The sequence below is a fragment of the Segatella copri genome, assembly GCF_026015295.1.
In the GTDB taxonomy this organism is placed as follows: domain Bacteria; phylum Bacteroidota; class Bacteroidia; order Bacteroidales; family Bacteroidaceae; genus Prevotella; species Prevotella copri_C.
Window position 1 is genome coordinate 1,901,038 of sequence record NZ_JAPDUW010000001.1, and the last position, 57,671, is coordinate 1,958,708.

Consider the following 57,671-nt stretch of genomic DNA (forward strand, 5'->3'; position numbering starts at 1 on the left):
GCACCCAGTCTTACGTCTGCCACTTCGCCCTGAACGAGTTCAACCAGATTATGGATGGTCTTGCCAACGAGAATACACGCGACCTTCGTCATGCCAACAAGGATCTGAAGAAGGAACAGGATATGCTGAAGAAGTTCCGCCGTCAGGAGATGCTCGGTTTGAAGAAATCGCCTATCGAGATTGCCATCGAGCGCAACACCTGGTTCCATCTGGGTGCCAACAGCAACCAGCAGTTTATCTACTCTCTGCGCCGTATGCTCGACCCAATCAAGGAACATGTTGACAACAACTTCAATCCGCTTCCTGCTGAATACATCAAGGAGTTTGCTCCTGTACGCCAGAAGATCAACGACCTGATGCGCATGAGCTGCGAACTGATTGAGACCGGCAGATATGACAGCTATCGCGAGATTCTTGCCGAGGCAGATGCCTGCAAAGACGAGCTTTCTGTTCTCCGCAAAAAGCATATCGACCGCATCCAGCACATGACTGACAATACGCTGATGCAGATTTCTCTGGTTTATCTCAACGTACTGCAGGAGAGTCAGGAATTCCTGAGTGTGATGAGGCATCAGTTAAGAGCTGCAAAGAAGTTTATGGAAAAGTAAATTTTCTCTGACATCTTGTCATGAAACAACTTTTTGGTATATCTGTTGCTTGATGACAGATGACAGCGGATAACAAGAGTGTTATTTCGCTATCACAATATAATCTGAAAAGGTTAGTTTCTCATAGGTTAAGATTGTTAGGTTTAGTTTTTAGAAAAAAGTTTTAGGTTTTTAGTTAGATAAGGGCTCCAAGTGCTAGTGATTAGTATTTGGAGCCATTTTTTTGCCCAAATATTTGGCTATTAGGAAGAAATGTTGTAATTTTGCAGCCGATTTCTGAAAAGAATCATCATATTCAATAACCCGAGTGCTTGGTAAACCTCGTAAAAAACAAGAAAATGGACAAGAAAAAAACTCAAGTGAGCGTGCTGTTTATGCTTTTCAGCATCCTCTTCTGCGTTTGCCTGATTGCAGCAAACGTACTCGAAACAAAGCAAATCGCCTTCGGACCAGTTTCCCTTACCGGTGGACTTATCGTATTCCCTGTAAGCTACATCATCAACGATGTGGTATGTGAAGTATGGGGCTATCAGAAAGCGCGTCTGTTGATCTGGACCGGCTTTGCGATGAACTTCTTCTTCGTGGCACTGGGTGCTATCTGCGATGCCATTCCTGCAGCGCCTTATTGGACCAACGATGCCGGTTTTCATGCCATCTTCGGTCTGGCACCCCGCATTGCAGCAGCCTCTTTCGTAGCCTTCATCATCGGTTCATTTGCCAATGCTTATGTAATGAGCGTGATGAAAATCCGCGATGGCGGCAAGCATTTCTCTGCCCGTGCCATCCTCAGTACCATTGCCGGTGAGAGTTGCGACAGCCTTATCTTCTTCCCACTTGCCCTGGGCGGTGTGGTGCCTGCATCAGAATTGCCTTGGCTCATGCTCTGGCAGGTGATACTGAAGACAGCCTACGAGATTGTGGTACTGCCTCTGACCATCCGTGTAGTGAAATACGTGAAGAAGCATGAAGGTGAAGATGCATACGACAATAACATCTCCTACAATGTATTCAAGATCTTCAGCCTCGGCTAAAAGACATCAGTAAATAGCAAACATTAAAACATTACCAAGCGTGGATAGAAAAGAAGACGGTCTTCAGGCATTAGGTGCCAAGACTACATATAGAATGAATTATGCGCCAGAGGTGCTCGAAACTTTCGTGAATAAGCATCCTGGCAATGATTACTGGGTTCGTTTCAACTGCCCTGAGTTTACATCGCTCTGCCCTATTACAGGTCAGCCAGATTTCGCAGAGATTCGCATCAGCTATATTCCTGACGTAAAGATGGTAGAGAGCAAGAGTCTGAAACTTTATCTCTTCAGTTTCCGCAATCATGGCGATTTCCATGAAGACTGCGTAAACATCATCATGAAGGATCTCATCAAACTGATGGACCCTAAATATATAGAGGTAACAGGCATCTTTACTCCTCGTGGCGGTATCAGCATCTGGCCGTATGCCAACTATGGCAAGCCAGGCACCAAATACGAGAAACTGGCAGAACAGAGATTCGCTACTCACGAATAAAAACAAGAAACCTCGGAAGATTGCTTTTATGCATCTTCCGAGGTTTTTATTGTTTATAGCTGATGAAATTTATGGGAACTGAGGATAATCCTCGAAGCGAGGCTTGCGCTTCTCAAGGAACGCCTTGCCACCTTCCTGAGCCTCATCCATCGTATAATAGAGCATCGTGGCATCGCCAGCCAACTCCTGAATACCAGCCTGACCATCCAGTTCGGCATTCAAGCCAGCCTTGATCATACGGAGTGCCAGAGGCGAACGTTCCATCATGATTTCAGCCCACTCTACACAGGTATCTTCCAACTGGTCGAGAGGCACTACCTTATTAACCATTCCCATCTCTTCAGCCTCCTTGGCAGAATACTGCTTGCAGAGGAACCAAATTTCACGAGCCTTCTTCTGACCCACCATTCTTGCCAGATAAGAAGAACCGAAACCGGCATCGAAGCTTCCTACCTTAGGACCAGTCTGTCCAAAGATGGCATTCTCTGAAGCGATGGTCAGGTCGCACATCACATGAAGCACATGACCGCCACCGATGGCATAACCATTCACCATAGCGATAACCGGCTTTGGCAGACGGCGAATCTGCATCTGCACATCGAGCACATTCAGGCGAGGCACACCATCGTTACCCACATAACCGCCTCGGCCCTTTACATGCATGTCACCTCCTGCACAGAATGCCTTATCACCAGCACCCGTCAGGATGACCACACGGATATCCAGACAGTCACGGCAATAGTTGAATGCCTGCGCCATCTCCCAAGTGGTCAACGGTGTGAAAGCATTGCGGTAGCGCTCACGGTTGATGGTAATCTTAGCGATATGATTATACTCCTCGAAGATGATTTCCTTGAAATCAAAACCTTCTATCTTTTTCCATTCTCTCATTTTACTTTGAACTTTGAATTTTGAACTTTGAACTTTATGATTACTTACTATCTTATTTTTTTGACAGAACTATCAGTTATAGTTCCTTACAGGTCCTCTATCAGCACTTCTGGATGGCTTCCAGCATCTCGTTATCTACATCCATATCGGTGAAAACCTCCAGGAGCATCGGGCGCTCGCTCTCGGCATGAATCAATTGGCTGATGCCCTGTTCCATCTCTTCCATCGTATGAGCTGCGAGATATTTTACCTCATTCTGACTACAGATTCCTTCAGCCGTTGTATGATGCTTTGCCATTATCATTTCTTCACGAGCCTGACTCTCCTTTAATCCCTGGAACTTGCCAAAGATGGCACCGCCACCATTATTGAACACGATGATACGGAGCTTGCCGTTCAGATTTCTATTCCAGAGCGCATTCTGGTCATAGAAGAAACTCAGGTCGCCGAGAACGCAGTATACATGCTTATCAGACTTGTTCTTGCACATAGAGAAACCTACAGCCGTAGAAAGAGAACCTTCTATGCCGTTCACACCACGATTGCAGTAAACATGGCGGTCGGCATACAGATTCATCAACCGGATGGCAGAACTGTTGCCCGAGAAGACGCTGCTCATCATACCTGGAAGGAATGTATCGAATTTGCGGTCATAGATACCATCGTCCTGAGCATCTTTATCGCCTAAGGTGAACGCTTTGAAATCCTGAGGCTCAACCTTCTGAAGCTGGCTGAAGAATTCCTTTACGGTAGCCAGACTGCTGAACTCAGGCTTGAAGTTCTCTTTGCGTTCATAGCTTTTAGCCAACGCATCCATCCACAATCTGCGATAATCCTCCCAGTGGTTGTGCCAGCCAAAATTACCCAACCATGACATGGCATCACTGTTTGGCAAATCCATCACTTTAGTAAGATGCATGAACGTATCTTCGATATCAGCCTCTTGCGAGATTCTTATCTGCTCAACTCCTTTAAACGAACGCAGATAAGATTTCAGTTTCTTGCTCACAATATGTCCACCTATATAAACCACCAGGTCAGGACGGAATCTTTCATCGTCCTTTATTTCATCCAGCAAATTCTCGAAAGCGCCATACAAGGTGGTTTTATTCCAATCTTCTCCCAGTTCTTCCTGAACCTTATATAGATAAGGTGGCATTGCCAGAGATTCCCATAATATAGGCATTCGGTCAATATAAGCCAACAAGCCTACATATTTTTCGGTATTGTCCAACTGTCCAATTACCAACAATGGACGTTTGGCTTCTAACACACATTCAAAAGGGGTCCCATCAAATGTATCAATATTTGCCCTGCAGTAAGCAACCTCTATCTTGCGCTCAACGGGCAAAGCTTCTTTCGTAAACGAATAGAAAGGCTCAGAGATAGGTACATTGATGTGTACAGGTCCCTTTACCCGCCCCATGCTTTTCAACAGCGCTTCGTTGACCAGCCGGTTGCAATACCAATGCATCTCTTCCTGCTGCTCACCTTCGAACACTTCTGGCAGAGATACTGCTTTTCTTACCATCTGCCCCAAAGCATCAGGCTGAGGAAGCGTCTGACCATCCAGCTGGTTAATCCACTGTGCCGGTCTGTCGGCAGAAATCACGATGAGCGGGATTTGCTGATAATAAGCCTCAGCTACTGCCGGATAAAGATTGAGCAATGCAGAACCCGAAGTCACACACACCACGACAGGCTGATAACCTTCAGCCATAGAAAGTCCAAGAGCTTGGAAGCCGGCGCTACGTTCGTCGGTTACAGGATAGCAAGTGATGTCTTCACACTCGTTGAGATTGTGAACTATGGCTGCATTTCTGCTGCCCGGACACACTACAGCATGGCGAACACCATGCGCTACCAGTAAACTTGTCAAAATATTGACGTTTTCTTTATTGCTATACATTTCACCTTATTTTTTAGGTTGTTTTTATGTTTTCAGATTCTTGAAGAGCCTTTGTCTTTTAGCATTATAAAATCAGAATGAATCCCTATCATTTCTCTGCAAGACCTTTACAGGACCGACAGGATGGTCTGCATCTTAGCTTCAGTTTCCTTCCACTCCTTCTCCATCTCGCTTTCCTTCAGCAATCCGCCTCCGGCATAGAGTTCGCAGGAACCGTCATCCAGAATATTCATGCAGCGCAGGGAAACATAGAGATGCGTCTTTCCTTTCGGCGAAATCGGTCCCACAAAACCACTATAATATTTGCGCGACTGATGTTCATGCTGCAGGATAAACCGGCGAGCTTCATCCTTCGGTATCCCACAGACGGCAGGCGTAGGATATAAGGCATCGAGCACATCGCCCAGACGCCCCGTATCATGCAGACGGAAAGCAATGTCTGTACGGAGATGATAGAGATTGGCAGCCATCGTGGTATAAGGTCCCTTCTTCTGATATTCATCCGAAAAGACCTTGATGCAATCCTCGATATAATCGGTTACATACTGCTGTTCCTCTCTGTTCTTCTCCGACCATTCTATCCCTTCTACCGGATAATCGGCTACGGTCTTGGAAGGTTCAGCCTTTTGGGTGCCTGCCAGCGACATGGTTGCCATCTGATTCTGTTCACCTTTGAGCAGAATTTCAGGTGTAGCCATCAGCCATAAACCCGACTGGGGTGTATAAACCAAGGCTACAAAAAGACGGGGATACATCCGGCAGGTCTTCAGAAACAGAGCCTTTAAAGAGTCTGCATCCTGCACAACTGAAGCATTGGCTGTATTCTGCACAGCTGAAGTCTTGCCGGCATCTTGCACTACTGAAGTCTGGACAGATTCTAAAGGCTGCCGATTGCTCTGGATACACAGTTTTCTTGCCAGAACAATCTTGCTGAATTTACCTTCAGAGAGCTGCCGGTGAAAGCATTCAAACTCCCTTGCATAGGCTTCAAAATTACGTCCCGACGTAGAGTCTGCTACGTCACGACGTAAATCCTGCTGCGTCACGACGTAGGAAGTGCCGCATCGCGATGCATTTTCAGCCCCCTCGGCAGAGATCAGTTTGCTTTCATCCGGATGCATCAGCACCACGGGACATTCGCTGGATGGCGCGAAAGGAGCTATCACGAAACCTTCCTTGCCATTCAGTTCTGCCACAGAAGAGAGTACCTCAGGTTCTCCCTCATGCTGAGCCACATAGGTAGCATGGTGCAGATAAGGCAGACGATAATACGCAAAAGCTATCATACCTTTGTTTCTGCCCCCTTTTTCTGATTGTCTTTCTTTGGAGTGAACACATAGTTGGTTACCTGTACGGTACAGATTACCTCACCAGCCGTATTCTTGATATCCACCTGCCAGGTATGCAAGGTTCTGCCCTTGTGCACAATCTTGGCAAAGGCAGTAACTATATCGCCCTCGCTGACCGCCAGAACATGAGTACCGCTCACGTTGATACCCACGGCAATCTGTCCCGGACAGAGCGCCAGGGAACCGATACCCGCCACATTCTCGGCAAGAGCCAGAGAAGCACCTCCACTCAAGAAGCCGAAAGGTTGGCGATTACGCTCATCTACCTTCATCGTTGCCTGAAGCGTATCAGGCTCAGGGGTAGAAATGAAATGCATTCCGAGGGTCTTGGATAATCCATCAGTCTTGCTGATTCTTTTTACTAATTCATCTATGTTCATCTTATTTTCTCCTATTTCTCGTATTTTGTTATTGATTCAGAGCCATTCGTTTCCTCCTCGCTCCAAAGTATGTTTCTGATAAATTCAACGCAAAGGTAAGACTTTCTTCAGAGAAAACAAAATTTATCGCACTTTTTATTTGATGAAGGGCAAACTTTACATACCTTTTCCTTTCTTTAATAATAAAAAACATAAAAAACGGCATATAGTTCAGATTTATTTTGTATTTTTGCACCAAAAATAAGAAAATAAAAGATATATCTGAATAGAATATGAACATTTTAGAGCTAAGCGAACAGGAAATCGTTCGCAGACAGAGTCTTCAGACATTGCGCGAGATGGGTATCGACCCATACCCAGCAGCAGAGTTTCCAACCAATGCATTCAGCACAGATATCAAAGCTGAATTCAAGGACGAGGACGAGCCACGCCAGGTAGTTATCGCCGGACGTATGATGGGTCGCCGCGTAATGGGTAAAGCTAGCTTTGCTGAGTTGCAGGACTCAAAGGGAAGAATCCAGGTTTATATCGCCCGCGACGAGATTTGTCCAGACGAGAACAAGGACCTTTATAATACAGTATTCAAGAAACTTCTCGATATCGGTGACTTCATCGGTGTAAAGGGTTTCGTATTCCGCACACAGACTGGCGAGATTTCCGTTCACGCCAAGGAACTGTGCCTGCTCTCTAAGAGCTTGAAGCCACTCCCTATCGTGAAGTATAAGGATGGCGTGGCTTACGACAAGTTCGATGATCCAGAGTTGCGTTACCGCCAGCGCTACGTTGACCTCATCGTTAATGATGGCGTAAAGGATACTTTCCTGCAGCGTGCTACCGTACTCCGCACACTCCGCAGCGTACTCGACAACGCAGGTTATACTGAGGTAGAGACTCCTACCCTGCAGAGCATTGCCGGTGGTGCTTCTGCCCGCCCATTCATCACCCACTTCAATGCACTCGATCAGGATATGTACATGCGTATCGCTACCGAGCTCTACCTGAAGCGCCTCATCGTAGGTGGTTTCGAGGGTGTTTATGAAATCGGCAAGAACTTCCGCAACGAGGGCATGGACCGCAACCACAACCCTGAGTTTACCTGTATGGAGCTTTATGTTCAGTACAAGGACTACAACTGGATGATGGCTTTCACAGAGAAGTTGCTCGAAACGATCTGTATCGCCGTAAACGGCAAGCCAGAGCGCGAGATTGATGGCAACATCATCAGCTTCAAGGCTCCATATCGCCGTCTGCCTATCCTCGATGCCATCAAGGAAAAGACCGGTTTCGACTGCAACGGCAAGACCGAGGAAGAGATCCGCGCATTCTGCAAGGAGAAGGGCATGGATGTAGATGAGACCATGGGTAAGGGTAAGTTGATTGATGAGCTCTTCGGTGAGTTCTGCGAGGGCACCTTCCTCCAGCCAACCTTCATCACCGACTATCCTGTAGAGATGTCTCCATTGACCAAGATGCACCGTTCTAAGCCAGGCTTGACCGAGCGTTTCGAGTTGATGGTAAACGGTAAGGAGCTTGCCAATGCATACTCTGAGCTCAACGACCCAATTGATCAGGAAGAGCGTTTCATCGACCAGATGAAGCTTGCTGACAAGGGTGATGACGAGGCGATGATCATCGATCAGGACTTCCTCCGTGCCCTCCAGTACGGTATGCCTCCAACATCAGGTATCGGTATCGGTATCGACCGCTTGGTCATGTTGATGACAGGCAAGACCTTCATCCAGGAGGTATTGTTCTTCCCACAGATGAAGCCAGAGAAGAAGATGCCACAGAGCACCATCAAGGAATGGGAAGAGATTGGCGTGCCAGAGGATTGGGCATACGTGCTCCGCAAGGCAGGCTTCAACCTCATCTCTGATATCCGTGAAGAAAAAGCACAAGGCTTGCAGCAGAAGATTGGAGAAATCAACAAGAAGTACAAGCTCGGCTACGAGAAGCCTTCTGTTGACGACATCCAGGGCTGGATTAATGCAGCAAATGCTTAATTGATAATGCATAATTAATAATGTATAATCAATAAAGAGTTCCGACTTTTTATTGGTTATACATTATATCTACAAACAAAGGCGAAAGCCTCATTATTAATTATTAATTATAAATTCATTCGAAGTGTTCAACTGCGGTAAAATAGCGATAATTGGCGGCGGTAGCTGGGCTACGGCAATAGCCAAGATTGTGGTGGGTCATACTCATCACATAGGCTGGTATATGCGTCGCGATGACCGCATCGAGGACTTCAAGCGCATGGGGCACAACCCTGCCTATCTGATGTCGGCACGATTCAATGTAGATGAGATTTTCTTCTCTTCCGACATCAACAAGATAGTGCAGAACTACGATACACTCGTGTTCGTCACCCCGTCGCCTTATCTGAAGAATCATCTCAAGAAGCTCAAGACGCGACTCAGCGACAAGTTCATCATCACAGCCATTAAAGGTATTGTGCCAGATGAAAACCTCGTTTGCTCAGAGTATTTCCATCAGGTTTACGATGTGCCTTACGAGAACCTCGCCTGCATCGGAGGTCCTTCTCATGCCGAGGAGGTGGCACTGGAGCGACTGAGCTATCTCACCGTGGGCTGTAGCGATACCGAAAAGGCGCGTGCCTTCGCCAACGATTGTCTGGCGAGTGAATTCATCAAGACCAAGACTTCGAGCGATGTCATCGGTATCGAATACTCTTCGGTTCTGAAGAACGTATACGCCATCGCAGCAGGTATCTGTGGCGGACTGAAGTATGGTGACAACTTCCAGGCGGTACTCATGTCAAATGCCGTTCAGGAGATGCACCGCTTCCTGACAGCCGTCCACCCTATCGACCGAAGCATGTACGACTCAGTTTATCTGGGCGACTTGCTCGTAACAGGTTACAGCAACTTTTCCCGCAACCGCACCTTCGGAACCATGATAGGCAAGGGCTACAGCGTGAAGAGTGCGCAGATAGAGATGGAGATGATTGCAGAAGGATATTTCGGCACCAAGTGTATGAAGGAAATCAATCGCCACATGCACGTCAACATGCCGATTCTCGATGCTGTATATAATATATTGTACGAGCGCATCAGTCCGCAAATCGAAATCAAACTCTTGACCGACTCGTTCAGATAGGCACATTCTATCCTTCGGTTTCGGCAGAAGAGTTTGTCTTCAAGTAGTAACATTAACACATTCATTTAGATATTAAAAGAAAAAATGAAAAGTATCAGCTTAAACATTACAAAGGCTGCATCATTCCTTGCAGAAGGTGCAGTAAAGGCTTACGAGCCTAAGGTTAAGGCCGCTCAGGAAGCTCTTGAGAACGGCACTTGTGAAGGTAACGATTTCTTGGGATGGTTGCATTTGCCATCTTCTATCACTCCTGAGTTCCTCTATGAGATTCAGGCTGTTGCCAATACTTTGCGCGAAAAGTGTGAGGTGGTTGTTGTAGCAGGTATCGGTGGTAGCTACCTCGGTGCACGCGCCGTTATCGAAGGCCTCGGCAACTCTTTCGCTTGGCTCGTAAACGACAAGAAGAACCCTACTATCCTCTTCGCAGGTAACAATATCGGTGAGGACTACCTCTTCGAGTTAACTTCTTTCTTGAAGAACAAGAAGTTTGGTGTCATCAATATCTCTAAGTCTGGTACCACTACTGAGACAGCTCTCGCTTTCCGTCTTTTGAAGAAGCAATGCGAGGAACAGCGCGGTAAGGAAGAGGCTAAGGATGTTATCGTAGCTGTAACCGACGCCAAGAAGGGTGCTGCACGTACTTGTGCTGACAAGGAAGGTTACAAGAGCTTCATCATCCCTGATAATGTAGGTGGCCGCTTCTCTGTTTTGACCCCAGTAGGTTTGTTGCCTATCGCAGTAGCAGGTTTCGATGTAAAGCAGCTCGTAGCTGGTGCGGCTGACATGGAGAAGGCTTGCGGCAAGAACGTAGCTTTCGAGGAGAATCCTGCAGCTATCTATGCAGCTACACGTCAGGCTCTCTATACTCAGGCTGGCAAGAAGATTGAGATTGTATGCAACTTCCAGCCTAAACTTCACTACTTCGCTGAGTGGTGGAAGCAGCTCTATGGTGAGAGCGAGGGTAAGGACCAGAAGGGTATCTTCCCAGCAGCTTGCGACTTCACTACCGACCTTCACTCTATGGGCCAGTGGATTCAGCAGGGCGAGCGCTCTATCTTCGAGACTGTTATCAGCGTAGAGACTCCTAACGAGAAGTTGCTCTTCCCTCACGATGATGAGAACCTCGACGGTTTGAACTTCCTCGAGGGCAAGCGTGTTGACGAGGTGAACAAGATGGCAGAGCTCGGTACACGTCTGGCTCACGTTGACGGTGGTGTTCCTAACATCCTGGTTAACGTACCAGAGTTGAACGCTTACTACCTCGGTCAGCTGATCTACTTCTTCGAGAAGGCTTGCGGTATCAGCGGTCTCTTGGAAGAGGTAAACCCATTCAACCAGCCTGGTGTTGAGGCATACAAGAAAAATATGTTCGCATTGCTCAACAAGCCAGGTTATGAGGCAGAGAGCAAAGCTATCCAGGAGCGCTTGAAGAATGAATAATGTGTAGTGTTTAATGTTTAGTTGAGGCATACGCCATGCAAAGCATTAAACACTAAACATTAAACACAAAACATTAAATAGTTGATGAAGGAAATTATTTTTAAATATATGAAAGAACACGGCTTTGGGGAATTCAACCCTAAAGCCGTGCTTTTTGATATGGACGGCGTGCTGTACAACAGTATGCCAAATCATGCTGTGGCATGGCAGGAATCGATGAAACAGTTTGATATCCACATGACAGCAGCCGATGCTTATGCCACCGAAGGAGCCCGAGGCATTGACACCATCCAGATGATGGTGAAGAAGCAGAAGGGCATCGACATCACGCTGGACGAAGCACAGAAGATGTATGATGTGAAGACCGAAATATTCCACTCGATGCCTACTGCCGAAATATTTCCTGGCGTAAAGGAAATCATGCAGAAGATTAAAGATGCTGGCATGCAGGTAGGAGTGGTAACAGGAAGCGGACAGCGCCCGCTCATCATGCGACTGCTCAACGACTTCGGCGATTTTCTGGATGAAGCACATATCGTAACCGCCTATGATGTAAAGCGCGGCAAACCAAATCCTGACCCATATCTCATGGGATTGCAGAAGGCAGGAAACCTGAAACCCTGGGAAGGCATCGTGGTAGAGAATGCTCCTTTGGGCGTCCGTGCCGGCGTGGCAGCCAACATTTTTACTGTAGCAATTAACAGCGGTCCGCTACCAGATGAAGAATTATCCAATAAGGGTTGCAATCTACTCTATCACCAGATGACTGAATTCTGTGATGACTTTGAAAACCTGATTGCTAAGGCTTAATCCGGTTCGCCCACAGATATTCTGACTTATTCAATAAAAAGACATCATTAAAAACATATAATGACATGAATAGAAAAGTAGCTTTAATTACAGGTATTACAGGCCAGGATGGTTCATACTTGGCTGAATTATTGTTGGAAAAAGGGTATGATGTTCACGGAACTATCCGCCGATCATCTACCGACTACCGCGAAAGAATTGCCCATTTGGAGGGTACACCTAATTTCCATCTTCACTATGCTGACCTCGGTGACTCTATGAGTATCATCCAGGTAATGAACAAGGTGAAACCTACTGAGGTATATAATCTGGCAGCACAGAGCCACGTACAGGTGAGCTTCGACTCCCCTGAGTTTACAGCAGATGTAGATGCTACCGGTGTGCTCCGTATCCTGGAGGCTATCCGCCAATGCGGTCTGGAGAAGACCTGCCGCATGTATCAGGCTTCAACATCTGAGCTCTACGGTAAGGTAGAAGAGGTTCCTCAGAACGAGAACACTCCATTCCACCCTTATTCTCCATACGCTGTTGCCAAGCAGTATGGTTTCTGGATTGTCAAGGAGTATCGTGAGGCTTATGATATGTTCTGCTGCTCTGGTATCCTCTTCAATCATGAAAGTGAGCGCCGTGGTGAGACTTTCGTAACCCGCAAGATTACTTTGGCTGCAGCCCGCATCAAGCAGGGCAAGCAAGACAAGCTCTATCTCGGTAACCTGGATTCGCTCCGCGACTGGGGTTATGCCAAGGATTATGTAGAGTGTATGTGGCTGATTCTCCAGGCTGAGAAACCAGAGGACTTCGTGATTGCAACCGGTAAGCAGCACTCTGTTCGTGAGTTCGCCCAGCTGGCGTTCCACTATGTAGGAATCGAACTGAAATGGGAAGGCAAGGATGAGAACGAGAAGGGTATCTGCGTTGAGGGTCCTGAGGAACTCATCGGCAAGACACTCGTTGAGGTTTCTCCTGATTTCTACCGTCCTACCGACGTGGTGAACCTCTGGGGTGACCCAACAAAGGCAAAGGCTAAGCTCAACTGGAATCCTAACACCACCTCTTTCGAAGATCTCGTAAAGATCATGGTAGAGAGCGATATGGCGAAGGTAGCTGCCGAGGATGCCGGTCAGAAGGTTCGCTGCAATCTTGCAGAATACTTGGAGAAGGGTATTGTTAAGTAATAGTTTATAGTTAACAGTTGATAGATAGTTTATAGCAATAATCAATGTTATCAAAAGATAGTAAAATTTATATAGCAGGACACCACGGACTCGTGGGTTCTGCTATCTGGAATAACCTCAAGAAGAGAGGTTATAACAACCTGGTAGGTCGTTCTCACAAAGAACTCGACTTGACCGACCAGTATGCAGTAGAGAAGTTCTTTGACGAGGAAAAGCCTGATGCAGTAGTATTGGCTGCTGCCTTCGTGGGCGGTATCATGGCGAATTCATTGTATCGTGCAGACTTCATCATGCAGAACATGAAGATGCAATGCAACGTAATCAGCAACGCTTATTCTCATGGCGTGAAGAAGCTCCTCTTCCTGGGCTCTACCTGCATCTATCCTAAGAATGCACCGCAGCCTATGAGCGAAGATGTGCTCCTTACTTCTCCGCTGGAATATACCAACGAGGAATATGCCATCGCCAAGATTGCCGGACTGAAGATGTGCGAGAGCTACAACCTTCAGTATGGTACCAACTATATCGCTGTGATGCCAACCAACCTCTATGGCCCTAACGATAACTTCCATCTGGAGAACAGCCACGTAATGCCTGCGATGATGCGCAAGATTTATCTTGCCAAACTCATCCACGATGGCGACTGGCACAGCATCGAGGTGGATATGAACAAGCGCCCTATCAACCCTACTGATAAGCTCCGCGAAATCATCGGCGAGGGTAACGTAGACGGCAGCAACTCTCACGAGCGCATTCTGAAGGCGCTGGAGTTCTACGGCATCTACGACAACAAGGTAGTGCTTTGGGGAACAGGCAAACCATTGCGTGAATTCCTCTGGAGCGAGGATATGGCAGATGCCAGCGTTCACGTGCTCCTGAATGTAGATTTCAAGGACATCATCGGTATAGAGAAGTACAGTTCTGTATTCTATGGTGCCAAGGTAGATGGTGCTGTGGATAGAAACAACTCTGAGGGCCGTGGTGGCGCTATCCCTTCTCTTGGTGAGATTCGTAACTGCCACATCAACGTGGGTACCGGCAAGGAGCTCACCATCCGTGAACTTTCTGAACTTGTAGTAAAGGCAGTAGGTTTCGAAGGCGAAGTAGAGTTTGACGCCAGCAAGCCAGATGGAACCATGCGCAAGCTCATCTCTGTAGATAAGCTCCACAGCCTCGGCTGGACGCATAAGGTAGAGATTGAGGATGGTGTGAAGAAACTCTTCGACTGGTATCAGGAGAGTCTGAAAGACTAATAAAGAATATCGACTATGGATACAGAACAACTTTCTATGACCAAGAAAACCCTGGTGGGAGTACAATTCCTGTTTGTGGCTTTCGGTGCAACGGTTCTGGTGCCTCTTCTGATAGGCATCGATCCGGCAACGGCTCTCTTCACCGCTGGTGTAGGAACCTTTCTTTTTCACTTCATCACCAAGGGTAAGGTGCCTATTTTCCTGGGCAGTTCCTTCGCCTTTATCGCCCCTATCATCGCTGCAACCAAGCAATGGGGACTGCCGGGAACAATCGCCGGACTAACCAGCGTTTCTCTGGTGTATTTCGTCATGAGCGCCCTAGTGAAATGGCAGGGCAAGAAACTGCTGGACAGGATTTTTCCTCCGGTAGTCATCGGTCCCGCCATCATCCTCATCGGTCTCTCCCTTTCGGGCAGCGCTGTGGATATGGCAAAGACCAACTGGATTCTCGCCTTTGCATCGCTCATCACCGCTATCCTGGTGCTTACCTTCTGCAAGGGCTTGATGAAGCTGGTTCCTATCATTTCTGGGGTTATCGTGGGCTATGTCATCGCCATCTGCATGGGCGAGGTAGATTTCTCGGGCGTGGCAGCGGCATCATGGTTCTCCTGTCCTGTATCCTTCGATACCATCACCCATTTCTCCTGGGCTCCATTCCTCTATATGTTGCCCGTGGCAATAGCTCCGGTGCTGGAGCATATCGGCGATGTATATGTGGTGAGTGCCGTAGCCAAGAAGGATTTCGTGGCAGATCCGGGATTGCATCGCACGATGTTGGGCGATGGACTGGCATGTCTCTGTTCAGCCTTTCTGGGCGGACCTCCTGAGACCACTTATTCAGAGGTAACAGGTGCGATGTCTATCACCAAGGTAACGAGTCCTGCCGTGATTCGCATATCCGCAGCCACCGCCATCTGTTTCTCCATCGTGGGCAAGTTGAGTGCTTTGTTGCAGAGCATTCCTCAGGCAGTTTTAGGTGGCATCATGCTGCTGCTTTTTGGAACCATCGCAAGTGTGGGCGTTCAGAATCTGATGCAGAACAAGGTAGACATGAATGAAACCCGCAATGTTATCATCATCTCTGTGATGCTGACGATGGGCTTGGGTGGCGCCGTTCTCTCATCCGGTTCCTTCGCCATTTCCGGCATCGGTCTTTCCGCCGTCATCGGCGTAGTTCTCAACCTCGTTCTTCCTAAGACGAAGAAGAAAGAGGCATAAATAAGGAAAAAGCTTTGAAAACGAGATTGTTTTCAAAGCTTTTTCTTTTTTTCTTGCATCATTCGGAGTAAGCGGATGAATTAGAACAAAAAGAGAGGTAAAACAAGGAATTTACCCTACTAAAACTGTTCTTTCAACTAAGAAAAGAAACATTTATACTTAGATAAAATCTCCGTTCATAGACGTTGAATGTCCGTTCAAAGACGTTGAACCGCCGTTCAAAGACGCTGAACCGCGGTTCAACGTCTATGAACGGAGATTTCAATAGGGTTAAAGAACATTTTATCCTATAATCAACCAAGACTTTTCCCGAGATTAACACATTATTAATACAAGAAGAAAGAAGGTAAGAGAGATGAAGAAAAGACGTTGTTTCTATCTCGAACTAAACCGATTGTACAAGAAAAGCGTGCAAGCTACATCATGTCGCCTGCACGCATCCTCTTTTATTTAATCGCGCTATGATATTATAATCGCTTTTTACAATCTCGCTCCGAATCTTGCGCTTGGCAATGGGGCGGCGAAGTAATAGTTCTGGTCGTTATTCTTATCCAGGAAATTCACCTGCTTCATGCCGAAGAATGGCAGACCTTGTGGGAAGAGACGGACAAAATCGGTTACACCTCCTGAGAGAGCAGGACTGCCTGCCTGATAATCGAAATTCCAACTCTTGTCGAATGCCAATGGGAGCACCCTGGGCTACATCATCAATTTCGCAATTGATGTTCATCTTCTCGCTCTGCTTGAAACTCTTGAAGAGAGGGTTGAGCTGACCAGCCACGCTGCTCTTGATATCGGTATCAAACCAGATGCCGAGCTCTGCATCCTTCGCCATCTGCGCTACGCCTGTCTCTGTAGATGCAAAGTAGTAGTTTGGTGTAAGACGACTGTGCTCCATATCAGCACCATCCTTCTTTGGCTGCTTCAGTCCGAAACGGGAATCGTAGATGAGGTTGTTCACGAAGACTGGCTTCGCTGCCTTCTCTACCCAGACAGAACCACCCTTTTTGTTTTTGGAACGGCGCCAGCCGCAGTTGATGATGGTATTGTTATAGGCGGTCATCTCGGTGAGAGGAATCACCTCGCTATTGCCGGCATTAGAAAGTTTGAAGGCGTTGGTGCAGGCATTGTAGATGATGTTGTTGGCTACATCAATCTTGCAACCTGCCTTTACGTTGATGGCCTCGCCACCATCGGCTGCATTTCCGCTATCGGCAAAGATATTGTTGATAATCACGCCGTTACCACCTGTAAAATAAGTCTGGTCGTTGTAGTTGTCATGGAAGAAACTGTTTGCCATCACAAACTTGCCGTTTACATTACAGAAGTGGAAGGCTGGCACACCGCCATCGATAGTGGTCTTGAAAAGCTTGTTCTGGAAAGAAGCAGAACTCTCGGTAGGAGTAGCACCGGCATAGGCCACATCTACGTGGTTGAGCACCACCTCTTCTGAATTGTAGCCGCAGATGATGCCGCCCCAATCGGCTGGTTTCTTGGTATCAGAAGTGATGGTAACTGGCTTCTCGGCGGTTCCCAGACAATAGAGATTGCCCAATACCACGATTTCTACCGGTACCTGAACCTCTGATTTGCAGGTAACAGTTACGCCCGGCTCGATGTAGAGCGATGTTCCTACAGGAATCTCCACGCTCTCGCTGAGGGTAGTATCCTTGCTCCAAACCAGAGAGCCTTTAGGATATTCTGCCACCTTCGTTGTGATGATATCCTTAGAACCCTGGTTCTCATTGCCATCACTTCCATTACCGCCATTATTCACGTAATCGTATGGATTGATATTATCGTTCTCGCAAGATGTGGAGAACATTGCAGCTGCTGCCATCAACAGCAAAGCAGCAAAAGTATTTATCTTTTTCATTTCTTCTTTTTTTACCTTTTTACTTTTTTACCTTTTTTACCTTTAAAAGCCTTTTTACCTTTTAAAGTTTGTATCTTACTCCCAGCAGGAAGGTTCTGCCATACTGATAAGTTCCCACGATGGTCTTATCGCTCTTCTGGCCCTCATACTCCAGGTTGCTTTTGTTCATGGTCTTCAAGTATCTCTCACGCTTGGCATCAAGCAGATTGTTTGCCTTGAAGAAGATGGAGATGCCGTTCTTGAATTGCTTCTCGGCACTCAGGTCGAGACCGAACATCGCCTTATCCCACTGGTCGGCATCCTTGAAGGGAGAAACCAGGGCAAGCTTGGTGCCCGTGAAGGAAGAGGCCAGCTGCGCATTCCAGCCATTCTCCGTATCCTTATATAATAAGGAGATGTTGGCGGTATGAGGAGCCTGGTTAACCAGCGGACGGGTCTGGGTTACACCCGTCTTATACTCGGCACTACCCTCCTGGTACTCACGCTTCGAGGTGGTGATTTCAGAATGGGTGTAAGTATAATTCGCCTTTACTCCGAAGTGGCGGATGTACTTGATCACATCGATTTCGAAGCCCATGTTCTTGGCATTACCCAGGTTATCAGGCATGTAATAGGCATCGGTTCCGGCTCCAATCTTGCCATCCGATGTTACGAACACCTGTTCTATAGGGTCTTTCAGATACTTATAGAATACGCCGGCAAGAATCTGTTCGGTCTTGCTTGGGAACCACTCCCAGCGCAGGTCGATGTTGTCGATGCGGGCACGCTTCAGGTTTGGATTACCCTTTTCCTGATACTCCTCGCCCTGAATCTGATAAGGCACTATCTCGTAGAAGCCCGGACGGTTGATGGAGCGATAGTAAGAGAGACGCACGTTCATCTTCTTGGTTGGCGTCCACTTAATGGATGCCGATGGCAGATAATCCCAGTAGCTCTGCTCGCCCACCTGTCCCATATTGCGGAAGTGCTGGAGCATGGTGTAAATCTGGTTGGTATGCTCGGCACGGAAACCGGCATTCAGTTCGCCCACCTCGCTCTTCAGGGTTACCATGGCATAGGCTCCGCCGATGTGCTCCTTGGAATCGTAGTTGAGCTGCGAAGCCTGAGAATAAGGAGTCTTGCAAACCCAATCGATGTGAGCAAACTGGTCTATTCCGTTGCCATCCAATCGCTGCGAGATGTCGGCAGGATTGAAGATGTAAGAATAATATCTGTTGCTGCGTTCCTTTCTGCGATACTGCGCGCCCGCCTTCCAGAGTGCTTCCACATCGTTGGCGAAATGGGTATCGTAAGAGAGGTTGATGTAACCCGCCCAGTCGGTATCCTTGTTGTGCTGGAATCGGCGTTCGGCACTCTTAGGCAGGGTCTTGGTGATGTTCTTGTCGCCTTCCCAGATGGAACCCGAAACGGCATCGCCGCCATTCTCAGCTTTTCTGCTCACGGTATTCGTCAGGGTAACGTAAGTTCTGTCCGGATCTTCCTCCTTAGCCTGCGAGAATACGCCCGACCAATCTACGGTAAAATCCTTGGTAAGATGATGCGTACCCTTCAGGTTGGTGGCGAAGATGCTCTGGGTGGTTGAGAGAGAGCGCACCTCATCGTCCTGGGTGTAGCTGTCGGCTCCGATGTATTCGGTATTGACGCTATTGTTGTATCTGGTGCCCTTGGAATTGGTGCGCACATACATATTGTACCATTCCAGCTTGTGGCCAGGCAGGGTTAAATCTATCTTGGCATGAGCACCCGTGGTAAGGTCGTGAATGCTGTAGTAGCGATGCTGCAGATTGGAAATGTACATGGCCTGCTCGCCCGAAGCCATCTTTACGGAATTGTAGGTGCGCTCGGTGCCACGGAAAACATTCTGCACGCTTCCGGCAAGCATCACGCCCAGGCGGTCGTTCCAGAAGCGGTTGCCGATGCTCAGACCTCCTATGAAGTTAGGAGCAGGAAGAGAATGGCTCTTCAACTGAACAGGACCGTTCTTGAAATCGCTCATCTGTGCCTTATAGTCTTTTCCGAAAGCCTCGTAAGGAGATTTCTTTGTATAATCAGAGCGATTGCTGGTAAGATAATCTCTGCCATCCTTCCAGAAATAATCACTTGCTCCGATGGCTGAATTTGCCTGAATCTGGAAGCGGGATGGGGCATCCTTCATCACCATATCAACCACGCCGCCGGCTGCATCGCCTTCCATATCAGCCGTCAAAGACTTAGATACCACCAGGCGATCCATCAAATCAGAAGGGAAGATATTCAAAGGGATGTAACGGTTTTTATCATCCGGACTAGGAATCTTTACGCCGTTCACCAGGGTGTAGTTGTAGCGCTTGTCCATGCCTCGGAGGATGGCGTAGGAAGCCTCGCCCGATGCATCACGCTCCATGGTTACACCCGATACTCGCTGCAAAACGCTCGCCACGTTGACATCAGGCGAAAGCTGGATGCTCTGCTGGCTCATCACGTTGAGCACGTTGCCGGCATTCTTCACGGTTTCTATAGCACTTCGGTCGCTGCGGTATTCACGATGACCGGTAACCACCACTTCGCCCAACTGCTTCAAGTCTTCATCCATCGGAATATCCACCTTGTCTTTCTTTGCCACATCCACTACCATCTCCCTGGTCTTGTAAGACATGTAGGAAACGATGATGGTCACCTTGCCTTTATCAGGCAATTCATGCAGGGTGAAAGTACCATCGAGTCCGGTGGTGGTACTCACGTTGGGCAGCTCCTTTACTCGGATTACGGTTCCGATGAGGGGTTCGCCCGTTTTGTTATCCTTGACTATACCATCCAGCGTATGTGCCTGGATGGCGGTAGTCGCTGCGGCAAGAAGCGCCGCACTCAGTAAAATTCTTTTCATCTATATCGCTATTGAAATCTTCATTCGTTTCTTTTCGCAAAAAAGTTTCTTTTACCTTTTTACTTTTTTACCTTTAAAACCGTGTGGATGATTTTTCCATCCTTGTCAATCATCGACATTCTGAGCTGCTTCTTATCTACGGTAAATACAGAGAAACCATCGGCAGGACTGCAGAACACGGTGCCATCGATAGGCTTCACAGGACGAGCCAGAGATGAAGAGGAATTGACTACGTAGTCGATGTTGTCGCCCTTCTTCCGGATGTGCTGGAAGTTGTGGATGTGACCGCAGGCATAAATCGCCACATTATTATATTTATGGAGGATAGGAAGGAGGCGCTTCTGCATGTCAAGGCGCTCATTTTCCTTCTTCGTGGTGTAGGCGTAGATAGGATGATGGCCTACCACGATGACCCAGTCTTCCTTGGCATTCTTCAGGGTTTCGTCGAGCCAGGAGAGCTGAGCCTCAGCATCCTGCTTGCCGGCATCAGGATATTTTTCTGACGCCTTGCGATAAGAATCGATTAGAGGTGTGGTGTCGAGGAAGATGACACGCACGGTGGTTCCCTTGTGGTCGAACACCTTGGTGTAATATTTGGCTGGCATCATCCAGCGGCGGCTCACCTTGCCGTAGTCCATAAAAGCCTGGGTATTACCACGATACTCATGGTTGCCGCAAACCGGGAACCAGTCGAGCATCAGGTCGGGATGAGAATAAACATATTCGTAATTGGTAAGCCACAGAGGGTCCTGGGTAGAAGCCACGCCATTGAAATGGTGGATGTCGCCCACGGCAAGTACGCATTCAGGATCTACCGTACCCGCCATCTCGCCCATCAGTTCGGCGATAGGCTTCTGGTCGTAGTAGCCGTTGCGGCCCATGTCATTGGTCATGTAGAGGGTGATTTCGCCCTTCAGTTTCTGCCATTCGGCAGCATTCGCCTTCCAGTTTGGATTCTGCGGAATGGCGGTTGCTGCACTCTGAGAACAGGTTGTTAATGCTGCGTTTTGCGCCTGTGCAGTCAAGCCTCCGCCCAACAATAAAGCCGAAGCCAAAACTACAGTAGCTACTCTACCTTTCATCATAGCAAAGCCATTCATGCTGCTATGCTTACCCGATACTTTCTTTTCCATTTTTTCTTTATCTGACTATAATACTTTTATTAAAGATTTCCCCTTTCGGGGTAATACCTGTTAAATTTCGGGTGCAAAGGTAAGGATATTATGTGTCAATGAGGTTACAAGGATTTTAATTAGCAGATAAAAGATACTACAATTTTGTTACAGGAGTTTTCCCGATTCTTTTAGGGAAAATCATACGCTGGTTTATGGTTTTCCCCTTGTTGTTTTCAGCTATTCTCTCTATCTTTGCACCATCAAAAAGTTGATAGCGGCACCAAGTAGCCTCTTCAATTAAAATAAATGCAGTAATAACCCTTTAAAGAGAAGATCGTTATGAAAAGAATGATTATGACATTGGTAGCAGTATGGATGATGATTACATCTATGAATGCTCAGAGACTGACAAATATTCAGGCAGAAGCCCGTTTTATCACAGATAAGATGGTGGTGGAACTGGGATTGAGCAGCGTTCAGCGCAACAGCATCCTGAACATCAATCTCAATTATCTCAATGGCATCCGCAGCTATCGCGACATTGATGCCTACGGCTGGCATTACCGCAACAAGCAGCTCAAGCGCATGATGACCGCCAGACAATGGAAGAGATTCAAGGACTCTTATTATTTCTATCGCCCTATCGGCTGGCAGAATCATGTGTATGTTCACCATATTTACACCAAGTATCCAAAGCATAACTGGGGACACGACAAGCGCCGCCCTCGCCCTGAGTGCAGCTACGGAAGACCAGGATGGCCAGGCGGAACCCATGTAACCTATGAACCAGGAAAGCCAGACAAGCATCACAAACATCACAAACACGACAAGAAGTGGAAGCACGACAAGAAGAAGTGGAAGCACGATAGAGATTGGGATGACGATGATGATGATTGAGATAATGATTGAGATAATGACTAAGATTAAGACTGGGATTAAGACTGAGATTAAGACAAACATTCGATGATAAAACAGAAGAAATCCAAGCTAGAGATGATTCTCCGGCTTGGATTTCTCGGTAAATAAAAACTAACTATGCTGACTAACTAATCATTAATAACTAATCACTAATCATTAACAAAACGTCTTCCACAATCTGCTCATCGAGCAGGCGATTATCCGAAAGCAACTCCTTCACATCGTATCTGTCGTAGAGTCCCTTTCTGATGCCGCCCACCATCACCTTCATATCCGAAGTGCCATAGTAAGAGGCGATACGCTCGCCGAAGCCGCCATCCTTCGAACCATCCTCCAGGGTTACCACCAACTGATGGTTTGCCTTCAGGTTATCCAGCGTCTCGGCATCCACCTCATTCAGATAACGGGGATTGATGAGCGTAGCATCGATGCCCTTATCAGCCAACAGGCGGACTACATTCTCGCCCTTCTGATAGAACGAACCGGCGGCGATGACTGCCACCTTCTCGCCCTGGTGCATCACCTTGTACTTTGCCTCGTAACCATACTCAGCATCAACGGTTTCAGACGCATGAACCACGCCATTGCTAGGCACGCGGATGGCGATAGGTTTCTTATCCTGCAGAATGCTCCAGCGGAGCATGGCGAAATACTCCTCGCAGGTGGTTGGAGCCAGATAGATGAGACCCGGAATGCTGTAGAGCATCGGAATATCGAAAAGGCAGATGTGGGTGATGTCGTTCATCGAGTTCACTCCGCCTCCTACCACGTTGATTACGGCTGGATTGGAATTGATGCAGAGGTCTTGCGCTATCTGGTCGTAGGTGCGTTGGATGAAGGTACTGTAAACGGTCCATACCGGATGCAATCCACCCTTCGCCATTCCCGAAATCATGGCCACCGCCTGCTCTTCGGCGATTCCCATATCGATGTGCTGATTACCAGCCAACTTTCGCTTATCGGCAGTAAAGCCGCCTGCGGTAGGAGTACCGGCGGTTACGGCGATGAGGGTCTTATCCTGTTTCATCTCGCTGAGCATCCAGTCAGAGAATAAAGTGCCGTAATCCTCTGTTGGAGCAACCTCCGGGAGGGTTCCATCGGCATTCCTTCTTGGTCGCGAACCGTCTTCCAGATTGAAAGGCATTCCCCAATGCCAAGCCTCCTTATTGGCTACGGCTGGCGCAAATCCATGACCTTTCTCTGTATGAATGTGAACCACGGTAGGCTTATCCGTATCCTTCACGCTCTCGAAAATCTGGATGAGTTTTTCGATGTCGTTACCCTCTTCCAGATACTTGTATTCAAAGCCCCATGCCTTGAACCAGTTGTGCTCGCAGGTGCCTTTACTCTGGCGCAAGGCACGCAGGTTCTTGTAGATTCCGCCATGATTTTCGGCGATAGACATTTCGTTGTCGTTCACCACGATGATGATGCCCGTTCCGAGTTCCGAAGCCTCATCCAGTCCCTCGAAAGCCTCGCCGCCCGAAAGGGATCCGTCGCCGATAATGGCGATGATGTTCTCATCGGTACCCTTGATGTCGCGCGCCTTCTGCAAACCGGTGGCAAGACTCACGGAAGTGGAAGTATGCCCCACCTCGAAATTGTCATACTCCGGACATTCGGCTGGAGAAGAATAGCCCGAAATGGCATTCATGTCATCCATATCGCCGAGGAATCCCGCAGCTCGTCCGGTGAGCACCTTATGCGGATAACATTGGTGGCTTACGTCAAACACGAGCTTATCCTTTGGTGCATCAAAAACGTAGTGAAGCGCCACGGTAGCCTCCACGAATCCGAGGTTTGGTCCCACATGACCGCCATGCTTGCTCACACGGTTCAGCACAGCCTGTCTGGTTTCATCAGCCACCACCTGCAGCTCCTTCAAATCCAGCTTTTTCAAGTCGGCTGGCGACTTTATTTTGTCAATATACATATTTTTTATACTTATAGTTATAATTCTATTATGATTAGATGATGATCATGATTTCCGAGTGCAAAGATACGAAGATTCCCGAAAACACGCATTACCCAAACTACAGAAAAAATGAATGATTTTTCGGAAATCTCATCTTGGAATTCAGCCTACAGCCTTATCCCTATCCTTCAGAATCACAGCCATGTTATCCAGCGCCCATTCTATCAGATGATCCATAATAGGAATAAGGGTTTCAGCACGGGGTGTGAGAGAATACTCCACTCTTGGCGGCACTTCGGCATAAGCCTTGCGGGTAACGTAGCCATCAGCCTCCAACGATTTTAACGTGCTGGTAAGCATTTTCTGCGAAATATCCGGAATCAGCTTACGCAGGGCATTAAACCGGAGGGGACCATCCTGATGATTTTTCAGGGTGTAGATTACCAGTAGCGACCACTTGTCGCAAACGCGCGCCAGAACGTTACGGATGGGACAGTCCTGCACTACCATTTCTTTTATCATTCTTGCCATAATCTATCTTTTTTATATTCTACAATAATCTATAATATTCTGCAAAACTCTACAATATTCTGCAATAGGCTACAAAAGTAACTAATATCCGGAAAGATACCAAACATACCAAGTTAATCTAAGTTAACGCTTCATTTTTCTTACTCCCATTCCCTCGCAATAGTTACCTCCCAGTAACCATCTTACCCCCAAGTGCCCTCTTGCAGGAACCAGTTTTTCGCAGTATCTTTGCAGCGCAATTCAGAAATGAAAGCTGAAAGCAGAAGTATTCACAAATTCACAATAAGAAATAAAAAAAAGAGAAATATAAACATTTAAAAATAACAGACAAGATGAAAGAAACAAAGATTATTGCTAAGGCTGCAAACTTTACAGCCACAGATTTTGGTAAGATGAGTGAAATCAAGGATTACACCTTAGAGCTGGGTCCTGAGATTAAGATTCCAGGAAAGGTATTCGGAGGTCAGAGCGTGAACGCTACTGGTGGCGAGTTCTCATTCCAGAGCTTTGCTCCTGGCACAGAGACAGGCTTCCTCCATACTCACAAGAACCACGAGGAATTGTATTTCTTCCTGAGTGGCAAGGGCGAGTTCCAGGTGGATGGCGAGGTATTCCCAGTTCAGGAAGGAAGCGTGGTGAGAGTAGCACCAGACGGCAAGCGCTCTGTTCGCAACAATGGTACCGAGCCGCTGCTGATGCTCTGCGTGCAGTATAAGGCCGAAACCTTTACAGCCGAAGATGCAACCGACGGCGTGATTCTCAACGATAAGGTGGAGTGGTAGAAACTACTCTACCACCTCCATGATTTCAGGATGCTCAAGCTTTTCCTGTTTCTTGAGCTTCTTCACCACTTCGGAATAGCTGTGGCGAATCAGGGCCTGGATGAAATCATCTTCCAGCGTGCCATAAAGGTTTACCTGATTCCAGTATTTCTTATTCCAATGCCATGCGCCTTCTATTTCGGGATGCACTTCCCGGAGTTCGAGGGCGTAATCGGCATTACATTTCATCGTAACCCACTCGGGGCGCTCCAGATCAACACAGGCAAAGATCTTGCCCAAAATGCGAAACACCAAGGTCCGCTCATCAAAAGGAAAAGCCTCGGTTACGAGGGGAAGCGAGAGGCAATACTCTCTAACAGATTCTATATTCATTATTTCTTCTGATTATTTCTGATTAAAATGTTTCTATGTTTTAGGGGACAAAGATAATGAATTCTGAAGAAACGGCAAGACTTATTCCATAATAAAAAAAGAAAAACTTTAAAATAACTCCCTTATGGGATATCTAAAAACAACCTTTTTGTAACTTTTTCAAGAAAATATTTGGTAGTTACATAATTTTATTGTAGATTTGCAGCAGATTTTTTTAAGAAGGAGTGCTTATGCAGAAGAAAAAGGATAAAAATCTGATGAAAACGGATGTAAAACCGATGAAACAAGGACTGCTGTCCCGGATTTTCCATCTCTATTACGATGGTTTCAGGAAGATGACCCTGGGCAAGACGCTCTGGACCATCATCCTCATCAAACTTGCCATCATCTTCCTGGTGCTCAAGCTCTTTTTCTTTCCAGATTTTATCAATACGAATGCCAAGAACGGAGACAAGGCAGGCTTCGTTTCCAAGGAAATTCTGAACAGATAAGACTCTGAATCCCCGCAACCTTCACATCGAAAGAAATACAAAAACATTATATAATAACAATTTTAAAACCATTCAACTATGATGACAAATCTATTGTTAGACATTACATCAGCCACCATCGATTGGTCGAGGGCGCAATTCGCACTCACGGCCATCTACCATTGGCTGTTCGTGCCGCTCACCCTAGGACTGGCAGTAATCATGGGCATCGCCGAAACATGCTACTACCGCACCAACAAGCCGTTTTGGAAGCACGTAACCCGTTTCTGGCAAAAACTCTTTGGCGTCAACTTCGCCATGGGCGTTGCCACAGGCATCATCCTGGAATTTGAATTCGGCACCAACTGGAGCAACTACTCCTGGTTCGTGGGCGACGTATTCGGTGCTCCCCTAGCCATCGAAGGCATCCTGGCATTCTTCATGGAGAGCACCTTCGTAGCCGTAATGTTCTTCGGCTGGGATAAGGTGAGCCGGGGCTTCCACCTTGCCTCCACCTGGCTCACGGGACTTGGCGCCACCATTTCTGCCTGGTGGATTCTCGTAGCCAACGCCTGGATGCAATATCCTGTAGGGCAGGAATTCAATCCCGACACCATGCGCTTCGAGATGACTTCGTTTATGGATGTGGCACTCTCGCCATTCGCCATCAACAAGTTCACCCATACCGTTACTTCCTCCTGGATCATCGGCGCCACCTTCGTGGTAGCCGTAAGCTGCTGGTATCTCCTGAAGAAGAGAGAAACCCAACTGGCGAAGGCGAGCATCAAGATGGGTGCCGGAGTAGGACTCATCGCCACCCTGCTGGCTGCGATGACCGGCGACAGCTCTGCCTATCAGGTGGCACAGGTGCAGCCGATGAAACTGGCTGCGATGGAAGCATTATATAATGGCGGAAAGGGCGAGAGCCTCACGGCGATAGCAGCCGTTCACCCCTTCCAGCAGCCCGATTACGAAAACGAACAGGAGCCAGCCATGCGCATCGCCATCCCTAACATGCTCTCGTTCTTAGCCACCCGCACAGCCGATGGCTACGTGCCTGGCGTAAACAATATTCTCAATGGTTATACTAAGGAGGATGGCACCCGTGAACCATCCGTGCAGGAAAAGATAGCCCGGGGCAAGAAGGCGATAGTTGCCCTGAAAACCTATCGCGAAACCAAGGCGAAAGACCAGCTGCCAATCTTGAAGGAGAATATGAAATACTTCGGATATGGTTACATCAAGGACGCCAAGGAACTGGTGCCGAGCATCCCAATCTGCTTCTACGCCTTCCGCCTGATGGTGGGAGTAGGCTGCCTGCTCATCCTCTTCTTCGCCCTCAGCCTATTCCTGGTCTATAAGAAGGAAATCGCCCAATACCGATGGTTCCTCATTTCCGCCATCATCATGATTCCGCTGGCTTACATCGCCTCAGAATCGGGCTGGATAGTAGCAGAAATCGGTCGCCAGCCTTGGACCATCCAAGACCTGCTGCCAGTAAGCGCCGCCATCTCCGACATCGAGGCAGGCAGCGTGGCCACCACCTTCTTCATCTTCCTGGCACTCTTCACCACCATGCTCGCCGTGGAAATCAGCATTCTGATGAAACAGATTAAGAAAGGACCGGAATATGAATAAAAACTTAAGATGATAAACTTAAGATTATGAATTAACTTTATGACATTAGCATTATGACATACGAATTTTTGCAATCATACTGGTGGTTCCTCGTATCATTATTAGGAGCCCTGCTGGTGTTTCTCATGTTTGTACAGGGAGCCAACACCTTGATTTTCTGTTTGGGAAAAACGGAAGAAGAGCGTCGCCTCATCATCAACTCTACGGGGCGAAAATGGGAGTTCACCTTCACCACGCTCGTCACCTTCGGCGGAGCCTTCTTCGCCTCGTTCCCGCTGTTCTACAGCACCAGTTTCGGCGGAGCCTACTGGCTGTGGATGATCATCCTGTTCTCGTTTGTGATTCAAGCCGTGAGCTATGAATTCCAGAACAAGATAGGTAATTTTCTTGGACCGAAGACCTTTCAGATCTGCCTCATCATCAACGGCATCGTGGGTCCGCTGCTTCTTGGCGGAGCCGTAGCCACCTTCTTCAACGGCAGCAATTTCCTGATAGACAAGGGCAATATTACCAACAGTCTGCAACCCGTCATCAGCCGCTGGGCAAACGCCAGTCATGGTCTTGATGCCCTGCTCGACCCATGGAACGTGGTGCTGGGACTTGCCGTACTGATGCTAGCCCGCATTCTGGGCATGCTCTACATCAAGAACAACATCGAGCACCAGCAGATTCAGGAGCGCTGTACCCGCCAGTTGCCATGGAATGCCCTCCTCTTCCTATTGTTCTTCCTGTCATCCCTCATCAGATTGATGATAAAGGACGGATTCAGCACTTCTTCTTCCGGCATTACGATAGAGAGCATGAAGTATCTTCACAATCTTCTGGAGATGCCAATCTTGCTTGTAATATTATTAATAGGTGTAGTACTCGTTCTTTTCGGCATTTTCAAGTCATCGAGGAGCGTGCAGTATAGAAAGGGAATCTGGTTTACGGGCATCGGAACCGTGCTTACCGTGTTGGTTCTGCTGCTGATAGCCGGCTGGAACAATACCGCCTACTATCCGTCGAACATCGACCTTCAGAGTTCGCTCACCCTCGCCAACAGCTGTAGCAGCGAGTTCACGCTCCGCACCATGGCGATAGTTTCCCTCCTCATCCCGTTCGTCCTCGCCTACATCGTCTTTGCCTGGCGCGCCATCGACCGCAAGCGCATCACGCAGGAAGAGATAGAGCAGGGAGAAGCGTATTAAAAAAGGCAGAAAAAGCCTTATTGAAAAGGCATGGAAAGCCTATTAAATATGATCCACACGCCCTGAAAGGGCGTGTGGAGAAGACGTCCCATCAAACAAAAATCTGTAACCAATCTTTTGTCTTTCTAAATAAAAGCAGTATCTTTGCAGACATGAAACAGAAAATCATAGATAAAATCAACCGATTGGCAAGCCAGAAAGAGCCTTTTCTCTTTGTCATCAACTACCAGGCAGACGAGGCCTTCATCCGCAAGCTATCAGATATAAATCCCGAAGAATGCCTCTTCGATTTTGAAGGAAGAGGAAACCTTTCTCATGCCTGGAAAGAGACTTGGAAGGAAGAGACTTCGGAGACCACCTGGCAGATAGAGCCCCCACTTTACGAGGATTACGAGCGAAGCTTCAACATCGTGAAGAGCAACATTATGGCGGGCAACAGCTATCTTACGAATCTCACCAACCGGGTTCCCGTGAGCTGCAATCTTTCATTAGAAGAAATTTTCCATCGTGCAAAAGGGAAGTATAAACTGCTGCTCAGAAGAAAGAGAACTCAAGCAGAAGATAAAGCTCATCTGAAAGAAGAAGCACAGAATAAAGCTCATCTGAAAGAAGAGAACATAGAAGAGAATTTCACCCCCTTCGTCTGCTTTTCGCCCGAAACCTTCGTCAGAATCAAGGGCGGAAGAATCTACTCCTATCCCATGAAGGGAACCCTGGATGCATCCCTCCCCAATGCCGAAAAGCTGCTGATGGAAGACCGGAAAGAGGCGGCAGAACACGCCACCATCGTAGATCTGATAAGAAACGACCTGAGCCGGGTGGCAGAAGATGTAAGGGTAGATAAATACCGTTACGTCGACGTGCTGCACACCAACAAGGGCGACATCCTGCAAACCAGTTCAGAAATCAGCGGTCGCCTGCCCGAAGATTCCCCCCACCATCTGGGCGAAATCCTCGATGCCCAGCTCCCAGCCGGTTCCATCACGGGTGCCCCGAAAGATAAAACCATGCAGATTATCCAAGAGGCAGAAGGCTACGACCGCGGCTTCTACACGGGCATCATGGGAATCTACGACCAGGGCGAACTCAACTCCGCCGTCATGATAAGATTCATAGAAGAAGAAACTTCGCCGGTTGATTTTGAAGCCGACGGAGAAAAGAATTTCAAGGCAAACGAAGGAAAGAAGCCGAAGGAAAGCCGAAAATTGTATTTCAAGGCAGGCGGCGGCATCACTTCGAAGAGCGATTGCCGGAGGGAATACGAGGAAGTGATTCAGAAAATCTACCTTCCGTTTTAAATCCACCTTTCATATTAGGAAAAATAAAAGAGATTATGAAACAGCAATTTGTAGAAACAATAAAGATCAAGAACGGCAAGGCTCTGGCCCTGCCCTATCATCAGGCAAGAATGGAGAGAACCATCCGCAGGTTCTTTCCAACCCTCGCATCTGAAGAAATAAAACTCTCATCCCTCATTTCCCCAAAAGAGGAAATGAACCTTTACAAGGCACGAGTGGTTTATGGCATCCAGGGCGTGGAAACCATCGAGTACGCCCCCTACAAGATGAAGGAGATTCATTCCCTCAAGGTGGTAGAGGATAATAATATCGACTACACCTATAAGAGCACAGACCGAAGTGCGCTCAACGCCCTGGTAGCCCAGAAGGACGATTGCGATGAAATCATCATTGTAAAGAACGGGCTCATTACCGATACCTCCTTCACCAATCTCGCCCTTTTTGATGGCAACAGATGGCTCACCCCCAAGCATCCCCTGCTCCAGGGAACCAAGCGTGCCCAGCTCCTGGAAGCCGGCATCATCCAGGAAGCCGACCTCACACCAGAAGACCTCAAAAAGGCGGAAAAAGTGAGTCTCTTCAACGCTATGATAGATTTCGGAGAGCGTGAAGTAACCAAGATTTTCCTACCGGATCAAACTGATTAAACCCACAATTATAAAGAAAGAAATCCTACAGCTCTATCACCTCCAAATCATCCGGAACGAAGATTCTACCCTTGAAGTTCTTGGCAGCTTCACGGGTATAATTTTCTTTACGATTTGCGAGCGTTTTCTCCTCCGTATGATACAGGATAAGATTCTTCACGCCCAGTTCCTCCGCCAGTTTTCCGGCATCAAGCGCCGTACTGTGGCATTTCTCATAAGGCTTGAACGTATCGCGGTCGGCATAGAGACAGAACGCCTCACACATCATCCAGTCAGCCCCCACTATGTAGCGTCGGTTCTGCTCGTTATAAGGTTCATCGCCCAGGCATGCCAAGACCAAAGGCTTACCCGATTCATCAGAAGAAGGCAGCTCAGCTCGGAATCCGAACTGTTTTTCCTTAGCAGACTGAATATCAAAGCATTCCAGCTTTATATCCCCCACTTCGAAACAATCGCCATCTTCCAGTTGATGGAACACCACCCTTTCAGCCACCTTAGCCAGCTGCTTCTTGGCAAGAATCATGTCGATGATGGTCTTGATCACCTTCATCACCTTGTCGTTTCCATACACATGCAGCAATCCCTCATAACCCTTACATTGTGCCACCATACGGATTACCCAGATCACACCCAACACATGGTCGGTATGCGCATGGGTAACGAAGAGGTGACGAATGTCAGAAATCTGAACATTCACCTTCTTCAGCTGCGCCAATATTCCGTTTCCTCCTCCCGCATCCACCAGCATCAGGGTACTGGGAGTCTTGAGCAGAAAACAGGTGTTATAAATCTGGGAAACCGTAGCATTTCCCGTTCCGAGCATCGTTATTTTATTCATCTTTTCGTTATTTTTCGTTATGATATCTATTTTCCGTTCACTCCAATCTCTCTTTCCCGAATTATTCCCATCATAAAAAGAGCAGATTTTCAAGCACAAAACTACTCATTTTCTGATAAACCACCAAGAAAAAGCCCCGAAAACTTTGCTTATTCCAAATAATAATCTTAACTTTGCGGCATAAAAGGTAGGTCCATGCTTGCCGGGTACTCTGCAAAGGCATAAGAAAAGGTTATTTTTCAAGCACGCAGCAAAGATAGGAAATCATTCAGCGGCAGGGGTAAAAACTGATAAAACGGAGTCGAGGCTTTCTAGAGGAAATGGGGACTTCGGGGGTGCCGGTAACAGGATCAAAACAGAAATGATTTTCGGGCAAGCGTTCCAGTTCCAGTTGTTCCAATTGTTCCAAATAGGTTTTCATAGGACAATATTCCTTTATAGAGACTATATAACTACTTAATATATAGATAGTTATATATACAAGAAGGTGGAATAGAACGCTCAAAAAATTAATTGGAACAACTGGAACTGGAACGCTCCGCCAACCCCACTTCTCTCTAAAAGGCTCATAATCAATAAATTATATAGAAATATAGACTAAGAATTTGAAGTACAATATCCCCATTTCAACCGCTCCGACGATGAAAAAGCCGGGAAAAGGCATCGAATAGGTGCAACTTTTGCTCTCTCAGGCATCAAAAGACATGCAGGAACCCTTATTTCCGATGCTCTTCCCGATACTCGAAGTGGAGATAAATGGGGCTATTTTTCAGTATTCCGCCCTCAATTAGGGGAAATCATACCGTATGAAGACCTATCTTGTTGCCGATTCGGGCTATAATAAGGAACAACTGTCCAACATCGCTGAAACTATCTGTCCCAACTTCCGTGAATACGAAGAAACGAGATTGGAGAAAAATGTTCCGCAATCGCATGGTATCGCACGCTATCGCACAACTGACAAAACGGGATTTCGTATCTTTGCATCGTGATTCAGAAAGCGCGCAAAATCACTTGCCCAGTTGGAGAAAAAAATCTCCCTAATTGGGAAAATAAAAAGGCCTGATTTAACCCGATAAAAAAAGAGCCCCCAATGCGGGAAAAACATCAGGGGCTTTTATTTTGATATCAAAAATCCTTAGTAAGGAAAAAGGAGCGGAAGAACGAAGGTCATCACAACGCCGATGATAATCTGCAACGGCAAACCTACCTTCACGTAATCCGTAAACGTATAGCCACCCGCCTTCATCACCAGCGCATTAGGAGGCGTGGAGAACGGAGAGGCAAAGCACATGCTGGCACCCAACGTAACCGCAAAGAGGAAGGAATAAGGACTCACACCTACCTGCCGGGCCGCCACCAGGGCAATAGGAGCCATCAGCACAGCCGTGGCAGTATTGCTGATAAACATCGTCATCAGAGAAGTGGTGAAGTAGATACCTGCCAAGAGAGCTGTAGGTCCCATCGAACCCAAACTCTCTACCAGCCCCTGAGATACCAAGGCAGAAGCACCCGTCTTCTCAAGCGCCGTAGACATCGGCATCATGGCGGCTATCAGCACGATGCTCTCCCAGTTGATGGTCTTGTAAGCCGCCTCCACATTCCGGAAACAACCGGCAAAGACGGTCAGCAGTCCGGCGATGATGACCGCCGTGACCGGAGCCACAGGAATGAAATCGAATACCATCATCGCAATCATCAGCAGCATGATGGCAGCCGCCACAGGCGCCTTATAATCCAAGAGCACCTTGTCGGCAGTCTTCTCTGGCTGGTCGATAACCACCCAGTTGCTCGTATCGGTAGCCAAATGAGCCAGATTGGTCCATTCGCCCTGCACCAGGAGCATATCGCCCACATGCAGTTTGGTGGCTATCAGATTGTCGGTAATATATTCATCGCCACGCTTTACGCCCAGCACGTTGATGCCGAATCGCTTGCGCAGGTTGGCATCGCCTATGCGCAGACCGGCAAAATTAGACGTAGGCATCACCACGATTTCGGTCAGTCCCAGGTCGTAGAAATCAATCTTCACATCCTTCATCTTCCTGAGGCCGTAATCGCTGGCAAAGCGTTTCATCTTCTCCTCCTCACCTATTATATATAAGGTATCGTGAACCTGAATGGTGCTGCTGCTCTTCGCCATGTTCTGGCTCACATCCTTCACCAGTCCCAGTCGTGATTTCTTCTCGTTTCTTATCTCGATGATACTCACGCCATATTTCTTCTGGATGCTCAGATCCTTCAGGGTTTTGCCCACGATATCCATCTGCTCGCCATTCTCGTCGATTGCGGCAGAAGGGCGGCGGCTAGGCACGATGTAGCGATGCAGATTATCGAGCAGCTGATATTCGTCTACCAGGTCATCAAGCGATTTGCCCTGCTTCTTTTTCTTACCGCTCTGCTTTTTACTGAGGAAGATTTTGCTGAGCGGCATGAGCACGATGATGCCGATGGCGATGACGATGATGCCCACAGGGAAGAAGCTGAAGAAGGCAAGCGGCTGATAACCGCTCTCGGTCAATACTTCATCGATAACCAGGTTGGGCGGCGTACCGATGAGAGTAAGCATTCCGCCCAGACTTCCGGCAAAGGCGAGCGGCATGAGGAAACGCGACGACTGCATGCCCGAGCCCGCAGCTATGCTCATGATGATAGGCATCATGAGGGCCACCGTTCCGGTATTGCTCACGAAGGCGCCGATAAAGGAGGTTACGAGCATTACGAGCAGGAAGGTGATGGTTTCGTTGCCGCGCGAGAGCGCCATGAGTTTATTGCCCGTAAGCTTGGCAAGTCCGGTCTGCATGATAGCTCCACCCACCACGAAGAGTCCTATCATCATGATGACGATGGGCGAAGAGAAGCCCGCCAGCGCCTCGGCAGGTGTCAGGATACCCAGAACCAGGAGTGCAGCCAGGGCGGTAAGCGCCACGATGTCGGCCCTCACCCTGCCCCAGATGAATAGGGCTACCGTAATAACCAATATGATAAGTGTTGTTGTCATGTTTTGAAAATTTTTATGTTATAATTACTGTATTCATTCTCTCACCTGCTGCGGCGTCATTCCGGTATGTTTCTTGAAATAGCGGCAGAAGAAGCTGGCATCAGCAAAATGATATTCCCATGCCATCTCCTTGATGCTCTCGGCGGAGCGCTTGAGCTGCATCTTCAGCTGGAGCACCACATACTGGTCGATGATGATTTTGGGCGTATGACCCGTTACCTGTCTCACGATATTCGAAAGATACTTGGAGGTGATGTTCATCTGCTCGGCATAATAGTTGACATCTCTCGATTTCTTGTAATCGCGTTCCATGAGCATCATGAAGCGGTTGAAGAGTTCCCTCACCCTGTAAGATTTCACCTCGTCGGGGCAGTTCTGCGGATTGCGTTGCAGATATTCGTGGAACCCTATGAAGAAGGCCTTGAGCTGATAGAGTACCAGCTGCGAGATGCAGGTACAGTCGTGCTGCTCGAAATAGAGTCTGAGGAGAGAAAACATGCTCTCGATGATATGGGTAACCACGGGCGAATTCTGCCGGCATCGGTCCTCACGCAGAGCAGAATAAACCGTCTGTTCCAGTTGCAGACTGGCTTCGCGCAGCAGAGACGGATTATATTTCAGCATCTCCACTTCGAAGGCAGAAGCATTCATTCCGGCACAAGCATCCCCCTCGCAGGAAGCAGAAGGCTCCATCTTCTTCACCTCTACCACATCATTCGGAAACAGGGTGATGACGGCTCCCTCATAGAGATCCCAATCCTTATAATTCACATTCAGCACGGCCCTGCCCTTGCGGCAAAGGAGAATGGCTCCATAGGTCAATACCTGTGGACCCTCCTGCCACTCGCTTAAATCGGAGCAGAAAAGACTGGCCTCCTGATAACTGTTCAGTTCTGATAATTCTATCATAAATACCTTTTATTCGCTTTTTGTGTGCAAATATACGGAAATAATGTGAGAAAAAAGAACTTTTGTTCCGAAAAAATCCATGCGGCACGAAAAATTTAAAACGGATATTCGCCAAAATCGCCGTACCTTTGCACCCGAATTCATGAGATAACAGATTTATAAAGAATAATAATAACAGATTTTTGAATGATAAAGAAAATGATGATTGCAGGCCTTCTCATCTGGGGAGGCTCTCTATGGGCTGTGGCTCAAACCAGAATGACCATCGCCCAACTCTTCGAGAGAATCGAAGAAAACAGCAAGTCGCTACGAACCTCGAAATCGGGCGTAGAAGCTGCCAGCATCGGTATCGAATCGGCTAAAAGCAAAAAACTGCCCGACCTCGATGCGTCCCTCTCCTTCAGTTACATCGGAAACGCCCTGATGACCGACCGCGACTTCAGCAACGCCCAAGGTTTGAAATCGCCCCACTTCGGCAATAATTTCGCCTTCCAGGCACAGCAGGTGGTTTATGCTGGTGGCGCCATCAACGCAGGCATCCGCCTCGCCGAACTGGGCAAGCAGCAGGCAGAGGTGGGCGTGAAACTCACCCGTCAGCAGACTCGCTTCATCGCCCTGGGACAGTATCTGGATCTCTACAAGATAGACAACCGTATCAAGGTATATGAAAAAAACATCGAGCTCACCCGCCAGCTTATCGCCGACATCAAGGCGAAACAAACCCAGGGAATGGCACTCAAGAACGACATCACCCGATACGAACTGCAGATGGAGAGTCTGAAACTGGGACTCACTTCGCTACGCAACAACCGCAGCATCCTGAACCACCAGCTCCTGAATACGCTCGGCATGAACCAGGAAGATAAAGGGGAACAGGAGATGCAGATTATTCCGGACGCTACGATTGCAGACAAGGCTTACGCCAAGGATGGCGAAGCTTACTGGCAGACGGCAAGCACGATGAATTCGCCCCTGCTGGAACAGAGCAGCAACGCCATCAGGATAGCGGAACAGAAGGAGAAAATTGCCAAGAGCGATCTGCTGCCGAAAGTGGCGCTGGTGGCTGCCGAGAATTTTGACGGACCTATCCTCTTCGAGTTGCCGCCGATAGACAAGAATCTGAACGTATGGTATGTGGGCGTAGGCGTGAAATACAGCCTCAGTTCGCTCTTCAAGAGCAACAAGCGCATCAGACAGGCTGCCGTAGAAACCCGACAGGCAAAGGAAAGCCATGCCCTGCAGGCTGAACAGCTGAACAATAGCGTACAGACTGCCTACGTGCAATATCAGCAAACCTACGTAGAACTGGAAACACAACGCAAGAGCGTAGAACTGGCGCAGCAGAACTACGAGGTGATGAACGCCCGCTATCTCAGTCAACTGGCGCTGGTAACCGACATGGTGGATGCATCGAACCTGAAGCTCAACGCCGAACTGAACGAGGTAGATGCCCGCATCAACATCGTATACGCTTATTACCGCATGAAATACATAGCGGGAGAAATTTAGGAAGTGAAGAGTGAAGAATGAAGAAACAACGTTCGGCGTCCGAAGGGAAAGCCAATTCATCAGCTCTTTTTCAAACAATAAAACAAACATAAATTATGAATAAGAAGATTATCAAGAGAATATATAATGTAGTTATCATCCTCTGTTTTATAGGAGCCATCGGCTGGTGCTTCAGCCATTTTTATCATGGTAGCGACGTGGTTTATACCGATGATGCCCAGGTGAATCGCCACATTACGCCTATCAACACGCGCGTATCAGGATTTATCAAGGAAATCCGTTTCTCCGACTATCAGCACGTGAAGAAGGGCGATACACTCGTCATTATCGAAGATTCAGAATTCCGCCTGCATGTGGCTCAGGCAGAGGCTGGTCTGCGCGGTTCTAACGCCGGTTCTTCGGTTGTATCAGCCAGCATGGGAACCACCACTACCAACGTGCAGACGGCTTCGGCAGGTATCGAAGAGGCACGTGTAGACATGATGAATGCCAAGCAGGATTTTGACCGTTTTGCAGCCCTGATGAAGAAGGATGCGGTAACCCGCCAGCAATATGATAATGCCTACGCCCGCTATCTGGGAGCCAAGGCACGTTATGAGCAGGCAAGCAGCCGGAAGGCAAGTGCCGCCTCGGTTCGCAACGTACAGACCCAGCAGCTGGGCGGTTCGCGTGCCGGCGAGAGTGTGGCAGAGGCTCAGCTCAATCTGGCTCGTCTGAACCTTTCTTATACCGTAATCGTGGCTACCTGCGACGGCGTGATGGGCAGGAAAGATATCCACGCGGGACAGCTGGTTCAGCCAGGACAGATGTTGGCACGCATCGTGGATGACAACGATGTATGGGTAGTAGCCAACTATCGTGAAACCCAGATGGACGGCATCCAGGTGGGCAAGGCGGTAGATTTTACAGCCGATGCCATTCCTGGTGTCGTATTCCACGGCAAGGTAGAGGCGCTCTCAGCAGCTGCCGGCAACGCCTACTCCATGATTCCGGTAGATAATGCCACCGGCAACTTCGTTAAGGTAGAACAACGCGTACCGGTTCGCATCGCCCTCACCCGCGATAACGACCCTAAACAGGTAGCCCTGCTCCGTGCCGGTCTGAACGTAGAAACCAAGGTTCGCCTCAAATAGAATGTTCTATAAACTATAAATTATTAATTAAAAAAAATGCCAGGACCTCCTATGTTACAGGGACCCTTCCGCGTCCCTTCGTTCAACGGATATATTCCTCGCCGGTTGCAGCCTTGGATTTATCTCCTCTTCGCCTTCATCTTCCTGATGTCGGGCGGAATTTATGGAGAAGCCATGAGCCAGGTAATGGGCGAGTACAGTTTGATGAGAGAAGACGTGCTCATGATAGTCATGTTCAACGTGGTGGGCGTGGCGATGCCATTCCCCTTCCTCTTCAAGATGAAGTTCCATTTTACCAACCGCCAGCTTCTGCTGAATGCGGCGTTGGTAGTGGCGGCTTGCAATTTTCTCATCATGTGGACCGATTCGGTTCCCGTGATGTGCATTCTTGCCTACATCGCAGGTTTCTTCAAACTCTGCGGCACCTTCGAATGTATGAGTACCATCCAGCTATGGATGACCTCCAAGCGCGATTTTACCATCTTCTTCCCCCTGCTCTACTGCATCGTGCTGGGAAATATGTTCCTCTCGCCTTGGGTTACCGAACACCTTATTTATATATATCAGGATTGGCGCATCATCAACTGGACGATGACAGGCGCCCTGCTGCTGGTAGCATTCATCGTGTATGTCACCACCCACGACTTCCGCTTCATGAAGCCCCTGCCCTTCATCAGCCTCGATTATCTGGGGTGCATTCTCTGGTCGGCATGGATGCTGGAGTTCATCTTCTTCTTCACCTACGGCGAGCATTACAACTGGCTCGATTCGAAGATTATGCAGATGGATGTAGTACTCTTTATTTTTACAGGCTATTTCTGCATCCAGCGCATGCTCCACATCCGTCACCCTTACATCGCCCCAGCGGCATGGAAGTATAAACGGCTCATCCCGCTACTCATCCTCTTCGCCTTCGTAGAGTTCATGGGCAGTACGCCAAAGGTGCTGCAGACTGCCTTTACGGGCGGCGTGCTTCATTTCGGCACGTTTACCACCAATGTGCTCAACTTTGTAGAATGGGTGGGGGCCATCGCCGGATGCCTCTTCTGCCTGTTCTGGTGCAAGGTGCTCCATCAGAAATATACCCGACTGCTCACGATAGGCGTGGCAACGATGGTATGTTATCCCGTAATGATGTATTTCCTCATCGACCCGGGACTCAACATCGAGGCACTCTATCTGCCCATCTTCCTCAGAAGCATCGGCAACGCCATCTTCTTCTGCATGTTGACCATCTATCAGGAAGAGCTGATGCCGTTTGAGCATTTCTTCATGGGACTGACGATGGCAGGCATCATCCGCAACGGCCCTGTTTCGGCGATGTGCTCCGGACTCTACAGCTACGGACTTCGCCATCAGATGGCAGAAAACATGTCGCGCGGACTGCCTTATGATGCCGGCAACCTGCTGATGATCAGCATCCGCGAGCTCTACGGACTAACCTGTCTCATCGGCATCGGCGTGCTCATCATCTTCCTGCTCTGGGACATTCAGCCTATCCGCAGCACCCTGAAGAAGATGCCTGCCTGGAACTTTGTGGGAAGAAAAATGAAGAAAAATCTTGCATAATACAGAGATTTATGCTAACTTTGCAAACAAAAAAAAGTTAGCAACATGACAAAGAAAGGTAAACATACCGTATTATTTATCTGCCTGGGCAACATCTGCCGCTCTCCGGCAGCCGAGGGAATCATGAAGAGTCTTGTAGAAAAAGCAGGGCTTCAGGATGAGTTTGAAATCGATTCTGCGGGCATCGGGAGCTGGCACGCAGGTCAGTTGCCCGACAGCCGCATGCGCAAATGTGGCGCCGAGCATGGCTACAATTTCAACAGCCATGCCCGACAGTTTCAGAAGTCAGACTTCGCCCGTTTCGAAACCATCGTGGTAATGGACAACGAAAACTACCGTGCCATTACCTCCATGGCTTCTTCAGAGTCTGATAGGAAGAAAGTAGTGCGCATGGCCGATTTCCTGACCCATCATCGTGAATACACCACCGTTCCCGATCCGTATTATGGCGACTATAGCGACTTCGAGCTCGTCATCACGCTTCTCGAAGATGCCTGCCAGGAATTGCTGGATAGCATTATCGGGGAAGGGTAAAAACAGATAAAACAAAAAGGGATGAATCATCAAAATATCAGATTGATGACTCATCCCTTTTTTCAATTTAAAATATTTATACCGTAATCTCGCCCGAGCCATAGCAACGATGATGATGCTCATCATAAACTACACAGAACTGGCCGGGAGCCACACCATGAATCGCCTCTTCTGAATGAATCATCCAGCGGCCGTCTTCCAGCTTTTCTATCGTAGCAGGATGATACTCCGGCGTATGACGAATCTTGAAAGTTACCTTCTGCATAGCAACCTCGCGTGTGAGGAAATGGAAATCATGGAGAGGAAAATCCTTCTTGTAGGCCGACTGCGGATCATAACCATGACTCACATACAGGATATTGTTCTCTACATCCTTCTTAATCACGAACCAGGGACCGCCGCCAAAGCCCAAGCCCTTGCGCTGGCCGATGGTATGAAACCACAAACCCTTGTGCTCGCCTATGCGCTTGCCCGTTTCCATCTCTATGACATCGCCCGGTTTCTCGCCCAGATAACGGCGGATATAATCATTATAATTTATCTGTCCCAGGAAGCAGATTCCCTGACTGTCCTTGCGCTTGGCATTTATCAGATGCTCCTCTTCGGCTATCTCGCGAACCTCATTCTTGATATGATGGCCGATAGGGAAAATCGCTTTTTTCAATTGCCAGCTCTCTATCTGAGCCAGGAAATCGGTCTGGTCTTTTACAGGATCAGGACTCGTGACAAGCCATTTGTCGCCATTTTCATCCGTTTCGGTCTGCGCATAATGCCCCGTGGCGATGAGGTCGTAGTTGTGACCCATCTTCTCATCGAAGGCACCAAACTTAATCAGGCGGTTGCACATCACGTCCGGATTAGGCGTAAAACCAGCCTTCACCTTCTCCATCGTATAACGGGTTACCTCGTTCCAATATTCATGATGACAGTCAACCACTTGCAGCTTGCACCCATACTTTCTAGCCACAGCCGTAGCCATCTCCAGGTCCTCCTCCGAAGAGCAGTCCCACTCCTCTTTCTCCTCAGGACCAATCTTGATGTAGAAGCAATCAGGATGCAGGCCCAGCTGGGCAAGCTCCCAAACCACAACCGAACTGTCGACGCCTCCCGAAAGGAGCACGGCAATTCTCTTATCTTTTATTTCGTCAATATTCAGCATATTCTTTCCTGTTTATAATAATCCGGTTGCAAAATTACGAAAAAAAACTGATATAATGAACATAGAAAGGGCTAGAAATGCATGAGAAAGAGAAAAGAAAAGCCCGCAAAGCCTATTTTCGCTATAGAAAACACTTATAGCCGCATTCGTAGCTTTTAAACATAAAACGAGTTTTGCTTTCGTTTTTATCTATACCTTTGCAATCGATTTCAGAAATCGATAAGAAAGAATGTTTTTGAAAATTCAGTATTTACATTAATAGATAAAGAAAAATGGAGATTTTAAAAAATCTATTTTATGGCTTCCCAGACCTTTGGGGAGGCGGAGTAGCCCACTCTGTGATGATTCTTTCGCTGGTCATCGCCTTGGGTTTGTGTTTAGGTAAGCTCAGAGTAAAAGGTGTTTCCCTGGGCTTGGCTTGGATTCTGTTCATCGGTCTTATCTTTGGACATTTCTCTCTCAACCTTGACGAGCATCTGCTCCACTTCCTCAAGGAGTTTGGCTTGATCCTCTTTGTCTACTCTATCGGTCTGGAGGTAGGTCCGGGCTTCTTCGCTTCGTTCAAGAACGGCGGCAAGAGTCTCAACCTGCTCAGCATGATTGTTGTGGCCCTGAGTATCATTACTACCTTGGTCATCTTCTCATTTTCGGGAACATCCATCACCTCTATGGCAGGTATCCTTTCGGGTGCCGTAACCAACACTCCTGGATTGGGTGCAGCCCAGCAGGCATTCAGCGACCTGCGCCACATCGACGCCCCATCCATCGCAGCCGGCTATGCCATCGCCTATCCTATGGGTGTGCTTGGCGTTATCCTCAGTTTCATTATATTAAGGTTCGCGCTACGCGTAGACAAGCAGAAGGAAGAGGATGAAGCTAAGCGAGGCAAGGGACATCTTGAAGCGATGACCCTAAACACCTTCGCCGTAAAGGTTTCTAACCAGATGGTTTTCAAAGATACCATCAAGCAGATCCGCTATCTGCTGAAGCGCGACTTCATGGTTTCTAAGATTATCCGTAACAACGGCGAACGCCAGAACGAGGTGGTTAACGGACAGACCGTGATAGAAGAGGGCGACATTCTGCAGATTGTGGCTCATCCTACCGTAGAAGAACCTATCATCGCCCTGCTCGGCGAGAAGGTTGACGTAAAGGACGAGGAATTCAGCAGCGAACTCATCAACCGCCGAATCCTGATTACCAAGCCGGGCATCAACGGCAAGAGCATCAGCCAGTTGCAGATTAGAAGCAACCTTGGCGCCAACATTACCCGCGTGAACAGAAATGGTGTAGACCTCATCGCGACCCCAGACCTGAAACTCCAGTTGGGCGACCGCGTAACCGTAGTGGGCAAGGAACTCGCCATCGCTCATACCGAGAAGGTGCTGGGTAACCAGATGAAGCGTCTGAACTACCCTAACCTCATCCCTATCTTCCTGGGCATCATGCTGGGTTGTATCGTAGCCAACATTCCGTTCTTCATCCCAGGCATCAACGAGAATCTGCGTCTCGGACTTACCGGCGGCCCATTGGTAGTAGCCATTCTGATAGGTTATTTCGGACCGAAATACAACCTCGTTACCTACAATACCATTTCAGCCAACCTGATGCTTCGCGAAATCGGCATCTGCATCTTCCTGGCTTGCGTGGGTCTCGGCACAGGCGAACAGTTTATCCAGACCGTAGCATCAGAAAGCGGACTGACCTGGATACTCTACGGCATCGCCATCACCATGATACCAATCATTCTGGGCGGCATCATCGGCAAGCTCGTGTTCCACATCAATTATTATACATTACTCGGCGTATTGGCAGGTGCCAACACCAATCCTTCTGCCCTGGCTTACGTACGTGAGCAGACTTCGGCTGATGCGCCAACAGTAGGCTATGCGAATGTATATCCATTCGCCATGTTCCTCAGAATTGTAACCATTCAGATTATTATTTTTGTATTCGGATAAACATATATGACAGAAAAAGAATTGAAAACCTGCGCTTGCGTAGAAGATAACTGCAACTGCAAGGAAATAGCAGAATCAGAACTCAGAAGAAAACTCGACTTATTATTACGTACCGGTAGCATTCTCATGGAGAGTGCTGCCGACACATCCCGCATCATGCGAACCATGAAGCGTGCAGCAGCTTTCCTCGGTCTCGACGAGCGATACATGCACCTTTACATCAACTGGAACGTGCTGATGGTAAACTATAGCGACGAGGAGCATTCCTTCTCTAAGTTCCAGAGATGCGAGAAGCACGGTATCAACCTCACCTCTATTTCCCAGGTAAGTAAGCTCACCTGGAAGGCCATCAAGGATAACTATTCGCTCGAACAGTATGAGCAGGCTCTGAACGACATCAAGACCACCCCACGCAGCTTCACCCCTTGGCAGGTAGCCATCGGCGGCGGTTTTGCCTGCGGCGGATTCTGCATCCAGTTCGGTTGCGACTGGCCAGCCTTCTTCTTCTGTTCGCTTGCAGCCATTCTGGGTTTCCGCCTGAGAATGTTCTTGCCAACCAAGGGCTGCAACAACTATGTAGCCATCGGAATTTCGGCTTTCGTAGCCACTCTGATAGCCTGGCTCACCTCATTCCTTTCGCTCAACCCATCGATTGCCGAAGCGCTTCCAGCCTTCATGCATTCAGATACCCCTTGGCATCCGCTGATGGCGTGTGCCCTCTTCATCGTGCCGGGAGTTCCACTCATCAACTTTGTGTGCGATATGCTCGACGGATATATTGAGGTGGGAATGGTTCGTGCCCTGAACACCCTGCTGATGATTTTCGCGATGGCATTCGGTATCGCCTTCGCCATCCAGGTTTGCCATATCGACAACTTCGTGAAGGATCTTACGATGACTCCTCATCACGAATACTGGGAGTTTGCCATCGCAGCTGCCGTATCGGCCATGGGCTTCTCTACCATCTTCAGCATACCTCGCCGTCTGTTGCCGGTTGTAGCTGTGGGCGGTATCATCGCCGTATGCTTCCGCAATTTCGTCAACCTGGGTCCATCTAACGGCAACATCGGTCTCGACATGGGTCTGAGCATCGGTTCGCTTGCCGGTTCTGCGCTCATCAGCATCATCGTGATCAAGGCGCGCCATTGGTTCCATACCCCTCACCAATGCATCACCATTCCTAGCGTTATCCCAATGGTACCGGGAGTTCTGATGTATCGCGCCCTGTTCGCCTTCATCGACATGCATGGCGTGGTAGGCGAAGTAACCGTAGGTATGAACAATCTCATCAAGGCTTCGCTCGCCATCATCTGCATCGCCCTGGGTGTGGCAATTCCAAACGTATTCTTCCGCCGTTTCATCGCCGACAACCGCAAGCGCAAGCTGCTTGCCATGCTGGTAGAAAGAAAGAAGAAGAATGGCGAATTCGTAGATTTGCACGAAGTAGAAATCAAATAATCATCTGATTGGAAATCAGTTTTTCATCGGATGATAATCGGATAAAAAGAAGTAGAGATGCGATAAAACATCATTTTATTCTTCAAAAAAAGAGGATATTAAAATAAATGTTTTATCTTTGCACCCAAATTTAGCTATCGGTTATTTCTATAGCCGATAGCTTCAATAAAGGAACAATATGGAAATACGACAACTGAAATATTTCTTGAAGGTAGCCGAGACGCTCAACTTCTCAGAAGCTTCGCGCAAGTTATACATCACCCAGAGCACCCTCTCACAGCAGATTTCGCATCTGGAACAGGAGATAGGTCTGCCTCTCTTCGAGCGTAATTCTCATGAGGTTTACCTCACAGAGGCGGGCAAGGAATTGAGACCTTATGCCCAAAATGCGGTCAATTCTGCCGAAGCCTGTGTAGACCACATGAACGATCTGAAGGAAATGCTTACAGGCGAACTGAACATCGGCGTAACGTTCTCCTTCAGCAACATCATGTCCGAGACGCTCATCGCCTTTCTCCACGCCTATCCTCATGTCAAGCTCAACATCCAATACCGCACCATGCAGGAACTGATGGACGGACTGAAGAAGCGCGAACTCGACCTCGTTCTGGCTTTCAAGCCTCTGAAGAACGAAAAAGCGGTAGACAGCCGAGCAATTTTCAGCAACCGTCTTGCCGCCATCGTGAACGTGAATCATCCGCTGGCGCGCCTTTCATCGGTCAAGCTTTCCGATCTGGAGCGCTACGACCTCATCCTTCCTTGCAAGGGTCTGCAGGCACGCAACGCCTTTGATCACATGGTAGAGGGCAAAGATTTGAACTACAAGATTATGGTAGAGGTGAATAATGTAAACATCATCTTCGACCTTCTGAGCCGCAGCAATCTGGTGACCATTCTCTCCGAATCGACCACCATTCTGCAGAACGGCATGAAGGCGATTCCTATCGATGCTGCCGACAACGAAATGGATGGCTGCATCCACATTCTGAAAGATGCTTACATGAAAAACTCAGCCCAGGAGTTCATCCGCATGCTGAGCCAGAGCACCAGCATCCTCGCCAACTTTGCGCTGAAGGATATTCTGAGATAATCATCTTAACGCCAAGCGGCTCGCGAGCCTATTTGCTTGCAGCTAGAACAGATAAAAAAAATCCTCGTTCGAGTTCTTTTTCGAGCGAGGATTTTTTCTTCTTTTTACCCTTTTACCCTTTCTTTCTTGCGATGATAATCGTTACGCCAGCCAGGATAGCGAGGATGCCTATCGCCAACTGCAGAGAGAAACTCTCGCCGAAGACGCATACGCCGATGATTACCGCCGTTACAGGCTCCAGGGCTCCCATGATGGCGGCTGGCGTGCTGCCGATGAGATTGATGGAGATGGTCATGAAGAAGAGCGACAATACCGTTGGCAACAAAGCCAGCTGGGCAGCACAGAGCCATTGTTTAGGCGTTTGAAGCATCTGTATCGGCTCGCCTGCAATAAACGAATAGACAAACATCGTAAGCAGTCCGAAGACTAATATATAAAAGGTAAACTTGATGTTCGACATGCCCGGATTCTTCCATTGGTTGATGGAGATGATGTAAAGGGCATAGAGCAGGGATGAACACATGACGAGGGCAAAACCCGCCGTGCTCAACTTATCGTTTCCATCGCCCTGATAGAGCAATCCTACTCCCGATACCGCCAGAAGAATGGCAAGCGAGGTAGACCACGTTACCTTCTCATGGAAGAAGACCGTCATCAGGATGGCTGTCATAATAGGATAAACGAAGAGGATGGTGCTGGCAATACCTGCCGCCATATAATGGAAACTGACATAAAGCGTAGCTGATGAGAGCGAAAACATGCAGCCCAGCACGCCAAGACGAATCAGATGTCCCCACTTCACCTTGAAACTCTCCTTGCGGAACAGCATCACCACGGCAAATATCAGTACCGCCAAGAGATAACGATAGATGAGTACAGAACTGGAATTGAATCCGTCGCCATAGAGTTCGAGCGTGCCCAAAGGATTGGTACCATAACATACTGCGGCAACAATACCCGCCGCAAAGCCTTTAACTTTATTACTGCTTGTCATTAGATTAAATACTATTTTTTTCTTATACTTCTTGTTATCTATCTATTTCGGGCTACAAAGTTACAGCAAATATTCGAGATAAGCTAACAAAATCGTATAAATATCTTGTAATATCTGAGAAAAAACGCTCTTTTCTTGTGCTTTACGAAAATAAATTGTACCTTTGCAATATCTTTGAAAAAAGATAATCTGATGAAACATTAAAAACTAAACAAAAGAATTAATAACAATGGAACAGATTAAGAATGATCAGCTCACACTTCAGATTTCATCTCTCGGAGCAGAACTTCAGAGCATCAAGGATGCTAATGGTAATGAATATCTCTGGGATGGCGACGAGAAATACTGGAACCGCCACTCTCCTATCCTCTTCCCTATCGTATGCGGATTGTGGAAAGACACTTATCGCACAGAGGGCAAGGAGTATCACCTTTCTCGCCATGGTTTCGCACGCGATACAGAGTTCAAACTCGTTGGCAAGACTGCCGACCGCCTCACCTTCGCGCTCATCGATAACGAAGAGACTCAGAAGAACTATCCTTACCACTTCAACCTTGCCATCTCTTACCGTCTGCAGGGCAACGAGATTCATGTCATCTGGCACGTAGAGAATACCGACGACAAGGAAATCTTCTTCCAGATTGGCGGTCACCCAGCATTCATGGTTCCTGGCTGCAAGAAGGGCGAAGAAATGAAGGCTACCCTGAAACTCGATAACGAGGCGCCTGTTCGTCTCTATGGTAACGTAGGCGGATGCATCGACCGTCAGGCTAAGGAAACCGTAGAAACCGACAAGGGTATCTGGGAAGTAAACGAGGAGACTTTCGCAGAAGATGCTGTTATCTTCGACAAGAGTCAGGTTAAGCAGGTAAGCATTCTCAACGAGCAGGGCGAACCTCATGTAACCCTCGAGTTCAAGACTCCAGCCGTAGGTATCTGGAACCCAACAGGCAAGCACGCTCCATTCATCTGCATCGAGCCATGGTATGGTTTGAGCGACTGGGCTGAATATGATGGCGAGTTTAAGGACAAGTATCTGATGAACCGTCTACAGCCAGGTGCAAGTTTCATGAGTGAGTATATCATCAGAATTGAGAAATAATGGAAGAAAAAGACAATTTGCAACTCCCCGAGAACGCATTCCGCGAACTGAAAGACGGGGAGGAATATAAGCCGCTGATGTCGCCTGACAAGGTTTATCCTGAGGTGAACGGATGGTCAGTTACATGGGGAATCGTGATGGCAGTCATCTTCTCTGCCGCCGCAGCTTATCTGGGCTTGAAGGTGGGTCAGGTGTTCGAAGCAGCCATCCCTATCGCCATCATCGCCGTGGGCGTAAGTACCGCTACCAAGCGTAGCAAGGCGCTGGGCGAGAATGTCATCATCCAGAGCATCGGAGCCTGTTCGGGTGCTGTAGTGGCAGGAGCCATCTTTACCCTGCCAGCCATCTACATCCTGCAGGCTAAATATCCGGAGATGACTACTTCGTTTATGAAAATCTTCATGGCTTCGGCCTTGGGAGGAGTTTTGGGAATTTTTTTCCTTATTCCTTTCCGCAAGTACTTCGTAAGCGATATGCACGGCAAGTATCCGTTCCCTGAGGCTACGGCTACCACGCAGGTACTGGTGAGCGGAGCCAAGGGAGGCGACCAGGCTAAGCCGCTGCTCATAGCCGGACTGGTGGGTGGTCTTTACGACTTTATCGTAGCCAGCCTGGGATGGTGGAACGAGAATTTCACATCGCGTGTGGTAAGTCTGGGATGCGACCTTGCCGACAAGGCTAAGCTCGTATTCAAGGTAAACACAGGTGCTGCCGTATTAGGTCTGGGTTACATCATCGGTCTGAAGTATGCCTTCTTCACCTGTCTGGGTTCGCTCGTAGTATGGTGGCTGATTGTTCCGGGCATGAGCGTTATCTTCCATGATAGCGTGCTGAGCGCCTGGGATCCTAGCATCGTGAAAACTGTAGGAGCCATGAGTCCGGAGGAAATCTTCCGTTCCTACGCCCGCAGCATCGGTATCGGCGGTATCGCCATGGCAGGTATCATCGGCATCATCAAGAGCTGGGGCATCATCAAGAGTGCCGTAGGTCTGGCTGCCAAGGAGCTGAAGGGCAAGAGCGATGTGGATGAGAACGTGAAGCGCACCCAGCGCGACATCTCTTTCAAGATTATCGCTATCGGTTCGCTTGTTACCATCCTCGTAACCTTCCTCTTCTTCTGGTTTGGCGTGATGGAGGGCAACCTTCTCTTCGCCATTATCGCCATTCTGCTCGTGGCTGCCATCGCCTTCCTCTTTACTACCGTAGCGGCTAATGCCATCGCTATTGTGGGTTCAAACCCTGTTTCGGGAATGACCCTGATGACGCTCATCTTCGCCTCTGTGGTGATGGTGGCTGTAGGCCTGAAAGGTCCTGGCGGCATGCTGGCTGCCCTGATTATGGGCGGTGTGGTTTGTACAGCCCTCTCGGTAGCAGGTTCGTTTATTACCGACCTGAAGATTGGTTACTGGCTGGGAACAACTCCTAAGAAACAGGAGGGATGGAAATTCCTCGGTACCCTGGTGAGTGCGGCTACCGTGGGCGGCGTGATGATGCTGCTGAACGAGACTTACGGTTTCGCATCGGGTTCGCTTGCAGCTCCTCAGGCTAATGCGATGGCTGCGGTTATCGACCCTTTGATGAATGGCGTGGGAGCTCCTTGGGTGCTCTATGGCATCGGAGCCGTGATAGCCATCGTGCTGACTTATTTCAAGATTCCTGCCCTGGCTTTCGCTCTGGGTATGTTTATTCCGCTGGAACTGAACGTTCCTCTGCTCGTGGGCGGAGTCATCAACTGGTATGTTACTTCGCGCAGCAAGGATGCCAAGGTGAACAGCGAACGTGGTGAGAAGGGAACGCTCATCGCCAGCGGCTTCATCGCTGGTGGAGCCCTGATGGGTGTGGTTAGCGCCCTTCTGAAGTTTGGCGGCATCGAGGTAAGTATCGCCGACAGCTGGTGGGTTAATCCGATGTCTGAGGTTTGTTCGCTCCTGGCTTACATCTGCCTCATCGGTTTCTTTATCAGAGCCACAAAGAAATAAAGAATAGGCTTTTTACAAATAAGACAATCGCCTGGATGCATCTGAGCACCCAGGCGATTTTTTATTCTATCCGAATAAGTTTTTCTATCCTACGATTCCGCAGCTACAAAATCCATCGGCTTGACGCCAAACTGCTTCTGGAAGCACTTGGCAAAATAGCTAGGACTGCTGAAACCTACCATATAGCTGATTTCGCTGATGCGGTAGTTTCCTTCTTTCAGGAGTTTTGCGCCCTTCTTCAGTTTCACGAGCTGGATCATCTCGTTTGGCGTAACATCGGCAAGACCGCGAATCTTATTAAAGAGCGAAGAGCGGCTTATGCCCATTTTTTCGGCAAGGAACGCCACGTTGAGTTCCGGATTCGCCACATTCTCTTCGATGATGCGAGACATTCGTTCCAGGAACGCATTATCAACCTGAGTTGGAGCAATCTCTGCTATCGGCTCAAGCGGAGTATGAGAGAACTTACTCCTCAACAGACGGCGCATCTCAAGAAGCTGTCTTACGCTTGCCTCAAGATACTTCATCGAGAACGGCTTTTCTATGTAGACATCGGCTCCACAGTTCATACTCTCCGTCTTCGCCGCATCATCGGTCTTTGCCGTAAGCATCACGAACGGCAGATGAGAGTATTCTGAATTTTCACGCACCCTACGGCAGAACTCCGGACCGTCCATCTCCGGCATCATCCAGTCGCTTATGATGAGCGAAACCGGATGTTTCTCCAGTTTACGGAGCGCATCCTTTCCGTTGTCGGCGGTATAAACCGTATACATCTTTTCGAAATGAGCCTTCACAAACTGGCGCATGTCTTCATCATCATCCACAATCAGCATCACCGGTTTTGCCGGTTCACGAAGCGGACTGGCAACAGCAACGCCTGCCTTTTGAGAACCTTGCTCAACTGGAGTTTCAGCTGTCAGCAGATTTTCCTCAGCAACAGTTTCTTCTTCCTTCACCATTTCATCCGCCTTCTCTACCACAGCATCCATCTGGTTGAGCGGCAAGGTTACGATAAAGGTAGATCCCTTACCTACTGCAGATTCTACTTCAACCATACCATGATGAGCCTCAACGAGATTCTTCACGATGTTGAGACCGATTCCGGTTCCCGGTTTGTTGTCGCGTGCCTGATAGAAGGCTCCGAAGATTTTCTCCTTTTCGTCAGGACTGATTCCCAATCCGTTGTCTTCCACCTCTATGCGGAAATGGGTTCCATTCGCCAGCAGGCGGCAGGACAAGCGTACATAATCCTCGGTATATTTCAAGGCGTTGCTCATCAGATTGCTGATAACCTTGGTAATGGCCTCCTGATCTATCATCGCCACGAGCTCATCGGCTGGATAATCTACATCAAGACGGATGCTTTTCTGCTCGAAGGTAGGAGCAAAGCGCTCTGCCACAGCATGCATCAGCTTAGAAATATTGTTCAAACGGAAATGAACCTGCATGCCCTTCTGCTGCACTTTATTGAAATCGAGCAGCTGATTGACGAGCAAGAGCAAACGCTGGGCGTTACGGTCGATAACAGAAAGCGTCTGCGTGATAGTCTCACCATCGGAAAGTTTTCCGGAAACCTGTTTCCAATGCTCTTTCAGACTCTCCAAAGGTCCGATGATAAGCGTTACCGGCGTACGGATTTCATGGGCAATCATCGTGAAGAACTGCAGGCGGGCATCTCTCATCTCCTGATCCTGCTTGAGTTCCAACTGGTCGAGTTCTTCCTGATGACGGAGTTTCTCACGTTTCAACCGGCTCTGCATGAACCAGTAGATTGCGTAACCGATGAGCAGAAGATACAGAATCTTGGCTGGCAGAGACCACCAGAACGGCGGATGAACCACAATTTGGAGTCTTGCCTCATTCTTCGACCATACACCATCATTATTGGTTGCCTTAACCAGGAAGGTATAGGTTCCGGCAGGAAGATTGGTATAGTTGGCACGATGCTCGTGGGTATAAATCCAATCCTTGTCTACTCCCTCAAGTTTGTAAGCATACTGGTTCTTCTCAGGCGATACATAGCTCAGGGCGGCAAACGAGATATTGATGGTATTCTCGTTATGAGACAGATTGAGTTCTGCTGCATGACTCAGAGATTTCTCCAGCTGGTCGCTCCCCGCCTCTATCGGCTGTCCGAAGAGTTCTACCGAGGTGATTGCCACAGGAGGAGCTACCTGGTTGATCTTGACGAGATATGGATAGAAGCAGTTGAAACCTCTTGTAGAACCGAAATAGATTCTGCCATCAGAAGCCAGGAGTCCGGCGTTTGGCATAAATTGGTCGCAAGTGAGTCCGTCATATTTATTGAACAGCTGGACAGGTTCACCCGGCGTATATTTCACAATTCCCTTGCTGGTAGAAATCCACATTACTCCCTGCGAAATGACAAGACTCGTGAAATCCTGACTTGGCGCATCGATGGAGATTCGGCGGAATATACCTTTTGAAGGCAGAAATTCGCAAAGTCCTTCGCTGGTTGCGACATAGAGCTGCCCCTTTTCGCCGATAGCCAGACAGTTTACCTGATCACTCACCAGCGAAGTAGAATCATTCTCTACATATTTATACTGTTTCCAGGCATTATTCTTGTCCAAGCGCCACAAGCCGCCTCCCTGGGTAGCAAACCATACGTTACCCTGATGATCTTCCTTGATATCGATGGTAAGCGACTTGAACGACTTGATTTTGCTGAACTTCTGCTGTCCTTCATCGAAGAGGTTGGCACCATCCATCGTAGCCGCCCAGAGCCGTTTTTTCCGGTCGCGATAAATACAATAGGCATTACCGCCCGAAGCCATTCCATCGGTCAGGAAAACCTGCTGCGCTCCGGTAGCCATATTCATTCTGATGACACCATTGCCATAGGTTCCTACCCACAGATTATTTTCATCAGCAAAGAGCGCATGAACATTATACTTGCCCATAGCCGACTTGCCCGGATAAGAAACAAAACTGTTGGTCTGGGGATTAAAGCAGTCGAGTCCCGCATCATCCGTAGCTATCCAGATGCGATGCTGATGGTCTTCGAAGAATCTTCCTACCACATTACCGCGCAATCCGCCCAGACGGGCAGAATAAGCACGGAAGCGCTCTTCAAAACTCATAGAAGGAAGATAATTCACACCACCATAGTAAGTAGATACCCAAATGCCACCTTCATTATCATCCGCTATACCATAAACAAAGCGCTCGCTCGTACTCCGGCTCGGATTGTTGACTTCCGACAACATGTGCCAGATACGGTTCTGAATGTCATACTGCACCAATCCATCATCGCTGGCTATGAGAAGAGACTTGTTGTCGTTGCAGTAAAGCTGATGGATATGATGAACAGCATTACTCAAGGTTCCGCTGATGAGCTGTTCGGCACTACCATCGGCGTTGAGCTTGTAAAGTCCGTTTTCCCAGGTTCCGACATAAACATTGCCATCGGGAGTAGCCAGCATCGCCATGCCGTGAAACATGGTTGCATCGCCCTTCAGAGGGAATGCTTCAAACTGGTCGGTCGACTTGTTGAGATGATAGATGCTGGCTTCACCCTGGTTACAGAGCATCCATACCTGGTTGTTGGCATCAACCAGCGTACTTTTCACTTTACCCTGAATATTCTTCATCGGATACTGATGCAGTTCGTGAGTAGTCCGATTGTATCTGAACACGCCCTGTCCGCTAGTAGAAATCCAAACATTCTGATCGCCGTCAAGCGAGAAATTTAGGACAGGCGCCGTAATCTTATCACTCAGTTTCTGGAATTGGTCGGTTGCATTAGAGAACAGATAGGCTCCATTATTGCAACCTACCAGCAGTCCTTCTTCGCAAGCAGTAAGGGCGCTCACAAACTGGTCTACAGTCGTAAAGGGATTATAATAGGTTTTGACATCGTATCCGTCAAAACGGCACAATCCGTTGTCTGTACCAAACCACATGTATCCCTTGGAACCTTGAACCACGCTACGCACAGCATTACTCGGCAAACCATTATCCATCGTGATAGAGCGCACCATAGGGTCAATAGCAGCCAATTGTACACCCGAGTTTGTTTGCGTTACCGAATGTGGCTGCGCCTGAATATCCGTAGCCCCTTTCGAGACGAAGGCTGTCGGTACCTGCGCCTCAGCCCCTACAGGCATCATCATGCAGAGCACAGAAACCATTAGAGTAGATATCTTTCTCATTATATGGATCTTTATTTTCTGTTGTTAGATAATTTAATGCCGCAAAATTACAAAAATATAACGAGAAATACAACAAAAAGAACAAAAAAAGCCCCGAAACAAGCAAATAGCTACTTTTTAAAAGTAAGACTATCCGTTTGCTTCAGGGCAAAACTTAAATAATGATTCAAGTGAGAAGTTTCACTATCAACAGATTGAAACCTGAATTACTTGCTCTTTACATCGCTCCATTTAGGCGGTTTCACACCCAGCAGATTCTTCACGAAGAAATCGTAACGCTTGTGCTCACCATAGAGTTCGCCCATGGTATGATGGGCTCCAGAAATCACCACGAGTTCGAAATCCTTATTCGCCTTTTCCAGCGCATTCACCACCTGATAGGTGCTCGATGGATCTACGTTGTCATCTATCTCACCTACCACCAGCATCAACGGGCGCTCCAGCTTGTGGGCATTCTCCACGTTGCTGCACTCCACGTAACTGGAATCGATAGGCCAGCTCATCCATTGCTCGTTCCACCAGATTTTATCCATCCGGTTGTCATGACAGCCGCAGGCACTATAGGCTGCCTTGTAGAAATCGCCATGCAGCAATACGGCTGTGGTACTCTCCTGTCCGCCTGCCGAACAGCCATAGATTGCCACATTATCAGCATCCATATAAGGATACTTCTTGGCTGCAGCCTTGATCCAGAGTTCACGGTCTGGGAATCCGGCATCCTTCAGATTCTTGTAGCAAACCTCCTCAAACTTCTTGCCGCGATAGGAAGTTCCCATCGCATCGAGCTGGACTACGATGAAACCGAGTTCGGCAAGCGAAGTGGTGTACCAGTTGTATGGCATGAAACTCTTCGGAGTATAGGCATCGCCCGGACCCGAATAGATATACTCGATAACCGGATATTTCTTGTTCGGATCGAAATTGGTAGGGCGCTGGATGATGCCCCACATATCAGTCTTGCCATCACGCCCCTTAGCCACAAACACCTCAGGAGCTACCCATCCGTGCTTCTTCAAAGTAGTAATATCAGCCGTCTCCAGGGTCTTGACGAGCTTACCGGTCTGCACATCTCTGAGCACGGTAACAGGAGCAGCATCCACCTTAGAATAGGTATCCAGGAGATAACGGTAATCATAGGTATATTGGGCACTATGATTTCCCTCTTCAGGAGTGAGCGCCACCATATTCTTGCCGTCGATACCTATTTTATAATAATGTACTAGATATGGGTCCTCATTCTTGTTCACGCCACTAGCCGAGAAATAGATTTCTCCCTTCTCTTCATCCACACGCTGGATGCCGCGAACAAACCAGTCGCCCTTTGTAATCTGTCGGATAACCTTCGACTTCTGCACATCGTAGAGATAGAGATGGTTCCAGTTGTCGCGCTCGCTCATCCAGAGCAGTTGCTTGCCATCCTTGATAAACTGACGCCACAGACGACCATAGTTCACGAAAGTATTGGCACGCTCCTCTACCATGGTACGAAGCTTGCCGGTTTCGGCATTCATCGCCAGCATCTGATAGAGATGATGCCCACGCTGGTTGTACTCCATCGTCACCTCCTTGCTGTCTGGTGTCCATTGCATCCACTCCAGTTCATACTGGTTTTCTATCTGATGCTTGTCAGCCTCCACCTTCTTTCCGGTAGCCACATCGATGATGACCGGATAATGCTGTGGCAGGGCATCGCCCGGCTTGGCATACTCCTGCTTGTGGAGGATAGGCTGCAGCTGGTCGGCAGGCGAAGATTCTACGTAGTAGGCATAGCGTTTCTCTACCGGAACACGCTTGCATACGAAGATGTGCTTGCCGTCTGGGCTCCATTGGATGCGGTTGCTGTAATAGCATCCGATGGTACCATCCTGGGTAAGGATTCGCTTGGCTTCGGTATAAGGTTTTCCTACCTCATGAACCACCACGTTGTAACCTTCGATGTAGGCTTCCATCTTGCCGTCGGGCGAAAGTACCGGATAAGCCTCCTTCTCCTCATCTACCTCCATCCAATGGCGCTCGTGGCGTCTGCCAAACTGAGGTTTGTTGGCAGGACGAGGCTTGATGCCCAGCGCCTTCTCCATCGCTTCCTGCGAATCATAAGTCTTCATCTCATCCTTGTCGGCATCATAGGAAACAAACTTCTTGCCCTGAGGAGTAGAAATCTGATAATGCAGTACGTGGGTGGAGTCGCACCAAGCCGATGAGCGTACCCAATGGAACACGGAATCGGCTGAAAACTGATGACGCAGCGCATAGGCTCTGTTGTAATCTTCTAATGTGCCCTGTGCTGAAGCTGTAGCTGCCGGCATCGCCAAAGCTGCGCTCAACAGCGAAAGGCCTAAAATCTGATTCTTCATTATGCTTGATATTTTACTTGTTGACTTCTTAAGTATTTTTCTCCAGTTAGGAAAATATTATTTCCCAGTATAGAAATCGGTAATGCGACGGATGGCACGCTGGCAAACCGGACAGAAATCATCCACTTCGTTGATTCGCATACGGCAAACCTGTGCCGGACGGTAACATCCCTTGCTCTGGTTGCCCGCCCCCTCGAACACACCAATCTTGAAGACGGCTTCGTTGAGTTTCTTCTGCTCCTTCGCGTTCTTGATATTCTTATGATCCGGTAGTTTGACAAGCGGCGTAGGAATCTTCACGCCCTTTGGCATCATATCCGCCCACTTGCTCTGGAAATCCTTCAGCGTGGTGAGGTTCGGCTCCCAAGGCTCGGTATCACCAGGATACATCGGGTCGTACTCATCGGTACTGTACTCATCACCCAAGCCCGCATAGCCATGACCGAACTCATGTACCAGCACCTTCTTGAACGTAGGATGATCAGAGGTAGAAAGCGTAACCTGGTTGTAGATGCCGCCGCCACCATAGGTAGGAGAATTCACCAATACGATGATCTGCTCGAAAGGCACATTACTCAAGGCATCATAGATGCGATGAATCT

At 48.3% G+C, this 57,671-nt stretch carries 45 protein-coding genes (2 of these 45 only partly in view); 27 read left to right on the forward strand and 18 right to left on the reverse strand.

What is annotated here, in order from left to right:
• The 3 genes from ONT18_RS08165 to queF form a co-directional block, all read left to right on the forward strand.
• Positions 1-608: the final stretch of an inorganic phosphate transporter gene (locus ONT18_RS08165; protein ID WP_264904850.1), read on the forward strand. It extends 1,639 nt beyond the left edge of the window; 608 of the gene's 2,247 nt are visible here — the last part of the coding sequence; its start codon lies beyond the left edge, outside the window; its stop codon occupies positions 606-608.
• 338 nt (positions 609-946) lie between these two features.
• Positions 947-1,639: a queuosine precursor transporter gene (locus ONT18_RS08170; protein WP_118065346.1), complete on the forward strand. Its 693-nt coding sequence runs from the start codon at positions 947-949 to the stop codon at positions 1,637-1,639.
• Positions 1,640-1,679: 40 nt separating this feature from the next.
• Positions 1,680-2,135 carry a preQ(1) synthase gene (queF, locus tag ONT18_RS08175; protein WP_264904852.1) on the forward strand — a complete coding sequence of 152 codons (456 nt, stop codon included), beginning with the start codon at positions 1,680-1,682 and terminating at the stop codon, positions 2,133-2,135.
• Positions 2,136-2,204: 69 nt separating this feature from the next.
• Here the strand turns inward: queF and menB are convergent, their stop codons facing one another.
• From menB to ONT18_RS08195, 4 genes are all read right to left on the reverse strand, one after another.
• The gene (menB, locus tag ONT18_RS08180) at positions 2,205-3,026 is read right to left on the reverse strand and encodes a 1,4-dihydroxy-2-naphthoyl-CoA synthase (protein ID WP_089545278.1); all 822 of its coding nucleotides are present in this window, start codon (positions 3,024-3,026) and stop codon (positions 2,205-2,207) included.
• Positions 3,027-3,126: 100 nt separating this feature from the next.
• Positions 3,127-4,935, reverse strand: a complete 1,809-nt coding sequence (gene menD, locus ONT18_RS08185) for a 2-succinyl-5-enolpyruvyl-6-hydroxy-3-cyclohexene-1-carboxylic-acid synthase (RefSeq protein WP_264904855.1) — start codon at positions 4,933-4,935, stop codon at positions 3,127-3,129.
• A 107-nt stretch (positions 4,936-5,042) separates the two neighbouring features.
• The gene (locus ONT18_RS08190) at positions 5,043-6,221 is read right to left on the reverse strand and encodes a chorismate-binding protein (RefSeq protein ID WP_264904857.1); all 1,179 of its coding nucleotides are present in this window, start codon (positions 6,219-6,221) and stop codon (positions 5,043-5,045) included.
• Positions 6,218-6,664, reverse strand: a complete 447-nt coding sequence (locus ONT18_RS08195) for a PaaI family thioesterase (RefSeq protein WP_117587578.1) — start codon at positions 6,662-6,664, stop codon at positions 6,218-6,220. The genes ONT18_RS08190 and ONT18_RS08195 overlap by 4 nt, the downstream gene beginning before the upstream one ends.
• A gap of 272 nt (positions 6,665-6,936) precedes the next feature.
• On the opposite strand from ONT18_RS08195, the gene lysS reads away from it, so the two are divergent.
• The 7 genes from lysS to ONT18_RS08230 all read left to right on the forward strand — a co-directional run bounded on the left by lysS (position 6,937) and on the right by ONT18_RS08230 (position 15,686).
• Complete coding sequence (lysS, locus tag ONT18_RS08200; RefSeq protein ID WP_118151047.1) at positions 6,937-8,667, forward strand: lysine--tRNA ligase; 1,731 nt, start codon at positions 6,937-6,939, stop codon at positions 8,665-8,667.
• Positions 8,668-8,791: 124 nt separating this feature from the next.
• The gene (locus ONT18_RS08205; RefSeq protein WP_006847212.1) at positions 8,792-9,790 is read left to right on the forward strand and encodes an NAD(P)H-dependent glycerol-3-phosphate dehydrogenase; all 999 of its coding nucleotides are present in this window, start codon (positions 8,792-8,794) and stop codon (positions 9,788-9,790) included.
• Positions 9,791-9,874: 84 nt separating this feature from the next.
• Positions 9,875-11,230 carry a glucose-6-phosphate isomerase gene (locus ONT18_RS08210; protein WP_264904862.1) on the forward strand — a complete coding sequence of 452 codons (1,356 nt, stop codon included), beginning with the start codon at positions 9,875-9,877 and terminating at the stop codon, positions 11,228-11,230.
• An 84-nt stretch (positions 11,231-11,314) separates the two neighbouring features.
• Positions 11,315-12,040: an HAD family hydrolase gene (locus ONT18_RS08215; RefSeq protein WP_117691754.1), complete on the forward strand. Its 726-nt coding sequence runs from the start codon at positions 11,315-11,317 to the stop codon at positions 12,038-12,040.
• 65 nt (positions 12,041-12,105) lie between these two features.
• Positions 12,106-13,215 carry a GDP-mannose 4,6-dehydratase gene (gene gmd / locus ONT18_RS08220; protein ID WP_022121697.1) on the forward strand — a complete coding sequence of 370 codons (1,110 nt, stop codon included), beginning with the start codon at positions 12,106-12,108 and terminating at the stop codon, positions 13,213-13,215.
• Positions 13,216-13,259: 44 nt separating this feature from the next.
• The gene (locus tag ONT18_RS08225; protein WP_006847208.1) at positions 13,260-14,468 is read left to right on the forward strand and encodes a GDP-L-fucose synthase family protein; all 1,209 of its coding nucleotides are present in this window, start codon (positions 13,260-13,262) and stop codon (positions 14,466-14,468) included.
• 15 nt (positions 14,469-14,483) lie between these two features.
• Positions 14,484-15,686 carry a uracil-xanthine permease family protein gene (locus tag ONT18_RS08230; protein ID WP_117691623.1) on the forward strand — a complete coding sequence of 401 codons (1,203 nt, stop codon included), beginning with the start codon at positions 14,484-14,486 and terminating at the stop codon, positions 15,684-15,686.
• A 547-nt stretch (positions 15,687-16,233) separates the two neighbouring features.
• Here ONT18_RS08230 and ONT18_RS08235 read toward each other — a convergent pair.
• From ONT18_RS08235 to ONT18_RS08245, 3 genes are all read right to left on the reverse strand, one after another.
• Positions 16,234-17,562 carry a hypothetical protein gene (locus ONT18_RS08235; protein WP_264904866.1) on the reverse strand — a complete coding sequence of 443 codons (1,329 nt, stop codon included), beginning with the start codon at positions 17,560-17,562 and terminating at the stop codon, positions 16,234-16,236.
• Positions 17,563-17,623: 61 nt separating this feature from the next.
• Complete coding sequence (locus tag ONT18_RS08240; protein ID WP_264904868.1) at positions 17,624-20,425, reverse strand: TonB-dependent receptor; 2,802 nt, start codon at positions 20,423-20,425, stop codon at positions 17,624-17,626.
• A gap of 59 nt (positions 20,426-20,484) precedes the next feature.
• Entirely contained in the window at positions 20,485-21,558 is a 1,074-nt protein-coding gene (locus ONT18_RS08245) for a metallophosphoesterase (RefSeq protein WP_264904870.1), read from the reverse strand.
• A 321-nt stretch (positions 21,559-21,879) separates the two neighbouring features.
• On the opposite strand from ONT18_RS08245, the gene ONT18_RS08250 reads away from it, so the two are divergent.
• The gene (locus tag ONT18_RS08250; protein ID WP_264904872.1) at positions 21,880-22,437 is read left to right on the forward strand and encodes a hypothetical protein; all 558 of its coding nucleotides are present in this window, start codon (positions 21,880-21,882) and stop codon (positions 22,435-22,437) included.
• Positions 22,438-22,600: 163 nt separating this feature from the next.
• On the opposite strand, the gene ONT18_RS08255 is transcribed toward ONT18_RS08250, so the two are convergent.
• Both ONT18_RS08255 and ONT18_RS08260 read right to left on the reverse strand, forming a co-directional pair.
• A complete protein-coding gene (locus tag ONT18_RS08255) occupies positions 22,601-24,391 on the reverse strand; it encodes a 1-deoxy-D-xylulose-5-phosphate synthase (RefSeq protein WP_264904874.1) in 1,791 nt (596 codons plus the stop codon).
• Positions 24,392-24,535: 144 nt separating this feature from the next.
• Positions 24,536-24,904, reverse strand: a complete 369-nt coding sequence (locus ONT18_RS08260; RefSeq protein WP_134844293.1) for a winged helix-turn-helix transcriptional regulator — start codon at positions 24,902-24,904, stop codon at positions 24,536-24,538.
• 332 nt (positions 24,905-25,236) lie between these two features.
• Between ONT18_RS08260 and ONT18_RS08265 the strand changes: the two genes are divergently transcribed.
• Positions 25,237-25,686 carry a cupin domain-containing protein gene (locus ONT18_RS08265; protein ID WP_264904876.1) on the forward strand — a complete coding sequence of 150 codons (450 nt, stop codon included), beginning with the start codon at positions 25,237-25,239 and terminating at the stop codon, positions 25,684-25,686.
• Positions 25,687-25,689: 3 nt separating this feature from the next.
• On the opposite strand, the gene ONT18_RS08270 is transcribed toward ONT18_RS08265, so the two are convergent.
• Positions 25,690-26,058 (reverse strand): MmcQ/YjbR family DNA-binding protein, encoded by a 369-nt coding sequence (locus ONT18_RS08270; RefSeq protein WP_153093331.1) that lies wholly within the window; start codon positions 26,056-26,058, stop codon positions 25,690-25,692.
• Between the two features lie 230 nt (positions 26,059-26,288).
• On the opposite strand from ONT18_RS08270, the gene ONT18_RS08275 reads away from it, so the two are divergent.
• The 5 genes from ONT18_RS08275 (at position 26,289) to ONT18_RS08295 (ending at position 31,301) form a co-directional block, all read left to right on the forward strand.
• Positions 26,289-26,549 carry a DUF4492 domain-containing protein gene (locus tag ONT18_RS08275; RefSeq protein WP_264904879.1) on the forward strand — a complete coding sequence of 87 codons (261 nt, stop codon included), beginning with the start codon at positions 26,289-26,291 and terminating at the stop codon, positions 26,547-26,549.
• An 81-nt stretch (positions 26,550-26,630) separates the two neighbouring features.
• Entirely contained in the window at positions 26,631-28,166 is a 1,536-nt protein-coding gene (locus ONT18_RS08280; RefSeq protein ID WP_264906831.1) for a cytochrome ubiquinol oxidase subunit I, read from the forward strand.
• 53 nt (positions 28,167-28,219) lie between these two features.
• Positions 28,220-29,356, forward strand: coding sequence for a cytochrome d ubiquinol oxidase subunit II (gene cydB / locus ONT18_RS08285; RefSeq protein WP_264904881.1), 1,137 nt, complete (start codon positions 28,220-28,222; stop codon positions 29,354-29,356).
• A 152-nt stretch (positions 29,357-29,508) separates the two neighbouring features.
• Positions 29,509-30,654: an aminodeoxychorismate synthase component I gene (locus ONT18_RS08290; protein ID WP_264904883.1), complete on the forward strand. Its 1,146-nt coding sequence runs from the start codon at positions 29,509-29,511 to the stop codon at positions 30,652-30,654.
• A 35-nt stretch (positions 30,655-30,689) separates the two neighbouring features.
• Positions 30,690-31,301, forward strand: coding sequence for an aminotransferase class IV family protein (locus ONT18_RS08295; RefSeq protein WP_264904885.1), 612 nt, complete (start codon positions 30,690-30,692; stop codon positions 31,299-31,301).
• Positions 31,302-31,326: 25 nt separating this feature from the next.
• On the opposite strand, the gene ONT18_RS08300 is transcribed toward ONT18_RS08295, so the two are convergent.
• Entirely contained in the window at positions 31,327-32,139 is an 813-nt protein-coding gene (locus ONT18_RS08300) for an MBL fold metallo-hydrolase (protein WP_264904887.1), read from the reverse strand.
• A gap of 806 nt (positions 32,140-32,945) precedes the next feature.
• On the opposite strand from ONT18_RS08300, the gene ONT18_RS08305 reads away from it, so the two are divergent.
• The gene (locus ONT18_RS08305; protein ID WP_153093334.1) at positions 32,946-33,131 is read left to right on the forward strand and encodes a hypothetical protein; all 186 of its coding nucleotides are present in this window, start codon (positions 32,946-32,948) and stop codon (positions 33,129-33,131) included.
• A 146-nt stretch (positions 33,132-33,277) separates the two neighbouring features.
• On the opposite strand, the gene ONT18_RS08310 is transcribed toward ONT18_RS08305, so the two are convergent.
• Both ONT18_RS08310 and ONT18_RS08315 read right to left on the reverse strand, forming a co-directional pair.
• Positions 33,278-35,140, reverse strand: a complete 1,863-nt coding sequence (locus ONT18_RS08310; protein WP_264904890.1) for an SLC13 family permease — start codon at positions 35,138-35,140, stop codon at positions 33,278-33,280.
• 33 nt (positions 35,141-35,173) lie between these two features.
• Positions 35,174-36,049: a helix-turn-helix domain-containing protein gene (locus ONT18_RS08315; RefSeq protein ID WP_264904892.1), complete on the reverse strand. Its 876-nt coding sequence runs from the start codon at positions 36,047-36,049 to the stop codon at positions 35,174-35,176.
• 198 nt (positions 36,050-36,247) lie between these two features.
• On the opposite strand from ONT18_RS08315, the gene ONT18_RS08320 reads away from it, so the two are divergent.
• The 4 genes from ONT18_RS08320 (at position 36,248) to ONT18_RS08335 (ending at position 40,794) form a co-directional block, all read left to right on the forward strand.
• On the forward strand, positions 36,248-37,558 hold the full coding sequence (locus ONT18_RS08320) for a TolC family protein (RefSeq protein ID WP_264904894.1): 1,311 nt from the start codon (positions 36,248-36,250) through the stop codon (positions 37,556-37,558).
• A gap of 92 nt (positions 37,559-37,650) precedes the next feature.
• The gene (locus ONT18_RS08325) at positions 37,651-38,691 is read left to right on the forward strand and encodes an HlyD family secretion protein (RefSeq protein WP_264906832.1); all 1,041 of its coding nucleotides are present in this window, start codon (positions 37,651-37,653) and stop codon (positions 38,689-38,691) included.
• A gap of 36 nt (positions 38,692-38,727) precedes the next feature.
• Positions 38,728-40,260 carry a hypothetical protein gene (locus tag ONT18_RS08330; RefSeq protein ID WP_264904896.1) on the forward strand — a complete coding sequence of 511 codons (1,533 nt, stop codon included), beginning with the start codon at positions 38,728-38,730 and terminating at the stop codon, positions 40,258-40,260.
• Positions 40,261-40,305: 45 nt separating this feature from the next.
• Complete coding sequence (locus ONT18_RS08335) at positions 40,306-40,794, forward strand: low molecular weight protein-tyrosine-phosphatase (protein ID WP_264904898.1); 489 nt, start codon at positions 40,306-40,308, stop codon at positions 40,792-40,794.
• A 76-nt stretch (positions 40,795-40,870) separates the two neighbouring features.
• Here ONT18_RS08335 and mnmA read toward each other — a convergent pair whose 3' ends face one another.
• On the reverse strand, positions 40,871-41,953 hold the full coding sequence (gene mnmA / locus ONT18_RS08340) for a tRNA 2-thiouridine(34) synthase MnmA (protein WP_264900770.1): 1,083 nt from the start codon (positions 41,951-41,953) through the stop codon (positions 40,871-40,873).
• 272 nt (positions 41,954-42,225) lie between these two features.
• Between mnmA and ONT18_RS08345 the strand changes: the two genes are divergently transcribed.
• From ONT18_RS08345 to ONT18_RS08355, 3 genes are all read left to right on the forward strand, one after another.
• A complete protein-coding gene (locus ONT18_RS08345) occupies positions 42,226-43,914 on the forward strand; it encodes a putative transporter (protein WP_264904900.1) in 1,689 nt (562 codons plus the stop codon).
• 6 nt (positions 43,915-43,920) lie between these two features.
• Complete coding sequence (locus ONT18_RS08350) at positions 43,921-45,372, forward strand: threonine/serine ThrE exporter family protein (RefSeq protein WP_264904902.1); 1,452 nt, start codon at positions 43,921-43,923, stop codon at positions 45,370-45,372.
• 178 nt (positions 45,373-45,550) lie between these two features.
• Entirely contained in the window at positions 45,551-46,462 is a 912-nt protein-coding gene (locus ONT18_RS08355) for a LysR family transcriptional regulator (protein ID WP_117586008.1), read from the forward strand.
• 112 nt (positions 46,463-46,574) lie between these two features.
• Here ONT18_RS08355 and ONT18_RS08360 read toward each other — a convergent pair whose 3' ends face one another.
• A complete protein-coding gene (locus ONT18_RS08360; RefSeq protein ID WP_264904903.1) occupies positions 46,575-47,456 on the reverse strand; it encodes a DMT family transporter in 882 nt (293 codons plus the stop codon).
• 229 nt (positions 47,457-47,685) lie between these two features.
• Between ONT18_RS08360 and ONT18_RS08365 the strand changes: the two genes are divergently transcribed.
• Positions 47,686-48,558, forward strand: a complete 873-nt coding sequence (locus ONT18_RS08365; protein ID WP_264904905.1) for an aldose 1-epimerase family protein — start codon at positions 47,686-47,688, stop codon at positions 48,556-48,558.
• Positions 48,558-50,537 carry an OPT family oligopeptide transporter gene (locus ONT18_RS08370; RefSeq protein ID WP_264904907.1) on the forward strand — a complete coding sequence of 660 codons (1,980 nt, stop codon included), beginning with the start codon at positions 48,558-48,560 and terminating at the stop codon, positions 50,535-50,537. The genes ONT18_RS08365 and ONT18_RS08370 overlap by 1 nt, the downstream gene beginning before the upstream one ends.
• A gap of 89 nt (positions 50,538-50,626) precedes the next feature.
• On the opposite strand, the gene ONT18_RS08375 is transcribed toward ONT18_RS08370, so the two are convergent.
• The 3 genes from ONT18_RS08375 to ONT18_RS08385 form a co-directional block, all read right to left on the reverse strand.
• On the reverse strand, positions 50,627-54,715 hold the full coding sequence (locus tag ONT18_RS08375; RefSeq protein WP_264904909.1) for a hybrid sensor histidine kinase/response regulator transcription factor: 4,089 nt from the start codon (positions 54,713-54,715) through the stop codon (positions 50,627-50,629).
• Between the two features lie 206 nt (positions 54,716-54,921).
• Complete coding sequence (locus ONT18_RS08380) at positions 54,922-57,069, reverse strand: DPP IV N-terminal domain-containing protein (protein WP_437183715.1); 2,148 nt, start codon at positions 57,067-57,069, stop codon at positions 54,922-54,924.
• A gap of 57 nt (positions 57,070-57,126) precedes the next feature.
• A protein-coding gene (locus ONT18_RS08385; RefSeq protein WP_437183716.1) for a M64 family metallopeptidase crosses the window boundary here: on the reverse strand, positions 57,127-57,671 show its 3' portion. The gene runs 802 nt beyond the window's last position; 545 of the gene's 1,347 nt are visible here — the last part of the coding sequence; its start codon lies off the right edge, out of view; the stop codon is at positions 57,127-57,129.

Coding starts and splice junctions, on each gene's coding strand:
- ONT18_RS08170 (WP_118065346.1), top strand. CDS start 947: ATGGACAAGAAAAAAACTCAAGTGAGCGTGCTGTTTATGCTTTTCAGC.
- menB (WP_089545278.1), bottom strand. CDS start 3,026: ATGAGAGAATGGAAAAAGATAGAAGGTTTTGATTTCAAGGAAATCATC.
- menD (WP_264904855.1), bottom strand. CDS start 4,935: ATGTATAGCAATAAAGAAAACGTCAATATTTTGACAAGTTTACTGGTA.
- ONT18_RS08190 (WP_264904857.1), bottom strand. CDS start 6,221: ATGATAGCTTTTGCGTATTATCGTCTGCCTTATCTGCACCATGCTACC.
- ONT18_RS08195 (WP_117587578.1), bottom strand. CDS start 6,664: ATGAACATAGATGAATTAGTAAAAAGAATCAGCAAGACTGATGGATTA.
- lysS (WP_118151047.1), top strand. CDS start 6,937: ATGAACATTTTAGAGCTAAGCGAACAGGAAATCGTTCGCAGACAGAGT.
- ONT18_RS08210 (WP_264904862.1), top strand. CDS start 9,875: ATGAAAAGTATCAGCTTAAACATTACAAAGGCTGCATCATTCCTTGCA.
- ONT18_RS08215 (WP_117691754.1), top strand. CDS start 11,315: ATGAAGGAAATTATTTTTAAATATATGAAAGAACACGGCTTTGGGGAA.
- gmd (WP_022121697.1), top strand. CDS start 12,106: ATGAATAGAAAAGTAGCTTTAATTACAGGTATTACAGGCCAGGATGGT.
- ONT18_RS08225 (WP_006847208.1), top strand. CDS start 13,260: ATGTTATCAAAAGATAGTAAAATTTATATAGCAGGACACCACGGACTC.
- ONT18_RS08230 (WP_117691623.1), top strand. CDS start 14,484: ATGGATACAGAACAACTTTCTATGACCAAGAAAACCCTGGTGGGAGTA.
- ONT18_RS08235 (WP_264904866.1), bottom strand. CDS start 17,562: ATGAAAAAGATAAATACTTTTGCTGCTTTGCTGTTGATGGCAGCAGCT.
- ONT18_RS08240 (WP_264904868.1), bottom strand. CDS start 20,425: ATGAAAAGAATTTTACTGAGTGCGGCGCTTCTTGCCGCAGCGACTACC.
- ONT18_RS08245 (WP_264904870.1), bottom strand. CDS start 21,558: ATGGAAAAGAAAGTATCGGGTAAGCATAGCAGCATGAATGGCTTTGCT.
- ONT18_RS08250 (WP_264904872.1), top strand. CDS start 21,880: ATGAAAAGAATGATTATGACATTGGTAGCAGTATGGATGATGATTACA.
- ONT18_RS08255 (WP_264904874.1), bottom strand. CDS start 24,391: ATGTATATTGACAAAATAAAGTCGCCAGCCGACTTGAAAAAGCTGGAT.
- ONT18_RS08260 (WP_134844293.1), bottom strand. CDS start 24,904: ATGGCAAGAATGATAAAAGAAATGGTAGTGCAGGACTGTCCCATCCGT.
- ONT18_RS08265 (WP_264904876.1), top strand. CDS start 25,237: ATGAAAGAAACAAAGATTATTGCTAAGGCTGCAAACTTTACAGCCACA.
- ONT18_RS08270 (WP_153093331.1), bottom strand. CDS start 26,058: ATGAATATAGAATCTGTTAGAGAGTATTGCCTCTCGCTTCCCCTCGTA.
- ONT18_RS08275 (WP_264904879.1), top strand. CDS start 26,289: ATGCAGAAGAAAAAGGATAAAAATCTGATGAAAACGGATGTAAAACCG.
- ONT18_RS08280 (WP_264906831.1), top strand. CDS start 26,631: ATGACAAATCTATTGTTAGACATTACATCAGCCACCATCGATTGGTCG.
- cydB (WP_264904881.1), top strand. CDS start 28,220: ATGACATACGAATTTTTGCAATCATACTGGTGGTTCCTCGTATCATTA.
- ONT18_RS08290 (WP_264904883.1), top strand. CDS start 29,509: ATGAAACAGAAAATCATAGATAAAATCAACCGATTGGCAAGCCAGAAA.
- ONT18_RS08295 (WP_264904885.1), top strand. CDS start 30,690: ATGAAACAGCAATTTGTAGAAACAATAAAGATCAAGAACGGCAAGGCT.
- ONT18_RS08300 (WP_264904887.1), bottom strand. CDS start 32,139: ATGAATAAAATAACGATGCTCGGAACGGGAAATGCTACGGTTTCCCAG.
- ONT18_RS08305 (WP_153093334.1), top strand. CDS start 32,946: ATGAAGACCTATCTTGTTGCCGATTCGGGCTATAATAAGGAACAACTG.
- ONT18_RS08310 (WP_264904890.1), bottom strand. CDS start 35,140: ATGACAACAACACTTATCATATTGGTTATTACGGTAGCCCTATTCATC.
- ONT18_RS08315 (WP_264904892.1), bottom strand. CDS start 36,049: ATGATAGAATTATCAGAACTGAACAGTTATCAGGAGGCCAGTCTTTTC.
- ONT18_RS08320 (WP_264904894.1), top strand. CDS start 36,248: ATGATGATTGCAGGCCTTCTCATCTGGGGAGGCTCTCTATGGGCTGTG.
- ONT18_RS08330 (WP_264904896.1), top strand. CDS start 38,728: ATGCCAGGACCTCCTATGTTACAGGGACCCTTCCGCGTCCCTTCGTTC.
- ONT18_RS08335 (WP_264904898.1), top strand. CDS start 40,306: ATGACAAAGAAAGGTAAACATACCGTATTATTTATCTGCCTGGGCAAC.
- mnmA (WP_264900770.1), bottom strand. CDS start 41,953: ATGCTGAATATTGACGAAATAAAAGATAAGAGAATTGCCGTGCTCCTT.
- ONT18_RS08345 (WP_264904900.1), top strand. CDS start 42,226: ATGGAGATTTTAAAAAATCTATTTTATGGCTTCCCAGACCTTTGGGGA.
- ONT18_RS08350 (WP_264904902.1), top strand. CDS start 43,921: ATGACAGAAAAAGAATTGAAAACCTGCGCTTGCGTAGAAGATAACTGC.
- ONT18_RS08355 (WP_117586008.1), top strand. CDS start 45,551: ATGGAAATACGACAACTGAAATATTTCTTGAAGGTAGCCGAGACGCTC.
- ONT18_RS08360 (WP_264904903.1), bottom strand. CDS start 47,456: ATGACAAGCAGTAATAAAGTTAAAGGCTTTGCGGCGGGTATTGTTGCC.
- ONT18_RS08365 (WP_264904905.1), top strand. CDS start 47,686: ATGGAACAGATTAAGAATGATCAGCTCACACTTCAGATTTCATCTCTC.
- ONT18_RS08370 (WP_264904907.1), top strand. CDS start 48,558: ATGGAAGAAAAAGACAATTTGCAACTCCCCGAGAACGCATTCCGCGAA.
- ONT18_RS08375 (WP_264904909.1), bottom strand. CDS start 54,715: ATGAGAAAGATATCTACTCTAATGGTTTCTGTGCTCTGCATGATGATG.
- ONT18_RS08380 (WP_437183715.1), bottom strand. CDS start 57,069: ATGAAGAATCAGATTTTAGGCCTTTCGCTGTTGAGCGCAGCTTTGGCG.